Annotated in this window: 52 protein-coding genes (2 of these 52 only partly in view); 29 read left to right on the forward strand and 23 right to left on the reverse strand. The window is 29.6% G+C overall.

What is annotated here, in order from left to right:
* From F7018_RS05500 to F7018_RS18400, 12 genes are all read left to right on the forward strand, one after another.
* On the forward strand, positions 1-270 hold the 3' end of the coding sequence (locus F7018_RS05500) for a DUF3857 domain-containing protein (RefSeq protein ID WP_150899011.1). It extends 1,650 nt beyond the left edge of the window; the window shows 270 of its 1,920 coding nt (coding positions 1,651-1,920); the start codon falls outside the window, past its left edge; the stop codon is at positions 268-270.
* A gap of 125 nt (positions 271-395) precedes the next feature.
* Positions 396-617 (forward strand): hypothetical protein, encoded by a 222-nt coding sequence (locus F7018_RS05505; protein ID WP_150899012.1) that lies wholly within the window; start codon positions 396-398, stop codon positions 615-617.
* Positions 618-1,439: 822 nt separating this feature from the next.
* On the forward strand, positions 1,440-1,625 hold the full coding sequence (locus F7018_RS05510) for a hypothetical protein (protein WP_150899013.1): 186 nt from the start codon (positions 1,440-1,442) through the stop codon (positions 1,623-1,625).
* A 637-nt stretch (positions 1,626-2,262) separates the two neighbouring features.
* Positions 2,263-2,418: a hypothetical protein gene (locus F7018_RS18395; RefSeq protein ID WP_175578661.1), complete on the forward strand. Its 156-nt coding sequence runs from the start codon at positions 2,263-2,265 to the stop codon at positions 2,416-2,418.
* Between the two features lie 343 nt (positions 2,419-2,761).
* Positions 2,762-2,941 carry a hypothetical protein gene (locus F7018_RS05515; RefSeq protein ID WP_150899014.1) on the forward strand — a complete coding sequence of 60 codons (180 nt, stop codon included), beginning with the start codon at positions 2,762-2,764 and terminating at the stop codon, positions 2,939-2,941.
* Positions 2,942-3,172: 231 nt separating this feature from the next.
* Positions 3,173-3,355 carry a hypothetical protein gene (locus F7018_RS05520; protein ID WP_150899015.1) on the forward strand — a complete coding sequence of 61 codons (183 nt, stop codon included), beginning with the start codon at positions 3,173-3,175 and terminating at the stop codon, positions 3,353-3,355.
* Positions 3,356-3,504: 149 nt separating this feature from the next.
* The gene (locus F7018_RS05525) at positions 3,505-3,918 is read left to right on the forward strand and encodes an HYC_CC_PP family protein (protein ID WP_150899016.1); all 414 of its coding nucleotides are present in this window, start codon (positions 3,505-3,507) and stop codon (positions 3,916-3,918) included.
* 110 nt (positions 3,919-4,028) lie between these two features.
* Positions 4,029-7,793, forward strand: coding sequence for an efflux RND transporter permease subunit (locus F7018_RS05530; RefSeq protein WP_150899017.1), 3,765 nt, complete (start codon positions 4,029-4,031; stop codon positions 7,791-7,793).
* On the forward strand, positions 7,783-9,018 hold the full coding sequence (locus F7018_RS05535) for a TolC family protein (RefSeq protein WP_150899018.1): 1,236 nt from the start codon (positions 7,783-7,785) through the stop codon (positions 9,016-9,018). The genes F7018_RS05530 and F7018_RS05535 overlap by 11 nt, the downstream gene beginning before the upstream one ends.
* 35 nt (positions 9,019-9,053) lie before the next feature.
* Positions 9,054-9,308, forward strand: a complete 255-nt coding sequence (locus F7018_RS05540; protein ID WP_150899019.1) for a heavy metal-binding domain-containing protein — start codon at positions 9,054-9,056, stop codon at positions 9,306-9,308.
* A 125-nt stretch (positions 9,309-9,433) separates the two neighbouring features.
* Entirely contained in the window at positions 9,434-11,179 is a 1,746-nt protein-coding gene (locus tag F7018_RS05545; protein ID WP_150899020.1) for an efflux RND transporter periplasmic adaptor subunit, read from the forward strand.
* Positions 11,180-11,671: 492 nt separating this feature from the next.
* On the forward strand, positions 11,672-11,833 hold the full coding sequence (locus F7018_RS18400) for a hypothetical protein (protein WP_175578662.1): 162 nt from the start codon (positions 11,672-11,674) through the stop codon (positions 11,831-11,833).
* Between the two features lie 1,238 nt (positions 11,834-13,071).
* Here the strand turns inward: F7018_RS18400 and F7018_RS05550 are convergent.
* The 10 genes from F7018_RS05550 to F7018_RS05595 form a co-directional block, all read right to left on the reverse strand.
* Positions 13,072-14,118 carry an AMP-binding protein gene (locus tag F7018_RS05550; RefSeq protein ID WP_150899021.1) on the reverse strand — a complete coding sequence of 349 codons (1,047 nt, stop codon included), beginning with the start codon at positions 14,116-14,118 and terminating at the stop codon, positions 13,072-13,074.
* On the reverse strand, positions 14,105-15,259 hold the full coding sequence (locus tag F7018_RS18755) for a CPBP family glutamic-type intramembrane protease (RefSeq protein ID WP_246175050.1): 1,155 nt from the start codon (positions 15,257-15,259) through the stop codon (positions 14,105-14,107). The genes F7018_RS05550 and F7018_RS18755 overlap by 14 nt, the downstream gene beginning before the upstream one ends.
* The gene (locus tag F7018_RS05560; RefSeq protein WP_150899022.1) at positions 15,259-16,299 is read right to left on the reverse strand and encodes an o-succinylbenzoate synthase; all 1,041 of its coding nucleotides are present in this window, start codon (positions 16,297-16,299) and stop codon (positions 15,259-15,261) included. Before F7018_RS05560 ends, F7018_RS18755 begins: the two co-directional genes overlap by 1 nt.
* 9 nt (positions 16,300-16,308) lie before the next feature.
* Positions 16,309-16,824, reverse strand: a complete 516-nt coding sequence (locus F7018_RS05565; RefSeq protein ID WP_150899023.1) for an SRPBCC family protein — start codon at positions 16,822-16,824, stop codon at positions 16,309-16,311.
* Positions 16,825-16,828: 4 nt separating this feature from the next.
* On the reverse strand, positions 16,829-17,506 hold the full coding sequence (locus F7018_RS05570; RefSeq protein ID WP_150899024.1) for a metal-dependent hydrolase: 678 nt from the start codon (positions 17,504-17,506) through the stop codon (positions 16,829-16,831).
* Between the two features lie 31 nt (positions 17,507-17,537).
* Positions 17,538-18,455 (reverse strand): 1,4-dihydroxy-2-naphthoate octaprenyltransferase, encoded by a 918-nt coding sequence (menA, locus tag F7018_RS05575; protein WP_150899025.1) that lies wholly within the window; start codon positions 18,453-18,455, stop codon positions 17,538-17,540.
* Positions 18,456-18,513: 58 nt separating this feature from the next.
* Complete coding sequence (locus F7018_RS05580) at positions 18,514-19,293, reverse strand: (Fe-S)-binding protein (RefSeq protein ID WP_150899026.1); 780 nt, start codon at positions 19,291-19,293, stop codon at positions 18,514-18,516.
* Positions 19,294-19,384: 91 nt separating this feature from the next.
* Complete coding sequence (locus F7018_RS05585) at positions 19,385-20,701, reverse strand: (Fe-S)-binding protein (protein WP_150899027.1); 1,317 nt, start codon at positions 20,699-20,701, stop codon at positions 19,385-19,387.
* An 88-nt stretch (positions 20,702-20,789) separates the two neighbouring features.
* Positions 20,790-21,755, reverse strand: a complete 966-nt coding sequence (locus tag F7018_RS05590) for an MlaD family protein (RefSeq protein WP_150899028.1) — start codon at positions 21,753-21,755, stop codon at positions 20,790-20,792.
* Positions 21,756-21,824: 69 nt separating this feature from the next.
* Positions 21,825-23,081: an N-acetylmuramoyl-L-alanine amidase family protein gene (locus tag F7018_RS05595; RefSeq protein WP_150899029.1), complete on the reverse strand. Its 1,257-nt coding sequence runs from the start codon at positions 23,079-23,081 to the stop codon at positions 21,825-21,827.
* 93 nt (positions 23,082-23,174) lie between these two features.
* Here F7018_RS05595 and F7018_RS05600 point away from each other — a divergent pair, with 93 nt between their 5' ends.
* From F7018_RS05600 to F7018_RS05610, 3 genes are all read left to right on the forward strand, one after another.
* Positions 23,175-25,871, forward strand: a complete 2,697-nt coding sequence (locus tag F7018_RS05600) for a putative LPS assembly protein LptD (protein ID WP_150899030.1) — start codon at positions 23,175-23,177, stop codon at positions 25,869-25,871.
* 25 nt (positions 25,872-25,896) lie between these two features.
* Complete coding sequence (locus F7018_RS05605; protein WP_150899031.1) at positions 25,897-26,277, forward strand: RidA family protein; 381 nt, start codon at positions 25,897-25,899, stop codon at positions 26,275-26,277.
* 199 nt (positions 26,278-26,476) lie between these two features.
* Positions 26,477-27,157 carry a YceI family protein gene (locus F7018_RS05610; RefSeq protein WP_150899032.1) on the forward strand — a complete coding sequence of 227 codons (681 nt, stop codon included), beginning with the start codon at positions 26,477-26,479 and terminating at the stop codon, positions 27,155-27,157.
* A gap of 120 nt (positions 27,158-27,277) precedes the next feature.
* Here F7018_RS05610 and F7018_RS05615 read toward each other — a convergent pair whose 3' ends face one another.
* From F7018_RS05615 to pfkA, 4 genes are all read right to left on the reverse strand, one after another.
* Entirely contained in the window at positions 27,278-27,640 is a 363-nt protein-coding gene (locus F7018_RS05615; protein ID WP_150899033.1) for a methylglyoxal synthase, read from the reverse strand.
* Between the two features lie 69 nt (positions 27,641-27,709).
* Positions 27,710-28,702 carry a type I glyceraldehyde-3-phosphate dehydrogenase gene (gene gap, locus F7018_RS05620; protein WP_150899034.1) on the reverse strand — a complete coding sequence of 331 codons (993 nt, stop codon included), beginning with the start codon at positions 28,700-28,702 and terminating at the stop codon, positions 27,710-27,712.
* Positions 28,703-28,856: 154 nt separating this feature from the next.
* A complete protein-coding gene (gene gap, locus F7018_RS05625) occupies positions 28,857-29,849 on the reverse strand; it encodes a type I glyceraldehyde-3-phosphate dehydrogenase (RefSeq protein WP_150899035.1) in 993 nt (330 codons plus the stop codon).
* A gap of 24 nt (positions 29,850-29,873) precedes the next feature.
* Positions 29,874-30,857, reverse strand: coding sequence for a 6-phosphofructokinase (gene pfkA, locus F7018_RS05630; RefSeq protein ID WP_150899036.1), 984 nt, complete (start codon positions 30,855-30,857; stop codon positions 29,874-29,876).
* Between the two features lie 128 nt (positions 30,858-30,985).
* Between pfkA and F7018_RS05635 the strand changes: the two genes are divergently transcribed.
* A complete protein-coding gene (locus F7018_RS05635) occupies positions 30,986-32,713 on the forward strand; it encodes a sodium:solute symporter family protein (protein ID WP_150899037.1) in 1,728 nt (575 codons plus the stop codon).
* A 59-nt stretch (positions 32,714-32,772) separates the two neighbouring features.
* Here F7018_RS05635 and F7018_RS05640 read toward each other — a convergent pair whose 3' ends face one another.
* Positions 32,773-34,143: a tetratricopeptide repeat protein gene (locus F7018_RS05640; protein ID WP_150899038.1), complete on the reverse strand. Its 1,371-nt coding sequence runs from the start codon at positions 34,141-34,143 to the stop codon at positions 32,773-32,775.
* Positions 34,144-34,350: 207 nt separating this feature from the next.
* Here F7018_RS05640 and F7018_RS05645 point away from each other — a divergent pair, with 207 nt between their 5' ends.
* Positions 34,351-34,692 (forward strand): DUF2853 family protein, encoded by a 342-nt coding sequence (locus F7018_RS05645; protein ID WP_150899039.1) that lies wholly within the window; start codon positions 34,351-34,353, stop codon positions 34,690-34,692.
* 88 nt (positions 34,693-34,780) lie between these two features.
* A complete protein-coding gene (locus F7018_RS05650; protein WP_150899040.1) occupies positions 34,781-36,205 on the forward strand; it encodes an L-serine ammonia-lyase in 1,425 nt (474 codons plus the stop codon).
* A 38-nt stretch (positions 36,206-36,243) separates the two neighbouring features.
* Here the strand turns inward: F7018_RS05650 and F7018_RS05655 are convergent, their stop codons facing one another.
* The 3 genes from F7018_RS05655 to F7018_RS05665 form a co-directional block, all read right to left on the reverse strand.
* Positions 36,244-36,699: a GNAT family N-acetyltransferase gene (locus tag F7018_RS05655; RefSeq protein ID WP_150899041.1), complete on the reverse strand. Its 456-nt coding sequence runs from the start codon at positions 36,697-36,699 to the stop codon at positions 36,244-36,246.
* Entirely contained in the window at positions 36,696-38,537 is a 1,842-nt protein-coding gene (locus F7018_RS05660) for a sodium:solute symporter (RefSeq protein ID WP_150899042.1), read from the reverse strand. Before F7018_RS05660 ends, F7018_RS05655 begins: the two co-directional genes overlap by 4 nt.
* A 110-nt stretch (positions 38,538-38,647) precedes the next feature.
* Positions 38,648-39,415, reverse strand: coding sequence for a DUF6503 family protein (locus F7018_RS05665; RefSeq protein WP_150899043.1), 768 nt, complete (start codon positions 39,413-39,415; stop codon positions 38,648-38,650).
* 1,541 nt (positions 39,416-40,956) lie between these two features.
* Between F7018_RS05665 and F7018_RS05670 the strand changes: the two genes are divergently transcribed.
* From F7018_RS05670 to F7018_RS05680, 3 genes are all read left to right on the forward strand, one after another.
* Positions 40,957-41,193 carry a DNA primase gene (locus F7018_RS05670; RefSeq protein WP_150899044.1) on the forward strand — a complete coding sequence of 79 codons (237 nt, stop codon included), beginning with the start codon at positions 40,957-40,959 and terminating at the stop codon, positions 41,191-41,193.
* Between the two features lie 72 nt (positions 41,194-41,265).
* Positions 41,266-43,281 carry a tetratricopeptide repeat-containing sensor histidine kinase gene (locus F7018_RS05675; protein WP_150899045.1) on the forward strand — a complete coding sequence of 672 codons (2,016 nt, stop codon included), beginning with the start codon at positions 41,266-41,268 and terminating at the stop codon, positions 43,279-43,281.
* On the forward strand, positions 43,274-43,957 hold the full coding sequence (locus F7018_RS05680; RefSeq protein ID WP_150899046.1) for a response regulator: 684 nt from the start codon (positions 43,274-43,276) through the stop codon (positions 43,955-43,957). Before F7018_RS05675 ends, F7018_RS05680 begins: the two co-directional genes overlap by 8 nt.
* A gap of 221 nt (positions 43,958-44,178) precedes the next feature.
* Here the strand turns inward: F7018_RS05680 and acs are convergent, their stop codons facing one another.
* Entirely contained in the window at positions 44,179-46,086 is a 1,908-nt protein-coding gene (gene acs, locus F7018_RS05685; RefSeq protein ID WP_150899047.1) for an acetate--CoA ligase, read from the reverse strand.
* A gap of 107 nt (positions 46,087-46,193) precedes the next feature.
* On the opposite strand from acs, the gene F7018_RS05690 reads away from it, so the two are divergent.
* Entirely contained in the window at positions 46,194-46,967 is a 774-nt protein-coding gene (locus F7018_RS05690) for a sulfite exporter TauE/SafE family protein (RefSeq protein ID WP_150899048.1), read from the forward strand.
* On the opposite strand, the gene F7018_RS05695 is transcribed toward F7018_RS05690, so the two are convergent.
* Entirely contained in the window at positions 46,968-48,614 is a 1,647-nt protein-coding gene (locus tag F7018_RS05695; RefSeq protein WP_150899049.1) for a serine hydrolase, read from the reverse strand. It lies immediately after the preceding gene.
* Positions 48,615-48,743: 129 nt separating this feature from the next.
* A complete protein-coding gene (locus F7018_RS05700) occupies positions 48,744-49,214 on the reverse strand; it encodes a Dps family protein (RefSeq protein WP_150899050.1) in 471 nt (156 codons plus the stop codon).
* Positions 49,215-49,324: 110 nt separating this feature from the next.
* On the opposite strand from F7018_RS05700, the gene F7018_RS05705 reads away from it, so the two are divergent.
* Positions 49,325-50,266, forward strand: coding sequence for a hydrogen peroxide-inducible genes activator (locus F7018_RS05705; protein ID WP_150899051.1), 942 nt, complete (start codon positions 49,325-49,327; stop codon positions 50,264-50,266).
* Positions 50,267-50,302: 36 nt separating this feature from the next.
* Here the strand turns inward: F7018_RS05705 and F7018_RS05710 are convergent, their stop codons facing one another.
* Entirely contained in the window at positions 50,303-51,964 is a 1,662-nt protein-coding gene (locus F7018_RS05710; protein WP_150899052.1) for a SulP family inorganic anion transporter, read from the reverse strand.
* 147 nt (positions 51,965-52,111) lie between these two features.
* Here F7018_RS05710 and pyrR point away from each other — a divergent pair, with 147 nt between their 5' ends.
* Genes pyrR through F7018_RS05735 form a run of 5 tightly spaced genes read left to right on the forward strand, consistent with a single transcriptional unit; the run spans position 52,112 to position 55,252 of the window.
* Positions 52,112-52,666: a bifunctional pyr operon transcriptional regulator/uracil phosphoribosyltransferase PyrR gene (pyrR, locus tag F7018_RS05715; protein ID WP_150899053.1), complete on the forward strand. Its 555-nt coding sequence runs from the start codon at positions 52,112-52,114 to the stop codon at positions 52,664-52,666.
* Positions 52,667-52,690: 24 nt separating this feature from the next.
* Complete coding sequence (locus F7018_RS05720; RefSeq protein ID WP_150899054.1) at positions 52,691-53,623, forward strand: aspartate carbamoyltransferase catalytic subunit; 933 nt, start codon at positions 52,691-52,693, stop codon at positions 53,621-53,623.
* Positions 53,624-53,625: 2 nt separating this feature from the next.
* Positions 53,626-53,958: a hypothetical protein gene (locus F7018_RS05725; protein ID WP_150899055.1), complete on the forward strand. Its 333-nt coding sequence runs from the start codon at positions 53,626-53,628 to the stop codon at positions 53,956-53,958.
* 31 nt (positions 53,959-53,989) lie between these two features.
* Positions 53,990-54,310: a T9SS type A sorting domain-containing protein gene (locus F7018_RS05730; protein WP_150899056.1), complete on the forward strand. Its 321-nt coding sequence runs from the start codon at positions 53,990-53,992 to the stop codon at positions 54,308-54,310.
* Positions 54,311-55,252, forward strand: a complete 942-nt coding sequence (locus F7018_RS05735) for a ribonuclease Z (protein ID WP_150899057.1) — start codon at positions 54,311-54,313, stop codon at positions 55,250-55,252. It abuts the gene before it with no gap.
* Here F7018_RS05735 and F7018_RS05740 read toward each other — a convergent pair.
* Positions 55,249-55,611: a CoA-binding protein gene (locus F7018_RS05740; protein WP_150899058.1), complete on the reverse strand. Its 363-nt coding sequence runs from the start codon at positions 55,609-55,611 to the stop codon at positions 55,249-55,251. The genes F7018_RS05735 and F7018_RS05740 overlap by 4 nt on opposite strands.
* A gap of 95 nt (positions 55,612-55,706) precedes the next feature.
* Between F7018_RS05740 and F7018_RS05745 the strand changes: the two genes are divergently transcribed.
* Positions 55,707-57,671 carry the 5' portion of an outer membrane beta-barrel family protein gene (locus F7018_RS05745; protein ID WP_150899059.1) on the forward strand. 534 nt of this gene lie beyond the right edge of the window, so the window shows 1,965 of its 2,499 coding nt (coding positions 1-1,965); its start codon is at positions 55,707-55,709; its stop codon lies off the right edge, out of view.

Here is a 57,671-nt window from a genome sequence, read left to right on the forward strand (position 1 = left end):
TATATTATTAAAGTTCATATTCCTAATGGGTATACTATTAAAAACCTTGAAAAACTAAAAGACTCTTCTTCATTCAAAATCAATGAAAAATTAGCTGCTCAATTTATTTCTAATTATAAAATTGATAAAAACATATTATATATTACAATTTCAGAGAAGTATCCCTTAATAAAAATTAATAAAGAATATTATGATTTATATAAAGATGTTGTTAACTCTGCTTTTGATTTTTCAAAAAAAATTATTTTATTTGAAAAAATAGTAAATTAGATTTCTTAATCTATTTGAACAATATCTATTTTTATAAAAAAGGAAAAACCGTATTACAATTACGGTTTTTCCTTTTTTATTTTTTTTACAATATCCTATTTTTGAGCATAGTAAAAAATATCATTATGAAATATCAAATAGGTGAACAGTTAGGTTATGATTCTAACACAAATAAAAACCCTTTTGAAACTGAAACAGATGTTGTAATTATTCTTCAAACTAAAAAAGATTTTCAAGAAGGAAATAATAAACTAAAAGCTAGTTATGATTATTATGTACAATCACTTATAAGTAATAATGAATTTTTCTGTGTAGAAGGCGAACTTAGTGTACTTCCTCAGTTTTAAAATTATCTAATAACATCCCATTTTAAATTCTTAAAAAGTTGATTAAAACATTTTGAGATCCTTTCTAGTGATTTAATTTAAATTTTACTATAAAACTTTTAGTATTCTATAACTTATCAAGATAAAAGAAAATAATTCAATTAAAAAACCCACTCAAAAGAATTGAGTGGGAAAATTGCTATGAAAAAGAAGTCTTAAAGACGTCTCAATAAGACAAATACAATATACAATATATTTTCTTTAAACCATAATATTTTTTTAAAATTTTTTATTTATTATTTTTTGAAAAAGTATAGAACACTAGAACCTAAATTAAGTATGAGTTAAAACTCGTTTAATTATCAGATTCTCTCTATTCATCTATACTTTAATACTCTTCAACTAATTTTATAAATACAAAGCTCAAACCAATACTATCTTTGTAATGTAATTAAAGGTTTTGTTTTCCCATTAAAATAAATTAATTGTAAGAAAAGAAGTGTCTGGAGGTGATAACTTCTTTTCTTTTTTAAACAAATATGTGACCTAACATAAATAACTGTGTCTTATATATATAAAACTGTGACACCCCTTATTTTTCATGGCTCCCCTGGGAGCTTTTTTTATTTTGTGACTTTTTATTTTTTATAGTGTCTTACTAATATACTTTGTTAGTGCTATGGGGATAATGCTAATGAGTTAATTTAACAATTTGAAGGAGTTCTTTATTGAACTCCTTTTTTGGGTTAAGAATTATGGAGTATCCTTACTTTTACTATGGTTTTTTATTCGTTTCTAGATTTCTTTATATCTAATTTTGAGAAACTTAAAAAAACTAACATCATGTTAAAAAGCATTACAAACTTAGGTTCTATCTTAAAAGTAACTGAACAAAAAAGTATTAATGGTGGACTTTCAAGTATATGTCCAAGCGAAGGAAAAAGATGTAATAGTGTGTTTCCAAGTCCTGTACACTGCATTACAATTCATGCTTATTGTTGTGTGGGTGGATACTTTGAAAGATGTTAAAAATAGAAAGCGAGTTTATCTCGCTTTTATTTTTAATATGAATTAACTCCATTCTATCTTAAGAAAGTTACAATTTGACTTTACTTTTGATTATTTAATCGAATTTTTAAAATTTTTGGTTAGGATCTAATCTATCTTTATCGTATAAATTATAAAATAAAAGTTTCATTATAGTTTGTTTATTTGATTAGTTAGTTTGGAAAAGAAGTATCCTATAACAATGGATTACTTCTTTTCTTTTTACATTTATTAAATCTTTTTTATCTTTTTATAAAAAGTATGTTCTTTTTTTACTATATTTATCTGGCAATGAGGTATGAATAAATTAAATTTGGTCCCCTGATTAAATTAAAATTTTAAAAGCTTTTTCTCATAAGAATCTAATTTTATAAAAGCTTCAAAAACTCTTTAATGAGTTTTAATTATTAATTAGGTGAATAAACTTCACAGAGTTTTAAGGGAATAAAAATGAGTATTCACCTAAGATTAATTAACAATATATCTCATTGCTTTTTTTATTCTTATCCAAACTCAGACTCTTTTATTTTCGCTTATACATTTATTCCTTGCTTTTTTGAATTTGTATCATTAAGCATATAATCTTTATATAATTTTGAATAAATTAAATTATATAATTATGTTAAAAAACATTTCAAACTTAGGAACTATTCTAAACAAAAAAGAACAAAAAACTATCAATGGAGGTTTCACTATAATCGATTGTGCTTTTAGTGCTGATCCAAGTACAGATTGGTGTTGTCATTTACCACAAGGGTGTCCACAACAACTTTAAAAAAATAAAAGTGGGATTATTCCCGCTTTTTTTTAACCTATTAAGCTTTTAAATAACATTAAAATTCCTTTGATCTATACCTTTAATCCTTTCATCTAAACATCAATAAATTTACTACTATCTCCTATTATCTTTGAGGTATGATTTTAAAAATTTTTGTTTTTTTATTTTAATAAATTGATTGATTAGTTAGTTAAATTAGGAAAAGAGGTATTCCGGGGGGACAGCTTCTTTTCCTTTTTATTTTTACAAAAACAAGGTAAAACCATACTTTTATTATGGCTTTTTGTTTCTTTTTTAATTTTTAACCACTTAGTTTTGAAGTGATTAAAACAAAATAACCATGTTAAAAAATATTTCAACTTTAGGAACAATTTTAAATAAAAAAGAACAGCAAACTATTAATGGTGGTGCTGGTTGGCAACAATGTGGAGCTTCTACTTGTTGTCTAACATTACCTAACGGACACATATTAAGGGAACCATGTAGATGTTATGCATGGGGTGGATGTATATTGTTATAATATAAATATTCATCTTAATTGAGTAGGGTATTTACAATTCTAATTGTTTATATATTAGTGTATAATACTTTCCTCTTTATTTAAAAAGAAGGTTCTTTCGAGAATCTTCTTTTTTAACTCATGAGATTTTCTATTATTAAAAACAATACGGTTAATCCTTACTTTTATTCCGGTTTTTTCTTTACTTCTTTTTCTCTTTTTATATAAGTTTGAGAAAATTAAATTTACATTATGTTAAAAAATATATCAAACTTAGGTACTTCTTTAAACAAAAAGGAACAACAAGCTATTAACGGAGGTAAAGCTTCTGGATGTAATTTAAACTATTTATGGTGTCCTCCTGGCTGTGAGTGTCATGTAGATCAAGTACGTTGTGAGCTTGTTCAAGTATGTGGCGGTGACTCTTCTTTTTAAGACTTCATATAAAGTGGGCTTGTCCCGCTTTTTTTATATATAATACTATAATTTTACTATTCTTTTCTCCTTAAATACTTCCTCTTGTATTACTTATTAACATATTTTTTAAATTATTTATTGAAAAGTTTTTACCTTTGTAATCAATTATGAAGTCAATAAGTCATAAAATATTATCTTTTTTAATGGCATTTGTAGTAGTATTTTCTACAATGTCTTTTAATATCGATATGCATTATTGTGGCGATACTTTAGTTGACTCTAATGTATTTGGTTCTGCTACTAATTGCGGAATGAAAATGAAAAAAACTTCTACTAAAGAATGTTCTATTTCTAAAAAAAACTGTTGTAACGATAAACAAATTAGTGTTGAAGGACAGGATGAATTGAAAACATCTTTTGATTCTCTTACAAAAAAACAACAATTATTTGCACTTTCATTCGTATACACTTATACTAATCTTTTTATAGAAGAGTCTGATAACAATAACTCTTATAAAGATTACACACCCCCTCTCGTCGTCAAACCTATTTATAAGTTAGACGAAACTTATTTAATATGATTTTTAAATTTTAGATCCTTTTATTCTAATGAATACTAATTCATTGGAGTATTTTTTGTATTCGAGTGTTTTATAAACACCTATTTTCTAAAGTTTAAAAATTATAAGCAATGCTAAATAAGAGCATCAAATTTCTAATAGAAAACAAACTCATTGCCATACTATTACTTATCCTTTTTTTAGGATGGGGAACAATAAACGCGCCTTTTAATTGGAACTTAGGTTTTCTTCCTAATAATCCAGTAGCTGTTGATGCCATACCGGATATTGGTGAAAATCAGCAAATAATCTTCACTAAATGGGATGGTCGATCTCCTCAAGATATTGAAGATCAAATAACGTACCCTTTAACTACTTCTCTTTTAGGAATTCCTGGAGTAAAAACCATACGTAGTTCTTCAATGTTTGGTTTTTCTAGTATCTACATCATCTTCGAAGAAGATATTGAATTTTATTGGAGTCGAAGTCGAATTCTTGAAAAACTAAATTCCTTACCTAGCAATTTATTACCCAAAGGTGTAAATCCAACGCTAGGACCAGATGCAACTGGTTTAGGACAAATATATTGGTATACTCTTGAAGGACGTGATGAAGACGGAAACGTTACTGGTGGTTGGGATTTACATGAACTACGTAGTATTCAAGATTATTATGTAAAGTACGCTTTATCCTCAGCGAGTGGTGTTTCGGAAGTTGCTTCTATTGGTGGATATGTTCAAGAATATCAAATAGATGTAAATCCAGAATTGATGCGTCAATACAAAATTAGTTTAAGCCAAATTGTAAAAACCATTAAGGAAAGTAATAAAGATATTGGCGCACAAACTTTAGAAATTAATCAAGTTGAATATTTAGTTCGTGGTTTAGGTTATATCAAATCAATTTCTGATATAGAAAACGCTGTTGTTACTTCGGAAAACTATACTGCTATTAAGGTTAAAGACATTGCTAAAGTTTCTTTAGGTCCTGCTACCCGAAGGGGAATTTTAGACAAAGAAGGTGCAGAAGTTGTAGGAGGTGTTGTAGTAGCTAGATATGGAGCAAATCCAATGGAAGTGATTAATAATGTTAAGAAAAAAATTGATGAGTTAAGCACTGGGTTACCTTCTAAAATTTTGTCTAATGGAAAAACATCACAAGTTACCATTGTGCCTTTTTATGACAGAACTGAGCTTATACAAGAAACATTAGGAACACTTAATGAAGCACTAACTTTAGAAATTTTAATCACCATTTTTGTAATCATTGTAATGGTGTTTAATCTGCGTGCTTCCATACTCATCTCTGGATTATTACCCGTAGCTGTTTTAATGGTTTTTATAGCAATGAAGCTATTTAATGTTGATGCAAACATTGTAGCTTTATCTGGTATTGCTATTGCAATTGGTACCATGGTTGATGTTGGTGTTATTCTCTCTGAAAATGTAATTCGACATTTAAATGAAGACACTAAAAAACTACCTATAAACACTATTGTTTATAATGCTACAGCAGAAGTTTCTGGGGCTATAGTTACTGCCGTAATGACTACAATTATAAGTTTTGTACCTGTATTTACAATGATTGGAGCTGAAGGAAAACTTTTTAGACCTTTGGCTTTTACTAAAACTTTTGCTCTAATTGCTGCATTGGTAATTGCGCTATTTTTAATACCTCCTTTTGCAGCTTATCTATTTAGAAAAAGAGAGATTAGAAGAACCTCTAAATATATTATTGGTGGACTTTTAATTGTATTAGGAATTCTTATTCTTACATATGAAAATTGGTTAGGATTAGTAATAATAGGTTTTGGAATTACTACTATCTTTAAACAAGAAGCTTTTCATATTTCTTTTTCCAATTTTAGTTATACAATTTCTAAAAACATAATTAATATTATTATTTGTGTAATAGCTATTGTATTCCTTTTAGCTAGTTATTGGAGACCTTTAGGTGTTGATAAAAGTATTTTTATAAACCTTGTCTTCGTTTCAATTATCTGCTTCGGATTGTTAGGAACCTTTAGCCTATTTCAAAAATATTATACTCGAATTTTAAAATGGGCACTAGAAAACAAGTTAGCTTTTTTAACCATTCCAACATCAATTGTAGTCTTCGGATTTTACATTATGAAAAATACAGGAAAAGAGTTTATGCCTTCTTTAAATGAAGGTTCTTTTCTACTAATGCCAACTTCAATGCCTCATTCTGGAGTTGAAGAAAATAAACGAGTACTTCAGCAATTAGATATGGCAGTAGCTAGTATTCCTGAAATCAAAACTGTAGTTGGTAAAGCAGGAAGAACAGAATCGGCTTTAGACCCTGCCCCACTCTCAATGTATGAAAACATTATTCTGTATAAACCAGAATACATGTTAAACTCACATGGTGAACGTCAACGCTACAAAGTTAATAATGAGGGCTTATTCCAATTAAAAGATGGAAGTTTTATAGTCAATCCTAACAATACTAAAGATAAAGCAACTATAAATTCTGAAATAAGCAGTCAACAACTAATTGAAGATGCTAATGGTGAATTTTATCGTAATTGGAGACCTGCTATAAAAACACCTAATGATATTTGGAATGAAATTGTTAGAGTAACTAAACTACCAGGTGTTACATCTGCTCCTAAACTACAACCCATAGAAACACGTTTGGTTATGTTACAAACAGGTATGCGTGCTCCTATGGGGATTAAAGTAAAAGGTCAAAATTTAAAACAAATTGAAGCTTTTGGAGTAGAACTAGAGCACATTTTAAAACAAGTAGAAGGAGTTAAAAAAGAAGCTGTTTTTGCTGATCGTATTGTGGGGAAACCATATTTATTGATAAACATTGATAGAGAAAAAATAGCTCGTTATGGAATTTCAATTGAAAAAGTTCAAAACGTTTTAAAAGTAGCTGTCGGTGGTATGCAAATTACTCAAACAGTTGAAGGGCGTGAACGCTATGGAATTCGTGTACGATATCCAAGAGAATTAAGAGCTAATCCAACCGATTTAGAACAAATTTATATTCCTGTTGAAAAAGGTAGTCCAATTCCTTTAAGTGAGTTAGCTAGTATCCAATATGAACAAGGTCCACAGGTTATAAAAAGTGAAGACACCTTTTTAGTAGGATATGTTCTATTTGATAAACTGGAAGATTTTGCTGAAGTAGATGTAGTTGAAAATGCACAAAAATTAATACAACAAAAATTAGATTCTGGTGAATTATCAATACCAAAAGGTATTAATTATCAATTTACTGGAACTTATGAAAACCAATTACGAGCAGAGAAAACTTTAGCTATTGTAGTTCCTCTAGCTTTATTAATAATTTTTTTAATACTCTATTTTCAATTTCGTTCTATAAGTACATCGTTAATGATTTTTACAGGAATTACTGTTGCTTTTGCAGGTGGTTTTGTTATGATATGGTTATATGGACAAGATTGGTTTTTAAACTTCAACTTTTTAGGTGAAAACATTAGAGAGCTTTTTAATATGAAAACCATTAATTTAAGTGTGGCCGTTTGGGTAGGTTTTATAGCACTTTTTGGTATTGCTACTGATGATGGTGTTATTATGGCAACATATCTCACTCAAGTATTTAAAGAAAAACAACCTACCGATAAAAATGCTATTCGATTAGCTTCTCTAGAAGCAGCTAGCAAACGTATCAGACCTTGTTTAATGACTACAGTAACTACAATTTTAGCTTTACTTCCAGTGCTAACATCTACAGGAAGAGGAAGTGATATAATGATACCAATGGCAATTCCAATTTTTGGAGGAATGATTATAGATATAACCTCTTATTTTATTGTTCCTGTTTTATATAGTTGGAGAGAAGAAATAAAAAATGGAAAACTAAAAATGAATCATAAAACATTTTTAAGTGATGAAGAATAATAGATTATATATAAAAACAATCTTGACTCTAGTAACTATTTTCTTGAGTCATTTAACGAACTCACAACAATTAACAACTTTAATTGATGAAGCTTTAGCAAACAATCCAAAAATTCAAAGGTTTGAATTAAAATATAAAATAGCTTCAGAAAAAATAAAAGAAGTAAATACACTTCCAAATACAGAGTTTGGATTCGGTTATTTTTTAAGTGAACCTGAAACTAGAACTGGAGCGCAACGCTTTAAAATATCTGCAAAGCAAATGCTTCCTTGGTTTGGAACTATAACAGCTAGAGAAAACTATATAAATTCTCTTGCAAATACAAAATATGAAGATATTCTTATTACAAAACGAAAATTAATAGCTTCTGTATCTCAATCTTATTATAATTTATATAGTATCAGAGCTAAGCAAAAGGTTTTGTCTGAAAACATTGCTTTACTTAAAACCTACGAAACCTTAGCATTAACTTCTGTAGAAGTTGGTAAAGCTTCTGCTGTTGATGTTTTACGTTTACAAATGCGTCAAAATGAACTTGAACAATTAAAACAAATCTTAACACAGCAGTACTTAGCTGAACAAACTACTTTTAATAAGCTTTTAAATAGAGATAAAGCCATTAAAATTAATATAGTGGACCTATTAAGTATTCCTTTACAAGACGATTTAATTATCTCTGAAAACTTAAAAATTCATCCAGAATTAACCAAATATGATAAGCTTTATAAATCCATTGAGCAATCAGAATTAGTAAATCAAAAAGAAAGTAAACCGATGTTTGGTTTGGGGTTAGATTATGTAGCAGTATCTGAACGTCCAAATATGAATTTTAGCGATAATGGAAAAGATATTGTAATGCCAATGGTTTCTTTATCAATTCCAATTTTTAATAAAAAACACAAGTCGAAAACAAGGCAAAACGAATTGAAACAACAAGAAATAACAGCTCAAAAACAAGACCGTCTTAATGCTTTGCAAACAATATTAGATAAAGCTGTTAATAATCGAATTTCTGCAAAAATTAGTTACGATACTCAGGTTAAGAATTTAAAACAAGCTAAAGATGCTGAAAGTATTCTAATTAAAAACTATGAGACTGGTACTATAAACTTTAATGACCTATTAGATATTCAGGAATTACAATTAAAATTTCAAATGAATCAAATAGAAGCTGTTCAAAAATATTATTCAACAACATCAATCATAAATTATTTAACAAACTAAAAACAATTATTAATTAACTTAAATATAGATTTAAAATGAAAGCAACTTTCAAAATTTTAGCAATAGGATTATTATTCATTACCATATCATGTAAAAATAATCAGAAAGAAAACTCTACTACAACTAAAACTACAACCGAACAAACACAAAGTAAAGAAAAAGGTAAAGAGTATACATCTGCATACGTTTGCCCAATGCATTGTAAAGGTAGTGGTAGTGATAAGGAAGGTAAATGTCCAACTTGTAACATGGACTATGTAAAGAACAAAGATTACAAGAAAGAAATGTAATTACTTAAAGTATAGTAACATTAATTCTATGCATTCTAATGTTACTATACTTTTAAAAATTTTACAACATTTTAAATTTATACATGTTAAAATAATTTATACTGAACGATTAAAAACGTCATAAAATGAAAAAATATATCATATATATTATCATATTGGCTATTGGAATGCTTCTAGGAAGTTTTATTTTCAATAATCAAAATAATGATAGCTCTCATAAGCATAATTCAACCACAGAGGTTAATCAAATGTGGACTTGCTCAATGCATCCTCAAATTATGCAACCTGAATCTGGAGACTGCCCTATTTGTGGTATGGATTTAATTCCTGCAGAAGCAAATGCTGATGGTTTGGCTCCTGATCAATTTAAACTTACTAAAAATGCTATAGCCTTAGCCGATATTCAAACTTCTTTTGTAGGTAATAATGAAATTGAGAATAACAGCATTAAGTTATCTGGGAAAATTTTAGAAAATGAAGAAAAAAATGTTGTACAAGTAAGTTACTTTTCTGGTAGAATTGAACGTTTAAACATAAACTTTACTGGTGAAAAAGTACACAAAGGACAACTATTAGCTACTATTTATTCACCTGAATTATTTGCTGCTCAACAAGAGTTACTAACCACTTTAGCATTAAAAGAATCGCAACCAGCTTTATACAAAGCAGTTCGAAATAAACTGAAATTATGGAAATTGACGGAAAAACAAATTAACCAAATTGAAAAATCTGGAAAAGCAAAAGCAAACTTCCCTATTTATGCAACTGTTTCGGGTACAGTAAATGAAAAACTAGTATCGCAAGGAGAATCTGTAAAACAAGGACAGCCGCTACTAAAAATATCAAACTTAGGTACTGTATGGGCAAATTTTGATGTTTATGAAAATCAAATCAGTTTATTTAAAAAAGGTCAAAATATTTCTATTACTACCAATGCGTATCCAAATCAAAAGTTTGAAGCTACAGTTTCGTTTATAGATCCTATTTTAAATACTAAAACTAGAACTACCTCTTTAAGAGCTGTTTTAAATAATAAAAAGAACATTTTTAAACCAGGAATGTTTGTTGAAGGAAAAATTGAGAACATAAAGTCAAATAAAACACAAACAATAAGTATTCCTTCTTCAGCTATTTTATGGACTGGTAAAAAATCTGTAGTATATCTAAAACCTAACTCTAATAAGCCCATTTTTGAAATGAGAGAAGTAAAATTAGGAACTTCTTTAGGTAATTATTATGAAGTTTTAGAAGGATTGAAAATTGGTGATGCTATAGTAACCAATGGTACTTTTACGGTCGATGCTGCTGCTCAATTACAAGGTAAAAAATCGATGATGAATAAAAATGGTGGTAAAACTATGACTGGGCATGAAGAACATATGGGAATGCAAACCCATGATTCTAAAATTATTGAAAGAATCAGAGTTTCTTCTAAATTTCAAGAACAGTTACATAAAAATTTCAACCAGTATATCAACTTAAAAGATACATTACTAACCGATAATTCTAAAGAAATAATAACTCAGGCTAAAAAACTATTAATTAGCTTAGATGAAGTTGACATGAAATTATTAAAAAAAGACTCTCATAACAAGTGGATGAAACTTCATAAAGAAATTACTTCTTCTATAAATTCTATAATAGAAATCTCAGATATAAAAGAGCAAAAAATTTACTTTAATCAATTAACTGCATCTTTTAGAGCTGCCATTCAAATATTTGGTATTAATAAAAAAGTATATCATCAATTTTGTCCCATGGCTGATAATAACAAAGGGGCTTATTGGTTAAGTAATGAAGAAAAAATAGTGAATCCATATTTTGGTGGAGGAATGTTAGGCTGTGGTAGTATTAAAGAAACTTTAGAATAATTTTTTAGTTAAATTTTATTAAAACTCTTTCTATCAATAAAAAAACAAAAAAACATTGTGCTATTTAATTTATTCTTATTATATTTGCACCACTTAAGAGACGTCTTAAGTTCTTTTTCATAGCAATTTTCCCACTCAATTCTTTTGAGTGGGTTCTTTTTTTATAACAGTTTTAAATTTCTTACAAGTTATATTTTATTAAAACTATTCTTAACCATACAAATTCACAGCTTAACTATACTTTATTTCTCTTCATCTAAAATGAAAAATTTAAACACTTATTCATTAGTACTTTTACTGTATAATTAAAAAACGATACAAATAAAATAATAAAATATATGATTTGGGGGAATCGAAAGGAAGTTATCTAAAGAGGTAACTTCTTTTTTTATAATATTAATTTTAAAGGAGTTACCTTACTAATATTACGGTTTTTCTAAGCTTTTCTTAGTTGTTTTTATATAAGTTTGAGAAACTTAAATTTTATATGTTATGCTAAAAAATATTTCAAACTTAGGTTCTATCTTAAACAAATCGGAACAACAAACTATTAAAGGTGGTTTCTGGCCAACAACTAAAGAACAATGTCTTAGATGTGGTGGTGAATGGGGAGGTATATTATGTGCTCTTCCAATGGACTCACCTTGTTTATAAAAAAGTAAAAGCGAACTAATGTTCGCTTTTTAACCTATTAGTTCTTCTTTATCATTTTTTAGTTTATAAGAATAACATAAAACTATTAAATTTCTCATATGTTTAATTAGTTGATTTCAAAATAAAAGACAATCTTACTAAGTAATTGTTACACTGCTTTTTTTATTTTATTATCTTTATTTTTCAATTAAGCACAGCTTTCTTATGACTATTCCTTGGGATTATGTAGTGTTTATTTCTATAATAATAGTTTTCATTGTTATTGTTTTGATTTTTAATAAAAAACCAAATGAGACAGATATCAATTTTCATTTGTATGAAAATGATAGTGATGATGACTTCTTTAATTTTGACTGATAGAACTTATATTTATTAATTTCAAATTAAGAAGATAACATTTCATCTAAAGATTCTTTCAACTCGTCTAATTATTAACTTATTATCTCCAAGTCCTTATTACTTTTACTCATATATAGAGAGTGAGGGGCTCTATATAAAGTTTTATAACGATTATTGGAAAGAAGTATCTTGGGGAGGATTACTTCTTTTCTTTTTTTATTTAAATCTTCTCTCTGTTCTACAAAAAGAAAAAATAACTCTACAAAACTCCACTATATCGTTACTTTCCATACTTTAAACTAATCTAAACACACCTTTGACCTAATATTCTAATTTATCATTCAAAAAACTGGTAAATTTATAATATAAGCTTGGTTTTATTATCCCCTTGTGTATGGGCTCCTTAGGGAGCCTTTTTCTTTCTGTAGTAGTTTTGAATATAAAAATTATTCTAAAAATGGTTACTTCACTTACACTTCATTAAGTATTTTCATCATATCAACACCATACATTTGTAATGTAATTAATGTTACCCCTATAACATTTAATTATTGATAGATTATCGAAGTAGAAACTTACCCCCGGCTGAAATTTTGATAATTTATTTTATTCCGCCAAGGGATGTGTGGCTCCTTCGGGAGCTTTTTTTTATTCCTTAATAAACACTTATTTTTTATAATAATTTAACTTCATTTATAGGAAAACGCATTTCATCGTTACTAAAGCTTTTCTCGTCTAATTTTTGAAATTAAATCTCTTATACTCAATTATCTTTGATATATAATTTTAAAGTTTTTTCTTTTTTATTATAAACAATTTGATTGATTAGTTAGTTTTAAGAAAAGGAGTGTCTGTATGTGATAACTTCTTTTCTTTTTTTTGTTTCACTCTAATTTTAACTAACTTCTGTAAATTAAACCTAGTGTTTTCTTTCGTTGAATTTTTTTAGTTTCTGTTTCTATAAACTTATCTAAAAAGTAAACCTCTTTAGGTACTTCATATTTAGATAAATCTTGTAAACTATTAAGAAGTATATTTTTCTTTTTTCCTTCAACAATTAATATTAGTTTTTCTCCTAAAACAGTATCAGGAACTCCAATTACAAAAAAACGTTCTGAAATTATTTTTGATAGCTTCTCCTCTATTTTCTCTGGATGCAATTTTATGCCTCCTGAATTAATTACATTATCAAAACGCCCCAACCAGTCAAACTCTTTGTCTGAAATCAATGAAACTACATCATTTGTTATAAGTTTTTCTACTGTTACTTTTGGGGCTTCTATCACCAAACAATTACGTGAATCTTTTGAAAAATTTACATTTGGAAGTGCCTCATATGTATTATAATCAGATAACGCGACGTGATTAAGTTTTTTGATGGCTACATGAGTAATTGTTTCAGTCATACCATAAGTAGCATATATTTTTGTTTCTTTCTCTTGAATCTCTTCTATTAAATCATTCGATACTACTCCTCCTCCAACAATTAATTTATCTATTTTATATAATTCGTTTAATGAATTTCTTAATTGCATTGGAACCATTGCTGAAAAATCATATTTCTTTTTTAAACCTTCTAAAGGGTTTGAAACTGGAGCTACTATATCTATTTCCCATCCAAGTGTTAAAGCTCTAACCAACATCATTTTTCCCGCTATATAATCGGTTGATAAGCATAATAAAGCTGTGGTTCCTTCTCTTAAAGTAAAAAAAGTGCCCGTAGCTACTGCAGAGTTTTTCATAAACTCTTTTTTTAGCTTTATAGGCTTTGGAGTTCCGGTTGATCCAGATGTATTAACTACTACAAAATCGTTTGTACTAAACCAATCGTTAAAAAAACTAAATATTGAATCGGAAATCTCTTTTGAAAAATCTAATAATTCATCCTTATCTGAAAAGGATTTACTATTTAATTTAAAACTCTTATGGAAACTAGTATTCTTCAATAGTTAATGGCTTTTCAATTGTTCCAAATAATTTTTCTTTCCAATTCTTCCAACCATATTTTTTTGAAAATAACAATAACATTAACGGATATAAAACAAAAACAGGTAAAAACATTTCTATTCCTACTGATGGTTCTGAAGTATCTATAAATAAAGCATCTGTTTGAAAAACAGTCCAATCTGTTGTTACCAAGAAAGCTGCTACTATATTATTTATTGCATGTAACCCTAATGCTAGCTCTGTTCCTTCGTCCATTAAAGTTGTAATTCCAAAGAAGAATCCTGTACCTATATAAAATACCATTGAAATGTATCCTAGCTTTTCAACTTCAGGATTCGCTCCATGTAGTAATCCAAATGCAACTGATGTAATTATTAATGGTATTGAATAACGCCCAAATAATCTACATAAACTTTGATTAAGTTTAGAATTGTAAAAATTATTAATCTTTTTATGAGATAAAATTAATGTTAAAGTTAAAGTCAATATCATAAAAACAATTAAGTTAATTATTAAATCAACAACATAAACATTATTTATACAAATAAAGAGGATAATTGAAAATATGAAATATAAAAATATTAAAGGGAATTTTTTACTTAATGATGCTAAACCCAAACCCTGCATAAAATATCCTCTAAATAACAATTCCTCGAAACTTGTTTGCAATGGTAAAAACAAAAAAGAAACTAAAACTAATGTAAAAAACGGGATTGGTTTAAAATTCCATGTATAGTTATCCGGTTCTAATACAATTCCAGCTCCTATGACTACTATAGCAACAATTCCCCAAGTAAAAAAACCAAACCAAAATCGTTTCCAATCTATTTTTTCTCTACTTGTTACAAGGGTTTTTATTGCTCTTTTATGGATGTATTTAATTGAAAATAATAATGCAGCCAATCCAATTGCAAACATTAAAATCATCATAAATAAAAACAAGCTTTTATTTATTCCTAAAGTCATGAAATTATCGTTAGCAGCCATTAAAAACTCATCCATATTTCCAGCATGCAAAACAGCAGTAATTGCTAGTGGTATTACGCCTAGAAACTGCCAACAAATCAATACTAAAAACAGTACTCCTAAATAATAAAACCAATCGTTTTTTCCTTTATATGCTTGTTGTATAAAATTCATTATCCTAAATTAAATTGCCAATCTTTTTTATTGTTATATCCTAAACTACCTTTAGAAACTTCTAATGGACTTTCTATATTATTTGTAAATAAACTCCCAGTTCCTAATCCTTGAGGTAATACGTTATTTAATGTATATGTCCATTGAGCTATGGCATTTAAACCAATATTACTTTCCAAAGCTGAAGTTATCCAATTTCCCGCTTTATATTTATTTGCTATAGAAATCCATTCTTCACTTCCTTTAAAACCTCCAACTAAACTTGGCTTTAAAATAATATACTGAGGCTTGATAGTTTCAATACATTTTTCTTTGTCCTCTTTTGAAAAAACTCCAATTAACTCTTCATCCAACGCTATGTCTAAAGGTGTTTTTTCGCACAGTTTTGCCATCTCTTGCCATTGTCCTTGCTTTATAGGTTGCTCTATAGAATGCATTTCTAATTCAGACAATCGTTCTAACTTTCCTAAAGCATTCTCTGGTGTAAAAGCACCATTAGCATCTACACGTAATTCTATTTCTTTTGGTGAAAACTCTTTTCTTATTGATTTTAATAATTCAATTTCAGTATCAAAATCTATAGCACCAATTTTCATTTTAATTGTTGTAAAGCCTTGTTGCAATTTATCTTTTATTTGCTGCTGCATAAAAGCTTTATCCCCCATCCAAATTAATCCATTAATAGAAATATTGTCTATTCCTTGACTAAATTTTGATGGATACAATTCAAATGGATTGTCTCCTTTTAAAGATAAAAACGCTTGCTCTAGTCCAAATTGAATTGATGGAAATTTTATCGTTTCAACTAATAAATTTTCTAATCCTAAATGAATATTTTGACAAACCCATTGAAGTTTTTCTTCATAATCATCTCTATCATCTGCGCTCAAGCCTCTAAACAAACCACACTCGCCATAGCCTTTTTTACCTTTTTCAGATAACGTTAAAAACCATGTTTCTTTGGTTCTTAAAACTCCTCTAGAGGTTCCACTAGCTTGTTTAAAATTAAGAATATACTTCTTGTAAGTTGCTGTTATCAATGTTAGTATTTATTGAGCTTCAGATGCTTTTTTAAATGCGTCTAAATATGTTTGACTTATCCTTTTTAACTCTCCTTTGAAATAAGGAAATAAACATCTCATTATGTAGGAATCACTGGTACAAATTGACTCTTGTACTATTTTTGTGTTATTACCATTTGATGTGAATACATAATCGTCTGTTTTTAACATATTTTCAGCATCAAAATGAAAGCTAATTCGTTTATTCACCTCATAAGCTAGTACTTTTTCTGTCATAGTTATCAACCTTCCTTGATTATCTACTTCTATTTTATAAGTACTTCCAACCTTTCCTGGTTTTTCTTCTAAAACTTGAATTGACTTTACTTCTGGCATCCATTGTTTCATCAATTCAACATTCTCAAAATCAGCAAAAACTTCATTTATTGGTTTATTTATTTCTACTTCCGTAGTATATTTTACTTCAGAAATAACTAACCCTGTTAAGAAAAATATAACTATTAGTGCCGATACTATTCCTAAAACTATTTTTACACCTTTCATTGAACTATATGCTTATTGTTTTTCCTATTTCGATAATAGTTAACTCTTTATTTGCTTTTGCAAATGCTTCTTTTGCTTCTTCTACATTAATTTCTATTGGTGGAAATGTATTAAAGTGACAACCTATAACTTTATCACATTCTACAAAGTTACTAGCTATAATTGCATCATCTACTCCCATAGTAAAGTTATCTCCTATTGGTAAAATTGAGGCTGATAACTTTGTTGTCATCGGTATTAACTTCATATCCATAGTAACTGCAGTATCTCCTGCTATGTATAATGATTTATCTCCTGCTGAAATTACAAAACCTCCTGGTTGTCCTCCATAAGTTCCATCAGGAAATGAAGATGTATGTACAGCATTTACATATTTTGCTGAAAAAGCTTCTGTTTTAAAAGTTCCTCCATGATTTACTGGATGTCCTTTTAAATTTTTAGCTCCATAATGCATAACAATCTCGTAATTAGAAACTATTGTTGCTCCTGTTTTCTCTGCAATTAGTTCTACATCTAATATATGATCTTGATGTGCATGAGTTAACAAGATATAATCTGCTTTTATATCTTCTACTTTAATTTCTGATGCTAAAGGGTTTCCTGTTATAAATGGGTCTACTAATACATGTGTTCCGTTTATCTCGATACCAAAACATGCATGTCCGTAAAATGTAATATTCATAATAATATTCTGAAGTTAGTTTATAGGCAAGTTACAAAACTTGTCCTAGTCCAAAAAGTATTGAAAATAAAAAAGTACTTAATGCTACTTTTTTTAATTCTCCATCAAGTAATGCTTCCTCTTTATTTTTAGATACAAAAACTATGTGCTTTAAAATGGGGATGTAAGCAATTATAAATAAAAATTGGCAAGGTGATTCATACTTAATAAACACATATGATAATGCGCATAAAAATGATGCTCCTATTAACAAATAGTGATAGTTTTTTGCAGCTTTAGCTCCCATTTTTACCACTAATGTATTCTTTCCTGATTTAGCATCATTTACTCTATCTCGCATATTATTTAAGTTCAATACTGCTGTACTTAATAATCCTATTGTAATTGCTGGTAAAAAGATTGTAAAGTTTAATTCTTTAGTATATAAAAAGTAAGTTCCTACCACTGCTAATAAACCAAAAAATACAAACACGAATACATCACCAAATCCACTGTAACCATAAGCTGATTTTCCTACGGTATATTTAATCGCTGCTATAATTGAGGCAATACCTAATCCGAAGAAAATTACTGAATATAAAAAGTTATCCTTTCCAAATGCTACATAAATTAACAGCAAAGCAATTACTAAGGTAACAGCTCCAGTAATAATCATTGCTATTTTCATTTGCTTTGGTGTAATAGCCCCAGAAGAAACCATACGTGCTTCTCCTTCTCTATTATCATCAGTACCTTTAACTCCATCACCATAATCATTAGCAAAATTTGATAGTACTTGAAAACCTATGGTTGTTAGAATTGCTAACCAAAAAATTGGTGTATCTATTAGACTTATTGTACTATCGCTATACATTACATTATCAAATCCTAATTTACTACCTACAATAATACCTGATACTGATAAGGGTAAAGTTCTTAAACGTGCTGCTTTTATATAGTTTTTAATCATTCTTTAAAAATAAGATTCCCGCTTACGCGGGAATAAACATTATATTATATCTTGCTTTTTATAAATTATTAGCCTCAGCTATTAATTCTGCAATATCTTTAACAACAATCTGATCTTCTTTTAATTTGAATTTCACACCATCTGTCATCATTGTATTACAATAAGGACATCCTGTTGCTATAATTTGTGGATTTGTTTCTAAAGCATCTTCAGTTCGAAGTACATTAATATCCATATCCCCTTTTTCTGGTTCCTTGAACATTTGCGCTCCTCCAGCTCCACAACATAAAGCTGTAGATTTATGACGCTTCATTTCAGTCATTTTAACTCCTAATCGACGAATTAAATCTCTTGGAGTTTCATAAACATCGTTTGCACGTCCTAAATAACAAGGATCGTGGTATGTTAATCGTTTTCCTTTTAAATTGTCTCCTTCAATAGATAAGCGTCCATCTTTAATTAACTTACTTATATATTGTGTATGGTGGTAAACTTCATATTTACCTCCTAACCCTGGATATTCATTTTTTAACGTATTGAATGAATGAGGGTCACAAGTAACTATTGTTTTTACCTCATAAGCATTTAACACTTCTATATTAGTTACAGCCTGCATTTGAAATAAAAATTCATTCCCTGCTCTTTTTGCTGCATCTCCAGTTGAACTTTCTTCAGTTCCTAACACAGCAAAATCAACTCCTGCTATGTTTAATATTTTAACAAACGCTTTTGTTATTTTCTTTGCTCTATCGTCATAACTTCCTGCTGCTCCTACCCAAAACAACACTTCTGGTTGTTTTCCTTGAGCCATCATATCTGCCATTGTTGGTACGTTCATATCTCTAAGTTTTGAGTTTTAAGTCTTTATTCTAGAGTTTAGATTTTTTAAAACAACTCTTAATTAAAAACTTTTAATTAAAAATTATTTTCTATTCGTCTTTCCAATTTAATCTATCCATTTGACTATACTGCCATGGAGCTCCGTTATTTTCAATATTGGTCATCATCATATTCAACTCTTGTGGAGCTGCAGATTCTTCCATTACCAAATAACGACGCATTTCCATAATAATAGATAAAGGGTCTATACCAATAGGACATTCCTGTACACAAGCGTTACAACTAGTACACGCCCATAATTCTTCTGGTGATATATAATCGTTTAATAATTGTTTTCCATCGTCTTTAAACTCACCTCCGTTAGCATCAATATTTTTACCTACTTCTTCTAAACGGTCACGTGTTTTCATCATAATAGCACGTGGCGATAATTCTTTACCTGTAAGATTTGCTGGACAAGAAGAAGTACAACGTCCACATTCTGTACAAGTATATGCATTCATAAGCTGCACCCAGTTTAAATCGGTTACATCAGATGCACCAAACTTTGCTGGCACTTCATCTTCTGCTCCTTCTTCTGGCATTGCATATGGATCTGCATCCGGATCCATCATCATTTTTACCTCATTAGTAACAGCTTCCAAATTATCTAGCTGGCCTTTTGGCTCTAGCTTTGCATAAAAAGTATTAGGGAAAGCTAATAAAATGTGTAAATGCTTAGAATAATATAAATAGTTTAAGAAAATTAAAATTCCTACAATATGCAACCACCAAGCTGTCTTTTCAATTGTATGTAATGCTTCTGGTGAATTTCCATCAAACCAAGGAGCTATAAATTGTGAAATAACATTTCCTGCTCCTGCTTCTTGAAAAGGAACATCGGTAGCATTCATAACTAAGAATAAAGACATTAATACCATTTCAAAGTATAAAATAATATTTCCATCATTCTTAGGCCATCCTGTCATTTCTTTGTTCCAGAAACGCTTAACACGCTGAATATTTCTTCGTAACCAAAAAATAACTACTGCAACAAATACTAATGCAGCTAACACTTCAAAGTTCCCTATTAAAAATCCATAAATAGCGTTTCCTAGTATTGGTTGGAATACTCGATGTGTTCCAAACAATCCATCGATTACGATTTCCAACATTTCGATATTAATCAAAATAAAACCTACATATACTACTATATGTAATATTCCTGAAAGTGGACGACGAACCATTTTGTATTGACCTAGGGCTATTTTAGCCATATTTTTCCAGCGTTCTGGTTTTCTATCGTTTCTGTCAATATCTTTTCCTAGCTTAATATTTCGGATAAGCTTTCTAACATTCATTACAAAATATCCTATACCTGCAATTAGAATAATTGCAAAAATGATGTTTGGTAGGTATTTCTCCATTGTGTTTAAATAAATTATTAATTTTTGTTAATCGTTGTCTTCTTTCTTTATAGGATTTTTATGAATTAATGTTATAGTTGTTTATTGTTTAGTTGTTGCTTGTGTTGTTTTTATTGTTCTCTTCATTGTAAGGTTTAGGTTTCTTTCCAAACAATGAGAAGTGTACAAATCTCTTTGGGTTTAATTTCATTTCTCTTAATAACTCCGCCATTTCCTTAGATGCATTTGTTAGGTTAGTATACATCTTATCATCTGTCATCAATTTACCTAGAGTTCCTTTTCCTTCTTTCATATTAGCCAACAATCCATTTACATTAGTTAATGTTGTTTCCAATTTTTTAACAGTTGCTCCAAAATCAGCTTTTGCTAAATCATCAGATACTTTAGAAAAGTTCTTTGTAATTTTTTTAGCATTAATCATAGTTGAATCCAAATTCACCTTATTATCTGCTAATAAACTATTTACTGAAGAAAGTGTTTTTCTTACATCAGAAATAGTTCCTTCTAATCCAAGTATACTTCTGTTTAAACTTTTACGTGATTTTTGATTTAATACTTGGTTGAAACCAATTAATAATGAATCTGCTCCAACTAATACGTTTTCTAACTTTGCTTGAATTGGATTTAATTTCTCTCCTACAGAAGAAAAAATATCTGACTCTACTTCTCCTTTTAAATAATCTCCTGAAACAGCAGTTTCTCCATCATATTTTGGTACAATAGCTAAATTTTGCCCTCCCATTAAGCTTGCAGAGTAAATTTTTGCTACACTATTTTTAGAAAACTTAAAATCGTTTTCTAATGATATTTTCACTATTAAGTTTCCTCTCTTATCAGAATTTGAATTAAAAGAAATATCATCAACCTTACCTACTTTTAATCCATTAATAGTTACTAAACTAGCAGTATTAAGTCCATTGATGTTTTTATATTCTACAAAAAAGTGCCTACTATTTGCACTGAATAAATCTTGCCCCTTTAAAAAATTATATCCCCATATAAATAAAGCTATAATTATTACCGTTACAATTCCTGTTTTTAATTCCTTTGACATAAACATAGTAAAATTATACCAGCGAAAATACTAAATATTTTGAGAGTAATAAGATAGATTACCTCTAAATTACTGGTTTTTCAAGGCCTCTTTGATAGATATCTTTTTTCCATTTTTAAAAGCAACTATCCAAGCATCTTTATATCCAACCGATCTAGCTGTAGCCAAATGTTTCTTTATACCTGTCAAACTTTCTGAACTTCCATAAAAATATTTATAATAATCATCTATGATTAAATACTTTACATTTTTTAGATTTTTAAAATTCTTTTCAGAAATAAACTTTCTTGAAGCCGCTATTTGAACTCTAAATTCTACTTTTGAACTCAATTTTTTAGCCACTACTTTTGCTGAAGGCTTTTTTACCGGTTTCTTTTCAGGAGCTTTAGCTATCACTTTTTTCGTAACGACCTTAGTATCTTTTTTAACTGACTTTGGTTTTTGATTGACTTTTTTAGGTGTTACCTTTTGAGTTTCTTTCTTTTTTGGTGTTTCAGCAACAGTATTTACTGAACTTGAGTTATCTCTAACCCTATTCAATTTTAATATATTGATATATTTTTTAATCGCTTCTGCAATTGCTTTAGCCATTTTTATTTGCCCTGATCTTGTATTTAAAAATCTTCCTTCTTTTACATTTGTTAAAAAACCTAACTCAACTAAAACACTTGGCATAACGGTTTCTCTAAGTACTAAGAAGTTTGCCTGCTTTACCCTTCTATTATTTCTTTTTAGTGAAACAAAATTATCTTGAATCATCCCTGCAATGTTCAAACTATTGTCTAAGTTTCCTTCCTGAAGTACTGATAATCCTATTACTGATTCGGGAGAATTAGGGTCGTAATCATAATTTTGTTTATAATTATCCTCCAATAAAATTACAGCATTCTCTCTTTTAGAAATCTCTAAATTTTCTTTGTTACCATTTAATCCTAACACAAAAGTACTTGCACCATGAGGATGTTCTTTTGTAAAAGCATCACAATGTATTGATACAAATAAATCTGCTTTTTTTGTATTCGCTATTTTTGCTCTGTTGTGTAATTCTACAAAAACATCCGTTTTTCTTGTATAAACAACATTAACATCTTTGGCTGTTAATAACTCTTTCCCTACATCTAAAGCAACGCGCAACGCTATTTTTTTTTCCCTATACCCATTTCCTATATTACCTGAGTCTTTTCCTCCATGCCCAGCATCCAAAACAACAGTATATTTTTTCTGAGCATAAACCTCTGTATTAAAGCTTATGGAAATGAAGAATAGTATTAAAAATAAAAGAGTTTTTTTTCTAAGATTATATTTAGGTAATTTTAAGAATTGCATCAATAAAATTTAACTATTTTTGGTTTCTAAAATATAGGCACTCAAATAACACGCCAAAGTTTTAAATATAACACAAAAATAGTATTTATAATATTGCGAGCAAATCTAACTTACATACTTTTAGCTTTCTATCTTTTTTGTTTTCAAATAAGTAATGCACAAGAGTTTGGAGATAAGGGTATTCCAGACCAAAAAGCTAAAAAAAAAGCTGTTTTAAACAATTCAAAAGATACTTTGATTGATTTAAAAAACAGAAAAGCTTTAGACATAAAAAAAGACACTATTGCTAATGATTCTATTAAACCTAAGGAAGTTATTGATGGAATCATAACGCATGATGCCGAAGATTACACCATTCAAAATGCTAAAAACAAAACTGTCACTTTATTTAATAAAGCTCGTGTTACTTATACTGATATAGATTTACAAGCTGGTATCATAATTTTAGATTACAAAAACAATACAGTATATGCTAAAGGAATTAAAGATAGTTTAGGGTATCATCAAAGACCAGTTTTTAGACAAGGAAATCAAGAATCAGAACAAGATTCTATTTTATTTAATTTTAAAACTAAAAAGGCATTAGTATATGGTGTAAAAACTGAACAAAGTGGAATTATAACCTATGCTCAAAAAACAAAACGTGTTAATGACTCCACTATTTATATGCGTAGATTACGTTTTACGACCTCTAAAAAGAAACGTCCAGATTATTATATTCAAACGAATAAAGCTAAATTAGTACCAGGAAAAAAAATAATTGTTGGAGGAAGTAACTTAGTTTTAGCTGATGTACCAACTCCAGTTTATTTACCATTTGCTTACTTCCCTTTAACCGATAAAAGAACTTCTGGATTTATAATTCCATCATGGGGTGATAGCAATAACCAAGGTTTCTTTTTACAAAATGGGGGGTATTATTTTGCTATAAATGATTATTTCGATTTAACACTTTTGGGAGACATATATACAAATGGAAGCTGGGGATTAAGAGCTGATTCAAATTATTATGTTCGCTATAAATTTAGTGGTAATTTTAGTGTCCGCTTTGAAAACATTATACAAGGAATTAAAGGATTAAGTGATTTTAGTAAATCTACAAACTTTAATATTCGTTGGAGTCATTCACAAGATTCAAAATCTAATCCAAACTCACGCTTTTCAGCTTCTGTTAATCTTGGTAGTAGCACATATTATAGGCAGTCTTTAAATGAATTTAATAGCTCTCAGTTTTTAACTAATACATTAAGCTCATCTATTTCATATTATAAAAAGTTTGTTGGAACTCCTTTTAATATGAACATCACAGCCACACACTCACAGAACACTAATAATCAATCAATTACAATGACACTCCCTTCACTTCAGGTGAATATGGACCGTATTTATCCATTTGCAGGTAAAGGAGGCGTTAAGAGAAACCCTATCCAAAAAATGGGATTGAATTATAGTTTACAAGGAGAATATAGAATTAACACCACAGATGATGAGTTTTTTACTCCAAAAATGTTTAGAACAGCCCAGAAGGGTATCCAACATAATATAAGCACAAACACTAATATAAAAGCATTTAAATATTTTACACTATCTCCAAATGTTACCTATAAAGATGTGTGGTATTTTGACAAAATTAATAAAAGGTACGATCCTACAGCCATTAATTCTAGTGGTAATTTAGGAACTGTTGTTAACGATACTATTAGTGGTTTTAATCGTTTTCATGAATATAACTTTGGAATGTCTTTATCTACAAACATATATGGTACTTTTAAGTTTAAAAAAGGGCGATTAAAAGCTATTAGACATACAATTAGACCAACAATTTCTTATGGATACAGACCTAACTTTGCTCAAAATTATGATCTTCAAGTGCAACAAAGTTCTGATCCAAATGATTTATTAACTTATTCTCCTTTTGAAAATGGAATTTATGGAACACCTGGGAGAGGCGTAACAAATTCTATTGGTATTTCTGTTAATAATGTTCTTGAAGCTAAGGTTGCTCCTAAAGACTCAGATAGTGATGAAGAGGACAAAAAAATAACCATTCTTAATAACTTAAATTTTAGCACTAGTTATAATATTGCTGCAGATAGTTTAAAATGGAGTCCTGTTAACACTAACGCTGGTACACGACTGTTTAAAGATAAATTAGCCTTAAATGTTAATGCTACATTTGACCCTTATAAAGTTAATAGTAAAGGAGAAAGAATAAATCAGTTTAACCCTGGTATTTTAAGGCTTACTAATCTAGGGGTTACTGCCAACTATACTATATCTAGTAAAGATTTCCAAAAACAAGAAAAACAAAACAACAATAATGGTAATGGAGCTCAAGATACACCTGATGTTTTTGGTCAAAATATAAACCCTACCAATACTTTTGCTAACAACCTTCAAAATGAGCAAAACACAAACGATACAAAAACAAAAAAAACCGAATTATATAGACTAAAAATCCCTTGGACTTTAAATTTAGCATATGCTATGAATTACACCAGTAATGGGTTAACAAGTAGTATTGGAAGTAATTCATTAATGTTTAGCGGTGATGTAGAACTATCTCCTAAATGGAATGTTGGTTTTTCATCTGGTTATGATATTAAAAATAACGCTTTCACATATACCAGACTTAGCTTTTCAAGAGACCTAGACAGTTGGCGTTTTAATTTTAACTGGACACCATTTGGACCTAACACTTCATATTACTTTTTCATAGGAGTAAAGTCTTCTGCTTTAAGCGATTTAAAATGGGACAAAAACAGACCTCCTGATAGAGTTTTATTCTAAACTAGTCAATTTCTAATAACAAATAATGAAAAAAATAATTACAACAACAAAAGCACCTGCTCCTATTGGGCCATATAATCAAGCAGTATTAAGTGGTAATACACTATATACCTCTGGCCAAATTGCAATTAACCCTAAAACTGGTGAGTTAGTTCAAGACTCTATTGAAGCTGAAACTAAACAAGTAATGGAAAACATGAAAGAAGTTTTATCCGCTGCTGAAATGACTTTTGAAAATGTAGTAAAAACTTCTATTTTTATTTCAGATATGCATAACTTTTCTAAAATTAATGCTGTATACGCAGAATATTTCGATGAAACTACTGCTCCTGCTAGAGAAACTGTTGAAGTAGCCAACTTACCTAAGTTTGTTAATGTTGAAATCAGTATGATAGCTATTAAATAATATTTTTAACTATCTATTATAATATTCATTAGCGTTAAGAACATGATTCTTAACGCTTTTTTTTAGTCTTTTCTTGAAAGTATTGCTTAAACCTCAACTATTATTATTGTTGTTTATCATATTACTTCTGTTGTTGATAGATTTATTTTGATGATTTGATTTTTATAATGCAAACTTGTAATCTATTAAAACAGAAACAATGAAATATTTCTATTCAATTCTTTTGATTGCATTTTTAATGTTATCATGTAAAAACAACAAAGAAAATCAAGCTGAAAACAAAGCACCCAAAAAAGAAGTTGCTGAAGCAACAGAAACTACCCTTTCTGGCAATAAATCAATTAACATTGATAAAAGTACTATTATTTGGAAAGGCCATAAAATATTAGGAAGCCATACAGGAGAAATTAAATTAAAGAGCGCTGGGTTAACTTTTAACAATGGAATGTTAACTAAAGGTAGTTTTATAGTAGATATGAATACAATTAAAGCTGTTGAACTTATGAAAGATGGAGATGATGATGAAGAGGAAGAAGAAAATAATGAAGGAGAAGAGCACGATGATAGAGATGACTTAGCTAATCACTTAAAAAATGAAGATTTTTTTGATGCTAACAAATATCCTGAAGCTACTTTTACAATTAAACAAGCTATTAAAAACGGTGATTCTTATAAAATAACTGGAGATATGACCATTAAGGGAATTACGAAAGAAATCTCTTTTAATGCTACCATTTCTGAACAAACACTAAAATCTCATCTAAAAATTAACAGAACCGACTTTGGTATAAAATATGGTTCAGGTTCTTTTTTCAAAAACTTAGGAGACAACATAATTAAAGATCAATTTGATTTAATTATTTCTTTAGTTATTGAGTAATTCTTTTTTCTTTAATTCTTGATAATTTTTAAAGATGTTGTTATTTTTTAACACCCCTTAATCCCTTTAAAAAATAACGACAAAAAACCGAAACTATTTGTTTCGGTTTTTTTTATATAGTTAAACAGCTTTTATTAGTAATTCAGCTGTAGCTGGATTTGTTGCTAAAGGCACATCATGTACATCACATAAACGTAATAACATAGAGATATCTGGTTCGTGAGGGTGTTTCTCATGTGGATCTCTAAAAAACAGCACCATATTACATTTACCTTCCGCTACTCTACTGGCTATTTGTGCATCACCTCCATAAGGACCAGATAAATATTTTGTTACTTCAAAGCCTGCCTTTTCAACTTTTGACCCCGTAGTTCCTGTTGATATTAATTTTATATTCTTTTGCTGAAGAATTACTTGATTCTCATTTAAAAATTGAACCATTTCGGCTTTCTTACCATCGTGTGCTATAATTGCTATTTCCATATAATCTATTTTAAATAAAAAATTCCCGCATTTGATGCGGGAATACAATTTACAAAATATTTTATGCTTTTATAACGATGCAGAATATTCTAATAAATCAACAATTTTAGTTGCATATCCAAACTCATTGTCATACCAAGATATAACTTTAAAAAAGTTCTCATTTAACTCTAAACTCGCATCAGCATCAATAACTGAAGTTCTTGTTTCAGATACAAAATCTTGAGACACAACCTCATCTTCTGTATAACCTAAAATTCCTTTTAACTCTCCTTCTGAAGCTTCTTTTAATGTTGCTAAGATATCTTTTAAAGAAGTCGATTTTTCAGTTCTAAATGTTAAATCTACTAAAGATACATCTGCTACAGGAACTCTTACAGCCATACCTGTTAACTTTCCTAACATTTCCGGAATTACCTTGGTTACTGCTTTTGCTGCACCTGTAGAGGTAGGAATAATATTATTTACAACTGAACGACCTCTTCTCCATTTTTTATTAGGTCCATCTACAGTATTCTGAGTAGAAGTTGCGGCATGTACAGTAGTCATTAAACCTTCTGTCATTCCATAAGCATCATTAATAACTTTTACTAATGGTGCTAAACAATTTGTAGTACAAGAAGCATTTGAAATGATAGTTTCTTCAGCTGTCATTTCAGTATGATTTACTCCCATCACATACATTTTTGCATCTTTTGATGGCGCCGAAATAATTACTTTTTTAGCCCCTCCTTTTATATGTAGCTCTGCTTTTTCTTTATCTGTAAAAAAACCTGTAGATTCTATAACATACTCAGCTCCTACTTCGTTCCACTTTAAGTTTTCAGGATTTCTATCAGCTGTAACACGAATAACCTTACCATTTACCACTAAATTCCCATCCTTTACCTCAACATCACCATCAAAACGTCCGTGAACAGAATCATACTTTAATAAGTAAGCTAAATAATCGACATCTAATAAATCATTAATCCCAACTATCTCTATGTTATCTCTATTAATTGCCGAACGGAAAGCTAGTCTACCAATCCTTCCAAATCCGTTAATCCCTATTTTAATCATTTGTTTCTATTTTTGTGTTCTTATGGGGCGTTTTTTTAATTTTATACGTCCCACTTGCTTAATAAAGTGAACCTACAAATATAAAACTTATCCGAATAAAAAAACCTGATAGCTTTAAAAACTATCAGGTTAATGTTTTGAATTTAACAAATTTTTATAAAGATGCTGAATATTCTAATAAGTCAACAATTTTAGTAGCATACCCAAACTCATTGTCATACCAAGATACTACTTTAAAGAAGTTACTATTTAACTCTAAACTCGCATCAGCATCTACTATTGAAGTTCTTGCATCAGAAACAAAATCTTGCGATACAACTTCATCCTCTGTATAACCTAAAATTCCTTTTAACTCTCCTTCTGAAGCTTCTTTTAAAGCTTTTTTGATTTCTTCTAAAGAAGTAGCTTTTTCTGTTCTAAAAGTTAAATCTACTAAAGAAACATCAGCAACAGGAACTCTTACAGCCATACCTGTTAATTTACCTTCTAAGGCAGGAATTACTTTTGTTACTGCTTTCGCTGCTCCTGTAGAAGCAGGAATTAAGTTATTAAGAACAGACCTTCCTCTTCTTCTATCTTTATTTGGTCCATCTACCACTCCTTGCCCAGAAGTTGCAGCATGTACTGTAGTCATTAATCCTTCTACAATTCCGAAGTTTTCATCTAACACCTTAGATAACGGTGCTAAACAGTTTGTTGTACAAGATGCATTAGACATTACAGTTTCATCAGCAGTCATTTCTGTGTGGTTTACTCCCATCACATACATCTTAGCATCTTTAGATGGTGCTGAAATAAATACTTTCTTTGCTCCTCCTTTTAAATGTAAACCTGCTGCTTCTTTTGTTAAAAAGAAACCTGTAGATTCTATTACGTAATCAGCTCCAGCTTCATCCCATTTTAAGTTTTCAGGGTTTCTTTCTGCTGTTACTCTTATTAGTTTTCCATTAACAATTAATTGACCGTCTTTTACCTCAACATCACCATCAAAACGCCCGTGAACAGAATCATACTTTAATAAATATGCTAAATAATCTACATCTAGTAAATCGTTTATTGCAACTACTTCTACATTAGCTCTATTTATTGCTGCTCTAAAGGCGATTCTTCCTATCCTACCGAATCCATTAATTCCTATTTTTATCATACTTACTATTTTAATTACTAAATTTTACGTGGTCATTATATCAGAAACTCTTAAAAGTTCCTTATTAATCTCATTTTGACCTTTTATTGCTTTCTCTAAATCTATCGTTTCTATCTCATTATTGTTGAGTCCAACCATTAAATTTGTTTCTCCATCGATTAACAACTCAACAGCTTTCACTCCCATCCTACTTGCTAAAACTCTATCAAAACAAGATGGAGTTCCTCCTCTTTGCATATGTCCTAAAACAGATACTCTTACTTCATAGTCTTCTAAATTCTCTTCTACATAGTCAGCTAATTCAAAAACATTTTTACCTGTTTTATCTCCTTCTGAGACTACTACAATACTTGAAGATTTCCCTGCTCTTCTACTCTTTTTTAAAGATTCTAATAACCTATCCAATCCTAAATCTTCTTCTGGTATTAAAATCTCTTCTGCACCTGCTCCAACACCTGCATTTAACGCTATAAAACCAGCGTCACGCCCCATAACCTCAACAAAAAACAACCTATTGTGTGAAGATGCGGTATCTCTAATTTTATCTATAGCGTCTACAGCTGTATTCAAAGCCGTATCATAACCTAAAGTGTGAGTAGTTCCAAAAATGTCGTTATCAATTGTTCCTGGGATTCCTATGATTGGGAAATTATACTCTTTATTAAACACAACCCCTCCTGTAAAGGATCCATCTCCTCCAATTACAACAAGAGCATCAACATTATTTTCTAGTAGGTTATCGTATGCTTTTTTACGTCCTTCTTCAGTTCTAAATTCTTTAGATCTTGCAGACTTTAATATAGTACCTCCTTTATGAACTATATTGTTTACACTTCTGGCTGTTAAAGGAATCATATCTCCTTCAATCATTCCTTGATATCCTCTATATATTCCTACACATTCAGTTCTATAATAAGCACAAGCTCTAACAACTGATCTAATTGCTGCATTCATTCCTGGCGAGTCTCCACCAGAAGTCATTACTGCTATTTTTTTTATTTTTCTCATAAATCTCAGGTTCAAAATTAAATAAATATAGTGCTTCTCTAACAAAAAACTGCGAAATCGTTTTCGACTTTAATAGCAATTTAACGTTTGAAAATATTTAATTACATTAGCCAATAAACCAAAAAATTATGACTTTAACCACTATTGATTATATAATCATTGTAGGATTTTTTATAATCTCTTTACTTATAGGAGTTTGGGCTTCTAAATCTGCTGGGAAAAATAGTTCCGAATTCTTTTTATCTGGTAGAAATATGCCTTGGTGGTTATTAGGAGTATCTATGGTTGCAACAACCTTTGCCGCAGATACTCCTGGACTGGTTACCGAACTCGTTAGAAAAAATGGTGTTTCTGGTAACTGGGTATGGTGGGCTATGTTACTTACTGGTATGCTTACTGTATTCTTCTATGCTAAACTATGGAGAAAATCGGGTATTACAACCGATTTAGAATTTTATGAATTACGATACTCTGGTAAAACAGCTAGTTTTTTAAGAGGGTTTAGAGCTATATATTTAGGAGTTATCTTCAATATTATAACCATGGCTGGAGTTTGTTTAGCTGGAGCAAAAATTGCAAATATATTATTAGGTATTTCTCAAGGAGAAATGCTTTTATATTCTTCTATAATTGTAGTAATTTATTCTTCATTAGGAGGTTTAAAAGGTGTCTTACTTACCGATTTTGTTCAATTTTTAATTGCTATGGTAGGTTCTGTGTGGGCTACTGTATATATTGTAAACCTTCCAGAAATTAATGGTCTTTCTAACTTATTATCACATCCAAATGTTAGCTCTAAATTAGCAATGCTACCTGATTTTTCTAATACAGAAGCTTTAATTACATTATTTATCATTCCTTTTGCTGTTCAATGGTGGAGTACTTGGTACCCTGGAGCTGAACCTGGTGGAGGTGGTTATATTGCTCAACGAATGCTAGCTGCTAAAGATGAAAAGAATGCTACTTGGGCTACTTTATTTTTCAACTTCGCGCACTATGCTTTACGTCCTTGGCCATGGATTATTGTTGGATTAGCATCATTAATCATATTCCCTTCTTTAGAAAGTATGAATCAAGCCTTTCCTAGCCTAACTACAGAAATGCAAGGTCACGATGTTGGATATGCTGCAATGATGACTTATTTACCTGCCGGTTTATTAGGTATTGTACTAACATCATTAATCGCTGCTTTTATGAGTACTATTTCTACACAGTTAAATTGGGGTAGTTCATATTTAGTAAATGATTTTTATAGTCGATTTATCAATAAAGATGCTTCAGAAAAACAAAAAGTAATCATCGGAAGAATATCAACAGTTTTATTAATGTTATTTGCCGCTCTTTTTTCTTTTTATTTACAATCGGCAAAAGATGTTTTTGATTTACTACTTCAAATAGGTGCTGGAACTGGTTTATTATTTATTTTACGATGGTTTTGGAGTAGAATAAATCCTTATAGTGAAATAGCTGCAATGGCTATCTCTTTCTTCATTGCTGTTTTCTTTTTTATCAATGGTAAAATGGAAACTCCAATGATTGAAATAGCTGGTTATTGGCAATTAATTATAGGTGTTTTAATTACTACTATTGGATGGGTTTTAGTTACTTTTTTAACTTCTCCAACTGATCAAAACACAATAAATAATTTTAATCAATTAATTTTTGAAGGAGAAGATAAGTTTAAAAATATTGGTGCTAAAATTGTTGGATTTACAACTGGTACTATTGGAGTGTATAGTTTTCTATTTGCAACTGGAAACTGGATTTACGGAAAAACTTTAATTGCTATTATACTCTCTGTTTTAACACTAGGTTGTATTATAGTTTTACGTAAGATATGGAAACATATTTCTTAAGTTTGCGCATATAACAAACAATAAAAAAGCTCCAAGATTTACATTTTGGAGCTTTTCTTTTACTTTATTACTTTTTTGTGATTGGATATAATTTCCTGTACCCTTTCTTTTTCATAAACTGAAGGATACAACTCTTTTATGATTGAATGATATTCATAATCTATAGCTAAGGCATTTTTCAAATGCGTTAAACTATATTCTTCTTTATCTAAAATCATAAATAACCCACATAAGCGATATTCCACCTCTGCAAATTCTTTATATATCTTTTTAGCTTTAATCAAAACTTTTAAAGCTTGGTTAAATTCTCCTAAGAACAATAAGATATCTGTTAAAGCTATATAAATTTCAATTTCTTTATCTCCTAACTCAATACAGTTATAAAAAGCTTTTACTGCTTCTTCGTAAAAGTTTAATTTTAAATTAATATCTCCATACTTCCTCCAATATAGAGCATTACTTTCATCTATTTGTATTGCTTTATTAATGTAGTATAATGCTTTTTGAAAATTTTCATTGCTATAACAAGCATTTGTTAACAGAATCCACCCTCTATCTAAAAGAGGATCTTCATGTACTGCTTTTTTATAGAAATGAATTGCTGTATGAATATTATTTAACTTTTCATAACACTCCCCTATTCTTACATACGCATAAGCAGTAGGATCATCTAATTCTAATGTTATTAAATAATTTTCAATAGCCTCTTCAAAACGATCTAGTTTTTCTAAAGTTTTAGCTTTTTCTAAATACCCTCCAATGAAACTATCATCTATAAGCACAGCATAATCAAATGAAGTTAAGGCTTCTTTAAACATTCCTATTTCAAAATATTGTCTCCCTAATTGATGCCAAGCGACTTCACAATAAGGATTTTTATCTAAATAAGAATTTAAGAACTTTATAGCATCTTCATGGTTTCCTTGCATATCAAAACAATATACAATATTATACAATGAAGAATAATCTTCATAATCAACATCAATACATTTTGCAAAGTTTAAACGAGCATTTTCAAAATCGTCTAAATACAAATATTCCATTCCCAACATAGACCATATATCTACAGGGTCTTCAATGTATTGTAAAGACTCTTTTAGTATTGAAATAGCTTCTATATGTTTTTTCTTTTTTGATAAAATAACAGCTTTCTGAATGTACACCTCATCGTTATGAGGTTCTACTGCTTCAATGTTTGTTAACATCTTTACAGCTTCCTCTAATTCATCTTCAAATATTAAAAGTTCAACTTTCATGAGTTTAAGTTGAATTGAAGTAGGATGCTGTTCTAACCCCAGCTGTACAGCTTTTTTTGCCAATGAATGTTTACCTATATTTAAGTAATGCTCTATAATTGTTTCAAACTCAGCAGCATCAAAAAAATATACATCATTGGTTTTTAACATTGATTCAAATTTTGATAATGACATAGGCAACAGATTTGAATTTATATAAATTTACTACAAGAACAGTGCCTTTTTACTCAAATCTCTTTTTGTTTTCAACAATTTAATTAACAATTTCAACTAGGAATTCCCTAGCTATTTTAGGTATTTGAAAGAACAAATTATTTTTCTATATTTGAAAGGATTAAAGAAATCTACAAAAAATTAAAATCTAATTTTAAACAAAAAATCATGAGTAAATTTGACGAAAAAGTAGAGCTGTATAAAAAGTTTATGGACGATAGAGATATCCGTTCTAACACTGATTTATTAAAGGCTGTGACAAAAGGATTAGGGCCATCTATCTATAAAAAAGATGCTGAAACTGTTTCAGGTTCAGACCCTAAAGAATTGGAAACTGTTAAGAAGAACTTCTTAATGAAAAAATTAGGTTTAGATGATAGTCCTGAATTAGACAAAGCTATTGACGACGTTATGGAAAGAATTGGAAGATCTGAAAGAAATAAGTATCGTGCAGTTGTATACTACATGCTTACTAAGAAATTTGATAAAGAATCTGTTTACGGAATGTAAATTCTCTTTATTCGTATAAAAAATAAAGTCCTGTATTCAATAAATACAGGACTTTTTCTATTTTAGCCGTCAACAAACAACCTATATTATGTCGCAATTTATTAGTGTTTTCGATATGCTAAAAATTGGCGTTGGTCCTTCTAGTTCACATACTTTAGGGCCATGGAGAGCCGCACAACAATGGATTAAAAAACTAAAAGACAATAATCTTTTTGATAACATTGATGGTATTAGAATTGATTTATACGGTTCTTTATCTTTAACTGGTAAAGGACACGCTACCGATTTATCTGTGCAATTAGGGTTAAGCGGTACCGATCCTGAGTACATTCCTGTAGATGATATAGACACTATTATCAATAAAATAAAAACCACTACTCGTTTAGATTTTAATGCAGAGAAAACGATTGTATTTTCAACTGATAATGTTGTTTTTAATAAAGACTTTTTATCATTTCATTCTAATGGACTAACTTTTAGAGGTTTTTCTAAAGGAAAAGAAATATCTACAGAAACGTATTACTCTATTGGTGGTGGTTTTGTTATTCAAGAAGAGGTAAGTGAATCTGCCGATACAGAAATAAACAAAAAGAACTTTCCTTTTCCAATAAATAGAGCTACAGAACTAGAAGAGTATTGTGAAAATGAAGGGAAAAATATTTCTGATATTGTTTTTCAAAATGAATTAATTCTAAACGATGAGAATCATATAAACTCTGAATTAAAACGCGTTTGGGATACAATGCTTGAATGCATGTATATAGGATGCCATACCGAAGGAGTTTTACCAGGAGGTTTAAACGTAAAAAGAAGAGCCTTTGAAACTCATCAAAAATTAATAAAAGGAGCTACCTACAACAGTAAAGAAGAATGGCTTACCGCTATTAGAGGTACTGAGGTAAAATTTAGAGAAATACTTAAATGGGTTAGTTGTTTAGCCTTATCGGTAAATGAAGTAAATGCTTCTCTAGGTAGAGTTGTTACCGCTCCTACAAATGGAAGTGCGGGAGTAATTCCTGCTGTTTTAATGTACTACTTAGTAATTGAAAACCATAATGGGGATTTTGAACATATTAAAAAGTTCTTACTAGTTGCTGGAGAAATTGGTAGTATTTTTAAGAAAAATGCAACAATCTCTGCTGCTATGGGTGGATGTCAAGCCGAAATAGGAGTCTCTTCTGCTATGGCTGCAGCTGCTCTTACTGAACTATTAGGAGGAACTCCTGGACAATGTTTAGTTGCTGCTGAAATAGCAATGGAGCATCATTTAGGACTTACTTGCGATCCTATTGGAGGATTAGTACAAGTACCATGTATAGAACGTAATGCCATGGGAGCTATTAAGGCTATTAATGCTGCTGAAATGGCTTTAGAAACCAACCCAAAAGAATCTTTAGTTCCTCTAGACAAAGTTGTTGATACCATGTGGGAAACTGCTAAAGATATGAACCGTAACTATAAAGAAACCTCAGAAGGAGGTTTAGCTGTAACTGTTGGTTTAGCAGATTGCTAAAATTATATATAAAATGAGTTTATAAGAAATTACACTTCTTATAAACTCATTCTCATATTTATCAAGTTCTTTTTGAAATTTACTTTTTCGTAAGCTCTAATTGCTCCGTGATTTTCTGCATATACATCAAGTCTTACTTCAGAAACATTTTTCGAAAGTATCCATGTATTTAAAGCTTCAACTACTTTTTTGTTCACTCCTTTTCCTCTATGAGTAGGTTTTACATACATAAAACCTAAATAAGCAAACTTATCAAATTTGAAGTACGATTTTGGTATCACAATTCTAGCATAACCTGAGCCTATTATCTCATCGTTTTCAACCGCTACCATTACCTCCACTTCATCAGATAAAATCATCGCTTTAATATCATAATAAGATATTTTTCCTTCTTTTAATGTTTCATCAAAAGGACGCTCTGCCTTAATCAACTCTTGTTCAAAATCAAGTAAAATAGGTAAGTCTTCTAAATTTGCTTTTCTTGCTGTAATCATTCTTTATCCTTTTCAACATTAATAAATCCAAGGTAAATAAATAAGATTATTAAATAAACTACATGTAATACACTTAGTGGACCGTCATTAAATAAATCGTATATAATCTTTAAAATACCTATTGAAATTAATAATAAAGTGATTTTACTTTTCTTGTCTATTGATTTTATAATAGATATCAGAGAGAAATATAAAACTAAAATACAACCTATAAAGTTTAACCATAGATAACTTATTATTGGCTGTCCTCCTTCTTGCTCTAATTTATAAATACCAAAGTAATATATTAAACAAATTATAATCTGTGTCAACAACGCACCTCCAAACACCGAATTTCCTTTTACTTTTTTAAAGAAAAATGCTAATAAGAAAATCCCCAATACATTTCCATAAAAAATGGACCCTATAATATTTACTAACTGGATTAAATTATCAAATAAATTGGCGACACAAGCAACTAGAATAGCTAACAGCCCCCATCCTAGTGTAAACCATTTAGACATTTTTACATAATGCTCTTCACTATATTCTTTAGTTACATTACGCTTGTATAAATCGATTGCTGTGGTAGATGCTAAAGCATTTAATTCCGATGCTGTAGACGACATAGCTGCCGATAAGATTACAGCCAACAATAAACCTATTAACCCTTTAGGCAAGTTGTGTAATATAAAGTGAATAAAAACATAGTCTTTATCATTCGTTTCTACCTCTGAATTTGCCTTTTTAATTATAGCTTTTGCATCAGCTTTTAAACTCTTATCTTGTTCATTTAACTCTTGAAGTTGTTTTTTGTTCTCTTCTGTTAAACCTTCAAATATTAATGTCTTTTTGCTATTCTCTATTTGAATATGTTTTAATTGTAGTTCTTTATATTCATTGGCATATTGAGATTTCTCTACAACTTCATTTGCTTTTGGATTAAAGTTTAAAGGTGAGGCATTAAACTGATAAAAAACAAATACCATTACCCCTACTAACAGAATAAAAAACTGCATTGGAACTTTTAACAAACCGTTAAAAATTAAACCCAATTGACTTTCTCTAGCTGACTTCCCTGATAAATATCGTTGTACCTGACTTTGATCAGTACCAAAATAAGAAAGCATTAAAAAAGTACCTCCTAAAATACCTGTCCAAACTGTATAACGATTATTTAAATCCCAAGAAAAATCAAGTACTTTCATTTTATCTGAAGCTCCTGCTATTTCTAAAGCTTTTGTAAATGTAATTCCGTCAGGTAAGTATTGTAATATTAAGTAAAAAGCAATAAACATACCTGCAAAGATTACAGCCATTTGTTGCTTCTGTGTAACACTTACTGCTTTTGTTCCTCCAGAAACTGTATAAATAATTACTAAAAATCCTATGATAATATTTAGCGTTATCAAATCCCATCCTAAAACAGCCGATAAAATAATGGCTGGTGCAAAAATGGTAATCCCTGCTGCTAAACCTCTTTGAATTAAAAATAAAATTGCGGTAAGCGTTCTTGTTTTTTTATCAAAACGACCTTCTAAATACTCGTAGGCCGTATAAACCTTTAATTTATGATAAATAGGTATAAAAACTAAGCAAATAATAACCATAGCAATAGGCAATCCAAAATAGAATTGCACAAAGCCCATTCCACTATGAAATGCTTGTCCAGGAGTTGATAAAAAAGTAATGGCACTCGCTTGAGTTGCCATTACAGATAGACCTATAGTCCACCATTTACTTTCGTTTCCACCTTTAATATACTCTTCTACATTTTTGCTTCCTCGTGTTTTCCAAACACCATAAAATACAATAAACAATAATGTTAAAGAGAGTACAATCCAATCAATTGTTTGCATAATTAACTAGTATATAAATTTGTTATAATATAAAATATTGATATATAAATCAGGTTTGCAAACAGTACTAGTATGTACTCTTTTTTCCAAGTATATTTTTGTTGACTCATTTATTTATTTGGTTTATCGAAAAAACTATCAGCCAATGATGCTTGACTTAATAATGGTAATTTAAATTCAGTTGGTTCTCCTCTTGGAACAGTAGGATTACCTTCTTCATTTTTCTGGTACCAAGTTATTGATTTTGGTAATAAGAAACCGTTAACATTTTCCCAATCATTATATCTAATTAGGCTAAACTTATCAGATGGTTTTTTACTAAAATAAGTAACTGTATACCCTAACCATGTCATTTCTTTGGTTGTTGGATCGTAATATATAAAATAGTTATCATCTGGAGAAGAACCTATAGCTCCTTTATAAGATATTTTAACTCCTGGGTATTTTTTTCCTTCAAACTCTATTGGTTTTGTTTCAGAATAAACTATTCCATCATCTGCCAATACAAAAGGCATTGCATAAAAATAGAAATATAAGTTATAATAAAACTTTGGATCTTTTTTATAAGCAGTAGTATCAGATACCCAAACGTCTTTTCCATTATACCCTAATGAGTATTCAGGTGAATTAATTACTGTTTTTCTTGAATGCAAATCAATTGTATGCTCTTCCTTATTTAAAGTATATGATAACGTTTTCATTTTATTCCACTCTTCAATTCCTCCATGCTTTTTGAAAACCTCTGTTAATTCTTTAGGATATTTTTTCTCGTTAACCTCAGTTGATGTAGCTTCTGTTTTTTGAGTTTCTTTTTTAGGCTCATTCTTACATGCTATAGAAACAATAGCAATAGCTATTAATAAAACTAGTTTTTTCATTTTAAATAATGTTTATGTTGATGCAACATACGTCGTATATTGAAGGTAAACTTACATAAGTTTATGAATTTAAAAAACAAAAAACGCCCAATTAGGCGTTTTTGTGACATGCATTTTAAATTTTTTACTTTGGTTAGAGTAAAACATTCATTTTGTTTTCTTTTTTCATATAATTTTCCCTTGACGACGCGATACGGACCCCCATCCATATCTAACCCTTGTGAGAGTTTAATTTTTAACCATTACAAAGATATTTTATGCTTTTAAAAACTTGGTAAGTGAAACACTTACTAAAAGTAAGTGAAACACTTACTTTTTCATCAACAAGTAAAAAAAACACTGTCTTACAGAAACTTAACTCTTACAATTAGCTTTTTTTTAACATTTTAAAAAATAATGTATATTTGCTCTTTAAATGATGAATATAAATTTACATATCGCTATATGGCTAATGAAGCCAACTTGTAGTTTTCGTGAAATTGTTGATGGACAATTTTATAAAAACGGACGTAGTATGTTTATTTCTGACAATTTTCGAATATGATACAACATATAAATTAACACTATATAAGGCGTCCAACTAAAATTGGACGCTTTTTTTATAATTTTTTTTAAAAATATTGACATTTTAATTTAAACATATAAAAAGTACACCTTGACTCATAAACAACTGAACTACAAACTGTTGCTAACAAGCTAAAATCTAGATAATATCTGGACAGGACCCTCTCACCCTTAAAAACAACCTAAACACATGATTAACAGCAGTTTAACTCAATATTTTTCTTGTTTTTATTAAAATATTTTATATATTTGTACCGTAATCATTTAGAAGTATTTGAATGATTATTTAACAAATTAATATTTAAAGATTATGAAACTATTTTATTTAAACCCAATCATCGAAAGACTAACTATAGGAGGTGATGGCAGTTATATAAAAATGAGTAAGGATGTTTATTGTAAGAAGCAATATTTAAAGATGAGTTAACAACAAGTCAATAATATAGTATATATACAAAAGGCGCCTTAATAGGGCGCCTTTTTTTATTCAAAAAAAAGAAAACAAACACAGTAAAAAAAGTGTTAAAAAATTTGGATAATTCGTTATTTTTCACTATCTTAATTGAACGAAATTGAAAGCTATGATTATATTAAAATTGCACAAACTAAATGAAAAAGGACGTTTACTCATTAAACAACAACGCTTACTAAAATTGTGTTCACTTACACAATCTATGTCACTATTTTAGTGATAGAATCAACTAGCGTTCATTAAAAATTGCAAAACGCTTCCTTTATTATGATAATGTAGAATTCCTGAAGTCTGTTGTACTCAATAGGCCTTAGTAGTAATGAGTCTTCACGAGTTGATGTTCTATATCAACTTAATTCTACTAACTACCCAAATTACTTGGGCTAGATGACTATTGCCTTGATTTTACCAAGGCTCAAAAATAATCGAACATAACCAATTCGATACAATTACAGCTGCATATGCGGCATGGAAAACTAATGTCAAATATTAAAAATTGAAAATTATGAAAACTTTAAAAACTACTTTACTAATCAGCATGCTAATCCTTTTAACAACTAGTTGTACAGACTTAACAAAAGACGATTTAGTTCCTGAAACAAATAATATTGAATTCGTTACTATTACCGGAGGTGATGGAAGCATCGATGGAACCCATGATGGTGATGATATCGGTGGTGGCGGTGATACTGGTGGTGACGATGGTGATGGTAGTGATGGTGATGGAGGGAAAGGAAATTAATTCTTTTATAAATACAAGCCTTTAACAAATGTTAAGGGCTTTTTTTTTAGCTTTGCTTAAAACCAGCAACTATTGAAACCTCTTAAAACAATACTAGCTTTTATACTTTTTTTATATTTAGTAAATATAAAATGTTTTTCTGCATCTGAAAAATATCTTCAATTAGAAAATGACAGTATTAAAATTTGGCTAAAAAAGGTAAAGAATAAAAAATTAGATAGCACTTCAAAAGCAAAGCTTTTAAAAAAATCTTATAATTATATTTTAAACAACAACAAACCGCTTCCTTTAGAATTAAGCTCTATTGCATATGAATATTACAATTTAAAAGATACTACTTCATTTTTTAAAGTAAATAAGAAAGCCTTAAACTATGCTACAAAAAACAAGCATACATACGCTACAGCAGATGCACATTGGAATTATGCTACGTATTATGTTCGTCTAGAAATTTTTGATAAGGCTTATTTTCATTTCAATAAAGCTTACGAAAATTTTATTAAAGAAGACCATAAAAAAGAAGCTGCTGAAATACTTTATGGCATGGCCCGAATTAAAGGACGCTATAGAGATTATACTGGTAGTGAAGTTCTAAATATAAAAGCCATAGAACTCTTAAAAAAATTAGAAGATTATAAAAAGCTTTACAGAGCATATAACCATTTAGGGTATTTACAAAACGATATCAAAAAATATGATCAAGCATTATTTTATTATTCTAAAGCTTTATTTTACTTAGATAAAACAGAATATAAAGTTAAGTATTATGAAATATTATTAAATAATATTGGTAGAGCACATTTCAAGAAAAAAGATTACAACAAAGCTTTAGAATATTATAATAAAGCTCTTAAAATTAATACACAAAAAAAAAACTTAGCTAGACTTCTAAATAATAGAGCTTATTGTAAATTATTAATGAAAGATACCACTAGTATTAAAAAAGATTTTTTTAAAGCTTTAACAATCCGAGATAGCATAGGAGATAAAACTAATATTTTAAGTTCAAAGATATCTATATCTGATTATTATAAATATATTAAAGATACTATCAATGCTTTAAAATATGCCAAAGAAGCCAACACTTTAGCCAAACAAATTAAAAATGGTGGAGACTACCTAACCTCTTTAAAACAACTTGCCAATTTAGACAAACAAAATTCTAAAAAATATTTAGATCGCTACATAGAGTTTAATGATAGTTTGATTAGTTCAGAACGTAGAATACAAAATAAATTTACCCGTATTGAGTTTGAAACCGATGAATATATTGCAGAAACCAAACGTTTAAACCAACAACGGATTTGGATTATTGTTACCAGTATTGGTGGTATTCTTATTTTAAGCTTACTTTACTTTTTACGTGTTCAAAAAGTAAAAAATGAAAAACTTCGCCTAGAAGCTGAACAGCAAAAAGCTAACGAGGAAGTATATGTATTAACACTACAACAACAAGCAAAACTTGAAGAGGAAAAAGTTAAGGAGCGTAACAGAATTTCAGAAGAATTGCACGACGGGATTCTTGGAAAACTTTTTGGAACTCGTTTTGGTTTAGGTTTCTTACCCCTTAAAGGTGATGAACAAACTCTTGAAAAACATCAATCTTTTTTAAACGAACTACAAGAAATTGAAAAAGAAATTAGAGAAGTATCTCATAAACTGAGCGATAATTTTGATAGCTCTAATATTAACTTTACTAGTATTATTGAACAATTATTAAAAGATAAAAGTACCATTGGTAACTTTAATTATAAGTTTTCTTTTGATAAAAATATTGCTTGGAAAGACATTAATGAAGTTACCAAAGCCAATGTTTATAGAATTATACAAGAAGCTTTGCAGAATATTATAAAACATGCAAAAGCAAAAAACGTTACTTTAGTGTTCTCTAACGAAAACCAAAACCTAATTATCAATTTAAAAGACGACGGTGTTGGCTTTAACCCCAAAAAAGGTAAAAAAGGTATTGGTATGAAAAATATAAAATCGAGAGTAGAAAAATTAAATGGTACAGTACAGTTTTTATCGGAAGTAGATAAAGGTACTTCCCTATTAATAAAAACCCCTTATACAATGAATAATGAATAATAAAAAATACACTGCTTTAATTATTGATGATCATCCGTTAATTTCTGAAGCTTACAAAAGTGCTTTTAATTACATTGATCAACAAAACGAACACATTACATTTGAAATCCATGTTGCCCATAATTGCGATACCGCTTATGACCTTATAAAGCAACATGCTGATATTTCTAAAAAAGTAGATATCATTTTTTTAGATATGCGATTACCAGCTTCTTCTGATGGCACTATTTTATCTGGTGAGGATTTAGGTTTAAAAATAAACGCAATGCTACCAGAATCTAGGATAATTGTTTCTACCACTTTTAATGATAACTATAGAGTACATAGCATTTTTAAAAGCATAAACCCTGATGGTTTTTTAGTTAAAAACGACATTACTCCTCAAGAATTAGTAACCGCTATACAAGAAGTTTTAAACGATCCTCCTTATTATAGTAAAACTATTACTAAGCTTTTAAGAAACGAAGTTACTAGTGAGTATTTAATTGACGATTTAGATAGAAAAATGTTATATGAGCTATCTATTGGTACTAAAATGAAAGATTTACCCAATATTATACCACTTTCTTTTGCTGGTATTGAAAAAAGAAAACGTCAAATCAAGCAAATGTTTGGTGTAAATAGTTCTGACGATAAAGACCTTATCTTAATGGCTAGAGACAAAGGCTTTATTTAAGCTATTAAAACACCTTTAACACGTCTACCTCATGCTAACCTATTTAAAAGAAGTTAGTGCGTCCCCCATGAGTATAGTCATCCCCATTTCCTACACTTATACTCTGTTTAGTTTTTAAAAGTATTCTTACTTTAAAACTTCTATTCTATTATTTCAACAATAAAAAAGCCACAGTTCAACACCATATTAAACTGCAGCTATAAATATTTTTTTCAAAGTTTTTATAAACGTTCGTCGATAATACTCTGTACTACCTCTGGATTTAGCAAGGTAGAAACATCTCCTAAATTATCTAACTCGTTATGCGCTATTTTACGTAAAATTCTTCGCATAATTTTACCTGAACGTGTTTTTGGCAATCCTATAGTGAATTGGATTTTATTCAATTTGGCAATGGGTCCAATATGCTCGGTTATAATCTGATTAATTTCTTTACGTAAATTATCATGATTTCTTCCTTCTCCTACATCTTTTAATATTACATAACCATACAATGCATTTCCTTTTACATCATGCGGATATCCTACAATAGCACTTTCTGCTACTGCTGGATGCTCATTGATAGCATCTTCTATAGGTGCTGTTCCTAAATTATGTCCTGACACAATAATTACATCATCTACTCTACCGGTTATTCTGTAATAACCAACTTCATCACGTAAGGCGCCATCTCCTGTAAAATACTTATTTTCAAAAGCAGAGAAATAGGTGTCTTTATAACGCTGATGATTTCCCCAAATAGTTCTCGCCATAGATGGCCATGGATATTTTACGCACAAACGTCCATCTACTTGATTTCCAACTATCTCTTTTCCGTCTTCATCCATTAACGCTAATTGTACTCCTGGTAATGGTAATGTTGCATAAGTTGGTTTTGTAGGTGTCACATAAGGTATAGGAGAAATCATCATTCCACCAGTTTCTGTTTGCCACCAAGTATCTACAATAGGACTTTTCTTTTTTCCTACATTGTCATTATACCAATGCCAAGCCTCTTCATTTATTGGTTCTCCTACAGTTCCTAATACTTTTAGAGAAGATAAATCGTACTTATCAACAAACTCTAACTTTTCCTTTGCTAAAGCTCTAATAGCTGTTGGTGCTGTATAAAACTGGCTTACCTTATGTTTTTCTACTATTTCCCAAAAACGTCCAAAATCTGGGTAGCTTGGTACTCCTTCAAACATTACTGTAGTTGCTCCATTAGCTAAAGGGCCATATACTATGTAACTATGTCCAGTAATCCAACCAATATCGGCAGTGCACCAATACACGTCATTTTCCTTATAGTTAAATACATTTTTAAATGTGTATGCTGAATATATCATATATCCCGCTGTAGTATGTAACATTCCCTTTGGACTTCCTGTTGATCCTGAAGTATATAAGATAAATAATGGATCTTCTGCTTTTACTATTTCTGGCTCACAAAAATCTGACGCTTCTTCTAATAACGGTTGCAGCCATTTATCGCGGCCTTCTTTCATTTGAATGTCAGAATTAATCCTTTTTGCTACTAATACAGTTTCAACACATTCACAATCGTTTAACGCTTCATCTACAATTCCTTTTAAATCGATTGTTTTTGCTCCTCTGTAGGATCCATCAGAAGTGATCACCATTTTCGCTTCACAATCATTTATCCTAGTTGATAATGCTGTTGATGAAAAACCTGCAAATACTACCGAATGCACCGCTCCTATTCTAGCACATGCTAATACAGAGATAGCTAACTCTGGAATCATAGGTAAATAAATACAAACTCTATCCCCTTTTTGTACGCCATTTTCTTTTAAAACATTAGCAAACTTGCATACTCTCTTATATAATTCTTTATATGTAATATGCTCAGCTGCTTCTTTGGGATCATTAGGTTCAAAAAGAATCGCTGTTTTATCTCCTCTAATTTGTAAATGACGGTCAATACAGTTTTCTGTTATATTTAATTCTGCTCCATCAAACCATTTTACTTCTGGTTTTGAAAAATCGTATTCTAAAACAGAATCCCATTTTTTTCTCCAAACAAAGTGTTCTTCTGCTATTTCTTCCCAAAATAATTCAGGATTTCGTACTGATCTTCTGTAAACTTGAAAATATTCCTCTAAGGTTTTTACATGGTAGTTACTCATTATTTGCTATTTTTTTGGCGAACTAATCTACAATTTTTTAAAATTTTATAATAGTTTTTATCTAAAAAAGCTTTTAAGAAATGCTATTTTATTATTTTCGATTTTCTATGGATTTTCTCATATTAACATTTTTACAAAACTGGCATATTGTTTTGTTATTCTTTACAGTTGCTGTGTTATACTCATCTGTAGGCTTTGGTGGAGGCTCAAGTTATTTAGCCATTTTGGCATTAACTGGCTTGGCTTTTTCTCAAATTAGAGCTACTGCTTTATTGTGTAACATAATGGTTGTAAGTGGAAATGTTTTTTTATACATCCAAAACAAAAAATACAATTGGAAAAAAGTACTTCCATTAGTATTATTTAGCGTTCCTTTAGCTTTTATTGGAGGTTATTTACGTATAAGTCAAACCTTCTTTTTTATACTTCTAGGGTTTACTTTGTTATTTGCCGCAATTACCATGTGGATTTCTAAAAAAATAGTTTCTTCTGAAACTGAGTCGAAATCTTTATGTATCTCTAAAAATGCTAGTTATGGTGGTATTATTGGTTTTATTTCTGGTATGGTAGGTATTGGCGGTGGAATTTTCTTAGCCCCTTTACTTCATTTAACTAATTGGGATAGCCCTAAAAAAATTGCCGCTACTGCTAGTTTTTTTATTTTATTAAATTCTATTGCTGGATTAATTGGACAGTATACAAATCCTGAATTTACAATCAATTGGCATTTGACTTCTATTTTATTAATCACTGTTTTTATTGGTGGTCAAATTGGTAGTAGAATGAGCACCAGACTATTTAGTCCTATTCAATTAAAAAAGGCAACCGCTTTACTGATTGCCTTTGTAAGTATTCGTATTTTACTTAAATACTTGTTTTAACTATTTCTTTTTCGCTTTCATTACTCTTCCTCCTTGATATAAGGTTAATGCATCAACTACTCCTGCATCATTAGTATGAAATTCTATACTTGCTTTTACTACTTTTAAAAAGAATTTATTATTAGTCTCTGCAAATATTTCAAACTCTGGTTGTCCTGTTGCTTGGGCAAATATTTGGTTATTTTTAGTTCTTATTGTAATTATAAAATTCGGTTGCAACTCATAAGCTCCTACATATTTTTTTAAAATATCAGCTGTTACTTTTATTTCTTTTTTCTCTTTTGGAGCTTTTTTATTTATCCATACTCCTTTTTCTTTATTAATTCTATTCTTGAAAAGTGCTTCTTTTTTTCCTCCTTTATCAAAAAATTCATATGCTATAAATCCATCTTCAAAAGAAAAATTAGTTGCTGAGGTTGGATAAATTTTAAAATCTTTACTACTACCTTCCCTTTTACTATACAATTGATTATCTTTTAATGTAATATATCTTACAACATCATTATCAAATTGATAGGCTCCAACCCATTTTTTTAATTCTTCATTCGATAATTTAACCACATTATTTTTATCAAACTTAGGTTTACCTATTACCAAGGCCGCTATTTCTGTAGCACTACTTCTAGGAGATATGCATCCACAGTTTGAGAATGCTATTACATATACATTTTTACTTGGCACATAAATTCCCATTGATTTATATCCTGGTATAGAACCTCCATGTTCTATTGTTGGAATATCTTTGATTTCATCTAAACTCCAACCATATCCATAGTTTATTTTTTTTCCGTTGTTTAGAGTATAGTTTTTAAAAGCTTTAGTAATTGTTTCCTTTTTTACCAATGTATTATTTGTTATAGCTGTTTGCCATTTTAACATATCATCTACATTAGACATAATTGATCCTGCAGCGTAAGGTAAAGTTAAGCTTATATATTGCGCATTAGAAAATACATCACCTCTTCGATTATACCCATACGCTCTATTTTTAATTAATTCAGTTTGACTTCCATAATACGATGAATTCATATTTAGCTTATCAAAAATTCTTTCCTTGATAAACTTTTGATAGGTCATTCCACTAGCTTTTTCTATTATATAACCTAAAAGAAAATAACCTGAATTATTATACTTATACTTCTCCCCCGGTTCAAAATTCATTGGTTCATTTTTGAAGAAATCTATAAATTCTAAAGGTGATTTGTGAAGTGTAGCTACTTTTCCAAACTCTTTCATTGAAGTATAACTCTTAATACCTGAGGTATGCGTTAATAAATGATGAATTGTTATCTTTTTTCCATGAGTTGGATAATCAGAAATAAACTTAGTTATATCATCCTCTAAGCTTAGTTTACCTTCTTCTAATAACATTAAAATAGCAACTGAAGTAAATTGCTTTGTTATAGACCCCACTTCAAAAACATTTTCCGGAATCATATCTACATCCAATTCTAAATTAGCTTTTCCAAATGCTTTTCGATAAATAACTTTTCCATCTTTGGCTACAAGAGCAGTAACTCCTGTTTCATTACTTTTAAATTCTTTCTTTAAGATATTATCAATCTTTTGCTCTAAGTTTTGAGCTGTTAAAATATTTGATAAGAGAAACAAAAAGATAAAAGCTGTACACTTTATTATATTTTTCATAGGTTAGATATTTGATTTATAAAGATTAGACGATAGTTTAAAAAAAATAGTTACACGATTTCCTTAAAAAGAAAAAGCAACATATTTATGTTGCTTTTCTTATTGTTTGTTTTTGTTACGTTTTTTGTTTTATCCTAACCAAGCATTCATCATCCATAGAGTTTTTTCTTGCTCGGCTATAAAATCACTCATCATAGAATTTGTTCCTTCATCATCAGCTTCATCAGATAATTCTAATATAGTTCTTTCTATTTTTAATAACTCTGATAATGAATCTACCACTAAAGTAACCGCTTCTACATCGTTAGATATATTCTTACCTACTTTTACTTTTGATAATTCAGTATAATCGCTAAAAGTATGCAATGGTGTCCCTTGTAATGTTAATATTCTTTCAGCTATTAAATCTACTTTCTCTTGAGCATCAGTATAAAACTCTTCAAATTTTACATGTAATTCAAAAAAGTTTTTTCCTTTAATATTCCAATGTAAACCTCTTACATTTTGATAATACACCTGAAAGTTTGCTAACAAACTATTTAATTCTTTAACTAATTCCTCTGTTTTATTTTTATCTAAACCTATAACTGTTGTATTCATTTTTTATCTTTGTTTTTCTAATTTTTCTATGTCAAAATTAGGCCAACTTTTATTCAAAAAACTATAAATTCTATTGATAGTTTTAATATCTTTATCGAAAATTTTTATACATGACTATAACACAACTAAAATATACCTTATCTGTTGCTGAGTATAAAAACTTTACAATTGCTGCCGAGCATTGTTTCGTTACTCAACCAACATTAAGTATGCAAATACAAAAATTGGAAGAAGAATTAGATGCTAAAATATTTAACCGTTCTAAAAAACCTATCGAGCTAACTGAAGTTGGTAAAAAAATAGTAGAACAAGCAAAAGTTATTGTCGATGAAAGCAATCGTATTTTAGATATTGTACACCAACAAAAAGGTTATGTTGGAGGTGAATTCAAACTTGGAATAATTCCTACTATAATGCCTACTCTATTACCTATGTTTTTAAAAACATTTAGTAGAAACTATCCTAAAGTTCAATTAATCATAGAAGAATTAACTACTGAGGAAATTGTTAGAAAGTTAATGGATGGTCATATTGATGCTGCTTTAGCTGCTACTCCACTAGAAAACGAAGCTATTAAAGAGCGTGTTCTATACTACGAACCTTTTGTAGGGTTAATACCACACGAACATCGTTTATTTGAAAAAAAGAAAATTGAAGTTAACGACTTAGAGGTTGACGATATCTTATTATTAGAAGACGGACATTGCTTTAAAGATAGTGTTATTAACCTATGTAGAACTGACAAAAGAAATTCTAAAAATCATTTCCAACTAGAGAGCGGAAGCTTTGATACTTTGATTAAATTATCTAAAGATGGATTAGGTATGACTTTGTTACCTTATTTAAATACTTTGGATTTAAACGAAAAAGACAAAGAACACCTTAGAGAATTTGAAACTCCACCTCCAGCTAGAGAGGTAAGTTTAATTTATCATAAATCTCAATTAAAAATGCAGTTAATAGAAGCTTTAAAAAGTACTATTGATAGTGTTGTAAGAGGAGCTATAGCTTTTAGCGATGTAGAAATAATTAGTCCTTTAAACAAAGGATAACAAATAAAAAATCCCGCTACATGCGGGATTTTTTATTTAAAATTTATATTCTGATAATGGTTTCGGAAAATCTTCAGGATTTGCTGCTAAATGATAACGAGGGTCATCAATAGCTTCCTCTATCACATCTGAGAAAATTGGACTTGCCTTATATAATAATACTTTACAGTCTTCACTTAAGTGTTTTAAAACAACTTTTTTTCCTGCAGCTTGGTATTTTTCAACTAAAGCAAAAATAGCTTCGATAGCTGAGTGATCTGAAACTCTAGACTCAACGAAATCAATCTCAACTCTATCTGGATCATTTTTTATATCAAACTTTTCATTGAAAGCTGTAATACTTCCAAAAAATAAAGGTCCCCAAATTTCATAAACTTTAGTACCATCATCTTTCATACGTTTTCTAGCTCTAATTTTCTTTGCATTTTCCCATGAGAATACTAATGCACTAACAATTACTCCAACAAATACAGCAATAGCTAAATCGAAAATTACAGTAACCGCAGATACAATTATTAAAACAAAAGCATCCGATTTTGGAATCTTATTCATAATTCTAAAACTAGACCATGCAAATGTTTCAATTACCATCATAAACATTACTCCTACTAAAGCAGCAATAGGTACTTGTTCTATATATTTATCAGCAAATAAAATAAATGTAAGTAAAGTTAATGCCATCATAACACCTGACAATCTTCCTCTACCGCCAGCGTTGATATTAATTACTGTTTGTCCAATCATACCACAACCACCTGTTCCTCCAAACAATCCACTTACAATATTTCCAGCTCCTTGAGCAACACATTCTTTATTTCCATTTCCTCTAGAATCTGTTAACTCATCAACTAAATTCATTGTCATTAACGACTCGATTAAACCTACTGATGCTGCTAAGAAAGCATATGGAAGAATAAATAATAAAGTATCTAAATTAAATGGTAAGTTTTGCCATAATTCTAAGTTTGGTGTAGGGAATTTTCCAGATAATCCATCTCCTCCACCTTCTCTAATGTAAGAACCAACTGTACTTACATCCATTCCAGAAATAACAACAATTGCTGTAGTTATAATAATTGCAGTTAAAGCTGCAGGCACTTTCTTTGTAATTTTTGGAAGTCCCCAAATAATTGCCATTGTTAATAATACCAACCCAATCATGGTAAATAACTCTGTACCTTGCATAAATATGTTAGTATATTCTTTAACTCCTTCTGGTGAAATATTTAATTCTTTATGAGAAAACATTTTTACTTGAGCTATAAAAATTACAATTGCTAAACCATTTACAAATCCCATCATTACAGGATGAGGTATTAAACGTACAAAGCGTCCTAATTTTAAAACTCCTGCTCCAACTTGTATCAGCCCCATTAAAATAACAGCTCCTAATAAATAGTAATACCCCATATTATCTATTGGAGTATCAAAAAGCATCCCTTTTTTGTGTCCTTCAGCAATCATATGCACAAAAATAACCGCCACTGCTCCAGCTGCTCCTGATATTAATCCAGGTCTACCTCCAAAAATTGCTGTAATTAAACCAATAATAAACGCTCCTGAAAGTGCTACTAAAGGATCTATTTGAGCAACAAAGGCAAAAGCTACTACTTCAGGTATCATAGCTAACGAAACTGTAATCCCCGCTAAAGTGTCATCTTTAATGTTAATCTTCTTACTTTTAATGTATTTCATCATAATATCAACAGGTATATTCTAAAAGTTGGCAAATGTAAAGATAATTTTATTCATATAGTTTTATGTTTCATTAACTTTAATTTTGTGGACGTTTTTTTTTGCTTTATTTTTGAACGTTGAACTATCAAACCAATTTGATAGCAACAAATGAGCAGAAAAACACTACTTACATCAAAAGAAATTCAAATCATTCTGCATCGATTAGCTTGTCAGTTAATCGAAAACCATAACGACTTCTCTAATACCGTGCTAATAGGACTTCAACCTAGAGGAACTTTTTTAGCAAAACGATTAGCTAAATTGTTAACAGATGATTATGGAATACAAAATCTTCAATTAGGTTTATTAGACATTACTTTTTATCGAGACGATTTTCGTAGAAGAGACGAACCTTTAGAAGCTACAGCAACTCAAATTGATTTTTTAATTGAAGGCAAAAAAGTTGTTATTATTGACGATGTTTTATACTCAGGTAGAAGTGTACGAAGTGCTTTAACAGCAATTCAGTCATACGGAAGACCTGAAAACATTGAGTTACTAGTGTTAATTGATCGCCGTTTTAGTCGTCACCTTCCTATTCAACCTAATTATAGAGGAAGACAAGTTGACGCTATAAATGAAGAAAAAGTTGTTGTTAACTGGGAAGAAACTCATAAAGAAGATACTATTTACCTTGAACCCAAGCCATCAAAGCTTGATTAGTTATGATTATAAAAACAAACTAAAATGAAGCAGTTAAGCGTTGAACATTTATTAGGTATAAAATACCTTAACAAAACCGATTTAGAGCTTATTTTTGAAACTGCTTCTCATTTTAAAGAAGTTATTAACCGCCCTATAAAGAAAGTTCCTTCTTTACGAGATATTACCATTGCTAACTTATTTTTTGAAAATAGTACTCGTACTAAATTATCATTCGAATTAGCTGAAAAACGTTTATCGGCAGACGTAATTAATTTCTCTGCTGGGCAGTCTTCTGTAAAAAAAGGAGAAACCTTAATTGATACCGTTAATAATATCCTTTCAATGAAAGTTGATATTGTTGTTATGCGTCATGCCAATGTAGGTGCTGGTATTTTCTTATCAAAACATGTAGATGCAAAAATTATTAATGCTGGTGATGGTACACATGAACATCCAACACAAGCTTTATTAGATAGTTTTTCTATGCGTGAAGCTTTAAACAGTAACTTAAAAGGTAAGAAAATTGTTATTGTAGGAGATGTTTTACATTCTCGTGTAGCTTTATCAAATATTTTTGCTTTACAATTACAAGGAGCTAAAGTAAAAGTTTGTGGTCCAACAACATTAATCCCTAGATATATTACTAGTTTAGGTGTTGAGGTTGAAACAAACTTGAAAAAAGCTTTAGAATGGTGTGATGTTGCTAATGTACTACGTGTACAACATGAACGAATGAATATTAAATATTTCCCTTCTACTAGAGAATACACACAGTTATTTGGTATTAACAAACAAATACTAGACAACCTTGGTAAGAAAATTGTTATAATGCACCCAGGACCTATAAATAGAGGGGTTGAATTAACAAGTGATGTTGCCGATAGTGACCAATCTATTATTTTAAATCAGGTAGAAAATGGGGTTGCTACACGTATGGCTGTTATATATTTGTTAGCACAACAAATAAAAAGATAATAATGAAAATTGAAGATAAAAAAGAATATACGTTAGTTCATTTTGATGATACTTCTTTCGAAGATTTCTTATTAAATTTTGAAAAAGAGCACTTTAACCTTAAGGAAAAACACCTTATCATAAAAATTTCAGAAAAAAATAACGTTTCCAAAGAAAATATTTTATTATTTTTGAAATACGCTCAAGTGCATCAAACAAATGGCACATCTTTTGTAATTGTATTAAAAGATGTGAATATTGATGATTTTCCAGAATCGTTAAACATAGCCCCTACATTAGTTGAGGCTGAAGATATTATTGAAATGGAAAATATTCAGCGTGATTTAGGTTTTTAACCTATAATAATCCCTTAAAACCGAATAACGTATGGTAAAAAAAATACTTTTATTATTTTTATTCTTAGTAACCTTGTCTAGTTTCTCTCAAGAGAAACAAGTAGATAAGCTAGTTGCTTCTCCTAACCCTTTTACCAATAATACCACTATTTCATTTAATGCTAAAAGTGACCAGACCGTTATTTTCACCGTTAGAAACGTATTAGGTAAAACTGTATATAGAAAAGAATTAAATATTTCTAAAGGACGTAATTCATATCCTTTTTATCGCAACGATTTAAAGTCGGGTATGTATATATATGCTATACAGAGTAATAAGAATATTATTTCAAAACGTTTTGTCATAAAATAAATGAGTTTGCATTTAACTATTTTAGGATGCCACTCTGCTACCCCAAGAGTTAATGCACACCCTACGTCTCAGTATTTAGAAATTAATAATCGCCATTTTTTAATAGATTGTGGAGAAGGTACTCAAAGACAAATGAGAAAGTATAAAGTTGGTTTTTCTAAAATCAACCATATATTTATCTCTCATTTGCATGGAGATCACTTTTTTGGGTTAATTGGTTTAATTTCTACATTTGGAATACTTAATAGAGAAAAGGATCTGCATATTTATGGTCCTAAAGGAATTAAAGAAATTACTGTTCTTCAATTAAAAATTTCAAAATCTTGGACTAAATACAACATTATTTTTCACGAATTAGATTCAAATGAAAGTGAACTAATTTTTGAAGATGATAAAATAACTGTGCACACTATTCCATTAGATCATAGAGTATACACTAATGGTTTTTTATTTAAGGAAAAACCAAAGCCTAGAAAATTGCATATTGAAAACATTCAACAATACGATGAAATAGAAACTTGCGATTTTCACAATATAAAAGCTGGTAAAGATTTTGTTCTATCTACAGGAGAAGTGATTCCTAATTTTGAATTAACAATAGACCCTCCTAAACCAAAAAGCTATGCTTTTTGCAGTGATACCACTTATAAACCAGACATAGTACCTATTATTAAAGATGTAGATTTACTATACCATGAAGCTACCTTTTTAAAAGATAGAGAAGATTTGTGTGATAAAACAAAACACTCAACTGCCGAACAAGCTGCTAGGATTGCGAATCAAGCAAATGCAGGAAAACTAATTATTGGGCACTATTCTAGTAGGTACTCAAACTTAAAAGACTTTAAAGTAGAAGCACAAACTATTTTTGAAAATGTAGAATTAGCAGAAGCAGGTAAGCTATACTCTACTAACTCATTTCCAATAGAAGTTTTAAATTAATATTGATTGGTTGATAACAAAACCAACGTACAAGCTATTTCTGACTTAATTCCTTTCTCTTTTAATATTTTTGAAAACTCAGAATTTTCTGTACCTGGATTAAAAATTACCCTTCTAGGATTTAACCCTAATACATAATCGTAATACTCTTCTTGTCGTTTAGGATTTAAATACATTGTAACGGTATCAATATTATCAAACAATGTTTTTTCAGTTGTAATATTGATTTCATTTACCCTTCCTTCTCTAGCCCCAATAGCGTGTATCTTTATTTCTTTATCATCCAACCTTTTAAGTGCAATATTTGAATACTTATTAGGATTTAAAGATGCTCCAATAATTAAAGTTGTTTTGTCCATAGTTGTTAATAATACGTTAAACTCTGTTAAAGGAAGTAACAAAAATAATCAGCAAACAGTCTATTAGACATCTAAACAATTCAAAAACAAACAAAATGAAAAACATATTACTTATACTTTTAATGGTATTTAGTGTTAATTTATTTGCACAAATGCCTAAAGGTAAATTACCAAAACCTGGTTCCGTTTCTGGTAAAGTCATCGACCAAACAACAAAAGAACCACTTCCTTACGTAAATATAATAATCAAAGATACAGCTAACAAAATTTTAACAGGTGGAATCACTAGCGACAATGGAACTTTTTCTATAAAAAATATTCCTGAAGGTAAGAATATAGTAGAAGTTCAATTTATTGGTTATAAAACTGTTAGTAAACCAATTCTTATAAATAATAAAAGAAGAAAAATTAACTTAGGAACTATTCCTTTAACTGAAGACTCTACCACTTTGGATGAAGTTGAGGTTAGAGCTGAAACTTCTTCTGTTACTCAAAAAGTAGATAGAAAAGTAATTAACGTAGGAAAAGATTTAACTTCAGCGGGAGCAACTGCTTCAGAATTATTAAATAATGTACAATCTGTAAGTGTAGATAGCCAAACTGGTAATATCAGTTTGCGTGGTAATGAAAATGTACGTGTATTAGTTGATGGAAAACCAACAAATATTCCAGCTTCTCAATTATTAAAACAAATTCCATCTACCTCTATTAAAAGTGTTGAATTAATTACTAATCCTTCAGCCAAGTACAACCCAGAAGGAATGAGTGGTATCATTAATATTGTATTAAACAAAAATGCAAATATGGGATTCAATGGTTCTGTAAATACTGGACTTGAAGCTGGACATTATGTACGTTATAATACTTCAACCAATATGAACTATAAAACTGGTAAAATTAACTTTTTTGGAAACTATGGTTTTAATGGTGGTGATAGATACAATTTTGGTTATGTTAACAGACCTACTGTAAACAATCAAGATTTTATTTTTAAAAACGATAACCAATCACATCTTTTAAAGTTTGGTGCTGATATTTACTTAGATGATAAAAACACTTTATCTTTCTATACAACTCAAAACTGGTTTGATAGCAAAGCTACTGGTCGTGCTCTAATTACAGATGGTACAGGAAACATTACAAGTAATGCTCCTAATACACAAACATCTGATAGTCATAACCAAACATACAATATTAACTATAAACATGATTTTGAAAAGAAAGGTCATAATATAGAATTTGAAGCAACATATACGAAGAATAAATCTCCTAACTTCTTAAATAATCAAGATTTAATTATTCCTCAATCTGACATTAAATATAAATTATCAAATTATTTTAATGATATTAATAATAATAGAGATAATACTTTAATAAATATTGATTATACCAATCCTGTGTCTAAAAACGGTAAATTGGAGTTAGGATTAGAATATAGAGTTAACAAAACAGATAATACTAATATAACAGACCAACATAGAGTTCTTAGATATCAAACAGATACTAATGGTGATATTGTATTTGACGCAAATCAACAACCAATTATAATTGAAACTGGGAAAATTCCAAATTCAAACTTTACATATGATAGAAAAATTTATTCTGGTTATGTAAATTATGGTCATAAATTTGGAAAACTAACAATGCAATTGGGTGCTCGTTTAGAACAATACGACATAAAAGGTATTTTTAATCAAGTAGCTGAACCAACTGAAGTAGTTACAGATAAAATATTTTCTGTATATCCATCGGCATTTTTCACATATAATCCTACCGATAAAAATCAATTCCAATTAAGTTATAGTAGAAGAGTTGACAGACCTGGTATTGGTCAAGTAAATCCTATTAGAGAATGGAGTACTCCTTTAATTACCTCTATTGGTAACCCTAACTTAGTTCCTCAATTTACAAACTCTCTTGAATTTAATTATACAAGAAGAATCAAAGGAGGATCAATTACATTTGGAACTTTTTACAGAAATATTAATGATGTAATTAATAGAGCTACTTATAAAGACCCTACAGATCCAAGTGACGTAAGACAAATTTTAACTCATGCA

Source organism: Tenacibaculum aiptasiae (genome assembly GCF_008806755.1).
GTDB classification, from domain to species: Bacteria; Bacteroidota; Bacteroidia; order Flavobacteriales; family Flavobacteriaceae; genus Polaribacter; species Polaribacter aiptasiae.

Coding starts and splice junctions, on each gene's coding strand:
- F7018_RS05505 (WP_150899012.1), top strand. CDS start 396: ATGAAATATCAAATAGGTGAACAGTTAGGTTATGATTCTAACACAAAT.
- F7018_RS05510 (WP_150899013.1), top strand. CDS start 1,440: ATGTTAAAAAGCATTACAAACTTAGGTTCTATCTTAAAAGTAACTGAA.
- F7018_RS18395 (WP_175578661.1), top strand. CDS start 2,263: ATGTTAAAAAACATTTCAAACTTAGGAACTATTCTAAACAAAAAAGAA.
- F7018_RS05515 (WP_150899014.1), top strand. CDS start 2,762: ATGTTAAAAAATATTTCAACTTTAGGAACAATTTTAAATAAAAAAGAA.
- F7018_RS05520 (WP_150899015.1), top strand. CDS start 3,173: ATGTTAAAAAATATATCAAACTTAGGTACTTCTTTAAACAAAAAGGAA.
- F7018_RS05525 (WP_150899016.1), top strand. CDS start 3,505: ATGAAGTCAATAAGTCATAAAATATTATCTTTTTTAATGGCATTTGTA.
- F7018_RS05530 (WP_150899017.1), top strand. CDS start 4,029: ATGCTAAATAAGAGCATCAAATTTCTAATAGAAAACAAACTCATTGCC.
- F7018_RS05535 (WP_150899018.1), top strand. CDS start 7,783: ATGAAGAATAATAGATTATATATAAAAACAATCTTGACTCTAGTAACT.
- F7018_RS05540 (WP_150899019.1), top strand. CDS start 9,054: ATGAAAGCAACTTTCAAAATTTTAGCAATAGGATTATTATTCATTACC.
- F7018_RS05545 (WP_150899020.1), top strand. CDS start 9,434: ATGAAAAAATATATCATATATATTATCATATTGGCTATTGGAATGCTT.
- F7018_RS18400 (WP_175578662.1), top strand. CDS start 11,672: ATGCTAAAAAATATTTCAAACTTAGGTTCTATCTTAAACAAATCGGAA.
- F7018_RS18755 (WP_246175050.1), bottom strand. CDS start 15,259: ATGAATTTTATACAACAAGCATATAAAGGAAAAAACGATTGGTTTTAT.
- F7018_RS05565 (WP_150899023.1), bottom strand. CDS start 16,824: ATGAAAGGTGTAAAAATAGTTTTAGGAATAGTATCGGCACTAATAGTT.
- F7018_RS05570 (WP_150899024.1), bottom strand. CDS start 17,506: ATGAATATTACATTTTACGGACATGCATGTTTTGGTATCGAGATAAAC.
- menA (WP_150899025.1), bottom strand. CDS start 18,455: ATGATTAAAAACTATATAAAAGCAGCACGTTTAAGAACTTTACCCTTA.
- F7018_RS05580 (WP_150899026.1), bottom strand. CDS start 19,293: ATGAACGTACCAACAATGGCAGATATGATGGCTCAAGGAAAACAACCA.
- F7018_RS05585 (WP_150899027.1), bottom strand. CDS start 20,701: ATGGAGAAATACCTACCAAACATCATTTTTGCAATTATTCTAATTGCA.
- F7018_RS05590 (WP_150899028.1), bottom strand. CDS start 21,755: ATGTCAAAGGAATTAAAAACAGGAATTGTAACGGTAATAATTATAGCT.
- F7018_RS05595 (WP_150899029.1), bottom strand. CDS start 23,081: ATGCAATTCTTAAAATTACCTAAATATAATCTTAGAAAAAAAACTCTT.
- F7018_RS05605 (WP_150899031.1), top strand. CDS start 25,897: ATGAAAAAAATAATTACAACAACAAAAGCACCTGCTCCTATTGGGCCA.
- F7018_RS05610 (WP_150899032.1), top strand. CDS start 26,477: ATGAAATATTTCTATTCAATTCTTTTGATTGCATTTTTAATGTTATCA.
- F7018_RS05615 (WP_150899033.1), bottom strand. CDS start 27,640: ATGGAAATAGCAATTATAGCACACGATGGTAAGAAAGCCGAAATGGTT.
- gap (WP_150899034.1), bottom strand. CDS start 28,702: ATGATTAAAATAGGGATTAACGGATTTGGAAGGATTGGTAGACTAGCT.
- gap (WP_150899035.1), bottom strand. CDS start 29,849: ATGATAAAAATAGGAATTAATGGATTCGGTAGGATAGGAAGAATCGCC.
- pfkA (WP_150899036.1), bottom strand. CDS start 30,857: ATGAGAAAAATAAAAAAAATAGCAGTAATGACTTCTGGTGGAGACTCG.
- F7018_RS05635 (WP_150899037.1), top strand. CDS start 30,986: ATGACTTTAACCACTATTGATTATATAATCATTGTAGGATTTTTTATA.
- F7018_RS05640 (WP_150899038.1), bottom strand. CDS start 34,143: ATGTCATTATCAAAATTTGAATCAATGTTAAAAACCAATGATGTATAT.
- F7018_RS05645 (WP_150899039.1), top strand. CDS start 34,351: ATGAGTAAATTTGACGAAAAAGTAGAGCTGTATAAAAAGTTTATGGAC.
- F7018_RS05650 (WP_150899040.1), top strand. CDS start 34,781: ATGTCGCAATTTATTAGTGTTTTCGATATGCTAAAAATTGGCGTTGGT.
- F7018_RS05655 (WP_150899041.1), bottom strand. CDS start 36,699: ATGATTACAGCAAGAAAAGCAAATTTAGAAGACTTACCTATTTTACTT.
- F7018_RS05660 (WP_150899042.1), bottom strand. CDS start 38,537: ATGCAAACAATTGATTGGATTGTACTCTCTTTAACATTATTGTTTATT.
- F7018_RS05665 (WP_150899043.1), bottom strand. CDS start 39,415: ATGAAAAAACTAGTTTTATTAATAGCTATTGCTATTGTTTCTATAGCA.
- F7018_RS05670 (WP_150899044.1), top strand. CDS start 40,957: ATGAAAACTTTAAAAACTACTTTACTAATCAGCATGCTAATCCTTTTA.
- F7018_RS05680 (WP_150899046.1), top strand. CDS start 43,274: ATGAATAATAAAAAATACACTGCTTTAATTATTGATGATCATCCGTTA.
- acs (WP_150899047.1), bottom strand. CDS start 46,086: ATGAGTAACTACCATGTAAAAACCTTAGAGGAATATTTTCAAGTTTAC.
- F7018_RS05690 (WP_150899048.1), top strand. CDS start 46,194: ATGGATTTTCTCATATTAACATTTTTACAAAACTGGCATATTGTTTTG.
- F7018_RS05695 (WP_150899049.1), bottom strand. CDS start 48,614: ATGAAAAATATAATAAAGTGTACAGCTTTTATCTTTTTGTTTCTCTTA.
- F7018_RS05700 (WP_150899050.1), bottom strand. CDS start 49,214: ATGAATACAACAGTTATAGGTTTAGATAAAAATAAAACAGAGGAATTA.
- F7018_RS05705 (WP_150899051.1), top strand. CDS start 49,325: ATGACTATAACACAACTAAAATATACCTTATCTGTTGCTGAGTATAAA.
- F7018_RS05710 (WP_150899052.1), bottom strand. CDS start 51,964: ATGATGAAATACATTAAAAGTAAGAAGATTAACATTAAAGATGACACT.
- pyrR (WP_150899053.1), top strand. CDS start 52,112: ATGAGCAGAAAAACACTACTTACATCAAAAGAAATTCAAATCATTCTG.
- F7018_RS05720 (WP_150899054.1), top strand. CDS start 52,691: ATGAAGCAGTTAAGCGTTGAACATTTATTAGGTATAAAATACCTTAAC.
- F7018_RS05725 (WP_150899055.1), top strand. CDS start 53,626: ATGAAAATTGAAGATAAAAAAGAATATACGTTAGTTCATTTTGATGAT.
- F7018_RS05730 (WP_150899056.1), top strand. CDS start 53,990: ATGGTAAAAAAAATACTTTTATTATTTTTATTCTTAGTAACCTTGTCT.
- F7018_RS05735 (WP_150899057.1), top strand. CDS start 54,311: ATGAGTTTGCATTTAACTATTTTAGGATGCCACTCTGCTACCCCAAGA.
- F7018_RS05740 (WP_150899058.1), bottom strand. CDS start 55,611: ATGGACAAAACAACTTTAATTATTGGAGCATCTTTAAATCCTAATAAG.